The following is a 57,671-nucleotide window of genomic DNA, read 5'->3' on the forward strand; positions in this document are numbered from 1 at the left end:
ACCATTTTCGCAAATGAACATTAATGTTCGGATTCCAAGACGAAAAGATCGCGAGGCTAGCCGATGAACCCTTCCACCTTGCCTGCCCCACCGCTTGCCGAAGTCTATGACGTTGCCGTAATTGGTGGCGGGATCAATGGCGTCGGCATCGCAGCAGACGCAGCCGGTCGCGGTTTGTCGGTATTCCTTTGCGAAAAAGACGACTTGGCCAGCCACACGTCATCGGCCAGCAGCAAGCTGATCCACGGTGGCCTGCGTTATCTCGAACATTACGAATTCCGCCTGGTGCGCGAAGCACTGGCCGAACGCGAAGTGCTGCTGGCCAAGGCCCCGCATATCGTCAAGCAAATGCGTTTCGTGTTGCCGCACCGCCCGCACCTGCGCCCGGCGTGGATGATCCGTGCTGGCCTGTTCCTGTATGACCACTTGGGCAAGCGTGAAAAACTCGCCGGTTCCAAGAGCCTCAAGTTCGGCCCTGACAGCCCGCTGAAAAGCGAAATCACCAAAGGCTTCGAATACTCCGACTGCTGGGTCGATGACGCCCGCCTGGTGGTGTTGAACGCCATGGCCGCCCGCGAAAAAGGCGCGCATATCCACACCCAGACCCGTTGCATCAGCGCGCACCGCAACAACGGCATGTGGGAAATGAACATGGAACGCGCCGATGGCAGCCTGTTCTCGATCCGTGCCCGCGCCCTCGTGAACGCCGCCGGCCCATGGGTCGCCAAGTTCATCAAGGAAGACCTGAAGCTGGATTCGCCTTACGGCATCCGCTTGATCCAGGGCAGCCACCTGATCGTGCCGAAACTGTACGAAGGCGCCCACGCGCACATTCTGCAGAACGAGGACCAGCGCATTGTCTTCACCATTCCGTACCTCAACCACCTGACCATCATCGGCACCACCGACCGTGAATACACCGGCGACCCGGCGAAAGTAGCGATTACCGAAGGTGAAACCGACTACATGCTTAAGGTGGTAAATGCCCACTTCAAGAAGCAGTTGAGCCGCGACGACATCGTCCACACCTACTCCGGCGTGCGCCCGCTGTGCAACGACGAGTCGGATAACCCGTCGGCCATTACCCGCGATTACACCTTGTCGCTGTCTGGCGGCACTGGCGAGGCGCCAATCCTGTCAGTGTTCGGCGGCAAGCTCACCACCTACCGCAAACTCGCCGAGTCGGCGATGGCGCAGCTGGCGCCGTTCTTCACACAGATGCGTCCTAGCTGGACGGCCACGGCCAGCCTGCCGGGTGGCGAGAACATGACCACGCCAGAAGCGCTGGCCGAGGCCATTCGCGCCAAGTTCAACTGGGTGCCGGCCGAGATCGCGCGTCGTTGGTCCACCACTTATGGCAGCCGCACCTGGCGCTTACTCGAAGGTGTGCAGTCGCTGGCTGACCTGGGCGACCACCTGGGTGGCGGCCTGTACACCCGCGAAGTCGATTACCTGTGCGCCGAGGAATGGGCCACGCAAGCGCAGGACGTGCTGTGGCGCCGCACCAAGCTCGGGCTGTTCACCACCCCAGAGGAACAGGCCAACGTGCAGCGTTACCTGTCCAAGGTCGAGCAGAACCGCGCGAAGATCGAAGCAGCCTGATCAGGCCGTTGTGAAAAGCCCCTGCGCCGAAAGGTCCAGGGGCTTTTTTTATGCCTGCAGCGCCTGGCGCTGATACCGCAGGCCCATGTCACGAATCCCGCTGAGAGTGGAGCCCAGCAACACCGGATAAGCCGCCTGCAAAAAACCCGGTGTTGCCGTTGCCAGCGCGCGCTCCAGCCACAGGCAGGCCTGGCGCTCATCGCCGGTTTCGGCCAGCTCGGCAGCGTGGTTGTATTGCCCGCGAAAATCGCCCGCCTCGGCTGAGCGCTGATACCACTGCCGCGCCAGTTGCACATCCCTGGGCACAACGACGCCCTCATGGTGAAACCGCCCCAGCAGGTTCATCGATTTGGCGTGCCCTTTAGCGGCTGCCTGCCCGAATAACTCATACGCGGCGACAAGGTCGCGCTCCACACCGCGACCGCGCGTCAGCAACTGGCCGTAGTTATACAGCCCCCAATCCAGCCCAAGGTCGCCAGCTTTGCGGTAATGCACGGCGGCGTCCGGCAGGTCGATTTCGCAACCCCAGCCGTTTTCCAGGCAGCGCCCGATCATGTTGATCGCCATCGGGTGACCCTGACGTGCGCCGATGCGAAACCAGCTCAGCGCCAACGCTTCGTCCTTTTGTATGCCCCGACCATCCAGCAACAGCTGACCCAAGGTCGCATGCGCATCGGCATCACCCAATTGCGCAGCCTGCATCACCCAACGCGCATATGCGCGCGGGTTATCACCGATTTCACCCGATTCATTGCCTGGCCGCGTGCTCTGCATGCTCGTCTGCACTCTCTCAAACTGACAAAAATTTCATGAATCATTCTGTTACAAAGTATTACATTTGAGATCGTTTATCAATTACGATCACCTCTCAATTCCAACAACACGAGACTATTCAATGGCTACCGGGATCAGTTCTGCCCCCCATTCATCGCGGCATTTGCTCGCGTCGGCGGTGGGCTTGGCAGTGGCTGCGCAAGGAGGATTCAGCTATGCAGCGCAGACTGCAGATGACGGCACAGGTGTAATTGAACTCGGCGCGACCAGTATCGAAGGTCAGGCCCCAAGCCAGAGCGCTTACAACCCCGTAGCGCCTTCCTCCCCCAAGTACACCGAGGCGCTGCGTGATACACCGCAGACGATTACCGTGGTGCCCAAGGAAGTCATTCATGATCAAAACCTGCTGACCCTGCGCGACGTGCTCAGCACCGTGCCGGGCATTACCTTCGGCGCCGGCGAAGGCGGCAGCGGTTACGGCGACAGCATCAACCTGCGCGGTTTCTCGGCCAGCGGCGACATCTACGTCGACGGCGTGCGCGACAGCGCGCAATACAGCCGCACCGACCCGTTCAACCTGGAACAGGTCGAAGTCGTCAGCGGCGCAAGTTCGGTGTATTCAGGTTCCGGCGCAGTCGGCGGCACCATCAACCTGGTGTCCAAGCAGCCGGAATTACGCGACAAAACCACGATCAGCGCCGGCATCGGCACCGATAACTACAAGCGCACCACGCTGGACACCAATCAGCAACTCAACGACACCACCGCGTTCCGGCTCAACCTGATGGCGCATGGTAACGATGTGCCGGGCCGCGATTATGAAGATTACTCGCGCTGGGGCATTGCGCCCTCCATCGCCTTTGGCCTGGGCACGCCGACGCGCGTTACCGTCAGTTATGAACACCAGAAAGATGACAACACGCCGCAGTACGGCATCCCCATCTACAACGGCAAACCGATGCCGGGTGTGGGCTGGAGCGACTATTACGGTTATCACAACATCAATGACCAGCAGATCACCTCGGACGCGTTCAGCCTGAAGCTCGAACACGACTTCAACGACGCCGTGTCAGTGCGCAACTTCACCCGCGTCGAGCGCGTGCGCCAGGACCTGCGCGCCTCCGGCCCCGAAGGTGCCCAGGCCGGCTGCCTGGCCAGCGGTACCCAGATAACGGGCGCGCCTTGCGCCGCCGGCCTCAAGCCTGGCTATTTCCAGCCAAGCGGCGGTTCGCTGGGCAACGAGCGCAACACCCAGAACAAAATGTTCACCAACCAGACTGACGTAACCAGTCACTTCAGCACGGGTTTCATCGACCACACACTGGTCACCGGCATCGCCATCAGCCGCGAGGAATACGAGGCGGATACCGGCAAATGGCTGACCAACAGCAACGGCAGCACGATCGTTCCGCCGCCGGTCAGCTTCAGCGACCCCAACTCGGACTGGACCGGCCCCGTCAACTTCACCCGTGCGGCCCACGTCGACGGCGCGCTGAACAACCGCGCCGCCTACGCCTTCGACACGCTTAAACTCAACCCGCAATGGGAAATCAACGGCGGTTTGCGTTACGAGCACAATGCCGGCAGTTCGGTCACCAATGCCTACTCCAGCACCGGCGTGGAAACGCCCGGCGTTCGCTACGGCCAAGCGGACGACCTGACGTCCTATCGCCTGGCACTGGTGTACAAACCGGTGGAAAACGGCAGTTTCTACATCGCCTACGGCAACAGCAAGACGCCGTCGCAAGCCAGCGTCAATGGTGGCTGCTTCACCCCGGCCAAAACGTCCAGCGCGCCCACCAACAACTGCAACGTTGCCCCGGAAACCGCCGTCAGCTATGAGATCGGCACCAAGTGGGACTTCCTCGACAATGCCTTGTCGTTCACCGGCGCGATCTTTCGCAATGACCGCACCAACTACAAAGTCGCCGATCCCGACCCAACCAACCTGAGCGGCACGCAGTCGCTCGACGGTAAAGCACGTGCAGATGGCGTGGCACTCGGCTTGAGCGGTGCGATCACGGACAAGTGGAAGGTCTTCGCCAACTACACCTACCTGGATACCCGCGTATTGCGCAGCGCCAGCGACTTCACCCTGGCCACCACCGGCTTCGACGCGCAGAAAGGCGAGCCGCTGCCGTTCACGCCCAAACATGCGGCCAGTCTTTGGACGGTGTACGACCTGCCCTACGACTTTCAGGTGGGCTACGGCATCACGGCGCAATCCAAGCAGTACCTGGTCAGCGCCGCCGGGGCACCGACTGCGCCGGGCTACGCCGTGCAGCGCGCGATGCTCGGCTACAAGGTCAACAAACAGTTGAACCTGCAGTTGAACGTCAACAACCTGTTCGACAAGGAATACCTGACGCGCATCCGTAACAACGGCTGGGCGGTGCCGGGTGATGGGCGTGCGGCGGTTGTTTCGGCTGACTATACGTTCTGATTGGGAGGGGGGTGTTTTGGGGGGTATATCCGTTGTTTGGGTGATGACTGATATGGGTTCCGCCCTTACGGCGGGCCACTTTTGAAAAGAGCCCAAAAGTAACCAAAAGGCTCTTGCCCCACCACTCGGCACCTCGCTTAGGCTCGGTGTGCCTAAGATCAAAATCAAAAGCAAAGCACGGCGGCCTGGTAGCCGACCTGATTCTGGAACCTGAACTCAATCAAATGTGGGAGCGGGCTTGCCTGCGATGGCATCAACTGGTTATGCCTGATACACCGAGTTGTCTGCATCGCAGGCAAGCCAGCTCCCACAGAAAAGCCAAGCAGTGCGGTGGTGGAGGCTGAACTCGGTCAACTTGTGGGAGCGGGCTTGCTCGCGAAGGCGGTGGGTCAGCGACACATGAGCTGACTGACAAACCGCATTCGCGGGCAAGCCCGCTCCCACATTTGGATCTCTGTGCTTCAGACAGAAGTGTGTTGCTGTGCTGCTTCTACCACTCAGGTCGGCTACCACGCCGCCGTGTTCTGCGTTAGCCAAAAGTGACCCGCTGTAAGAGCGGAACCGCCAGCCGCCGTTACCGCAGCAATGGATATACACCCCCTCCCACCAAAGCCATTCGGTTTTCCGAACACCACACCCCGAACCATTCGGTTTGCCGGACCAAACCACCAAACCCCTCCCGTCACGCAAACTTAATCCCCATATAAATCAACCAGATAACCTTTTATCCCTGGTATGGCACGACTCATGCTCTACACTCCCTGACGATTGCCTGCGACGCTTCAGGAGCCGTCACGGGCATTCGCTGTACAAAAGAGAGCCGTTTAGCCGGCTTCATAAAAAAAACAAATGTCGAGGAAGTATTGATGCGCATCGTTCCCCATATCCTGGGCGCAGCTATCGCTGCTGCTCTGATCAGCACTCCAGTTTTCGCCGCCGAACTCACCGGCACACTGAAGAAAATCAACGACTCCGGCACTATCACTCTCGCTCACCGCGACAGCTCCATTCCGTTCTCCTACATCGCGGATGGCTCGGGCAAACCCGTGGGCTACTCCCACGACATTCAACTGGCCATCGTTGAAGCCCTGAAAAAAGACCTGAACAAACCCGATCTGAAGGTCAAGTACAACCTGGTCACCTCGCAAACCCGTATCCCGCTGATCCAGAACGGCACCGCGGATATCGAATGCGGCTCCACCACCAACAACGCCGAACGCGCTCAACAAGTTGATTTCACCGTCAACATGTTCGAAATCGGCACCCGCCTGCTGGTCAAGAAAGACAAGGATGGCAAGCCGTCCTACGCTGACTTTGCCGACCTGAAAGGCAAAAACGTCGTGACCACCGCTGGCACCACGTCCGAGCGCATCATCAAAGCGATGAACGCCGACAAGCAAATGGGCATGAACGTCATCTCCGCCAAAGACCACGGCGAATCCTTCCAGATGCTGGAAAGCGGCCGCGCCGTCGCCTTCATGATGGACGACGCCCTGCTCGCAGGCGAAGAAGCCAAGGCCAAGAAGCCGGACGATTGGGTCATCACCGGTACGCCACAGTCCTTCGAAGCCTATGCGTGCATGGTGCGTAAAGACGACCCGGCCTTCAAAAAGGCTGTCGATGACGCCATCGTCGGCCTGTACAAATCCGGCGAAATCAACAAGATCTACAGCAAGTGGTTCGAGAGCCCGATTCCTCCAAAAGGCCTGAACCTGAACTTCCCGATGAGCGACAAGGTTAAGGAGCTGATCGCTAACCCAAGCGACAAACCAGCCCCTGACGTAAAAATCTGATACCTGACTAAGCTTATCTCCTGAGGGAGCCAACCCTCCCTCAGGCGTCTGTTACTACCTGCTGGCTTTAATTTGGAACACTCGACCTGGCGGTTTTCGAGCCGATCGCGTGTGCCTGGCGTTCAACGTCGGGCGGGAAAGGATCTTCCCCAAGCGGGTGCTTGTACATCGATCGATTTCGAGGGGAGACCCTAATGAATTACAACTGGGACTGGGGCGTGTTCTTCAAGTCCACTGGCGTGGGCAGCGAGACTTATCTCGACTGGTACATCGCCGGCTTGGGCTGGACCATCGCCATCGCTGTCGTGGCATGGATTATCGCCTTGTTGCTGGGGTCCATTCTGGGCGTCATGCGCACCGTGCCAAACCGCATCGTATCGGGCATCGCAACCTGCTACGTGGAACTGTTTCGTAACGTGCCGCTGCTGGTTCAGCTGTTTATCTGGTACTTCCTGATACCCGATCTGCTGCCGCAAAACCTGCAGGACTGGTACAAACAAGACCTCAACCCGACTACCTCGGCCTACCTGAGCGTCGTCGTGTGCCTGGGCCTGTTCACCGCCGCCCGTGTGTGTGAACAAGTGCGTACCGGCATCCAGGCGCTGCCACGCGGCCAGGAATCTGCCGCACGCGCCATGGGCTTCAAGCTGCCGCAGATCTACTGGAACGTGCTGCTGCCCCAGGCGTACCGCATCATCATTCCGCCGCTTACCTCGGAATTTCTCAACGTGTTCAAGAACTCCTCCGTGGCGTCCTTGATCGGTTTGATGGAGCTGCTGGCGCAAACCAAACAGACTGCCGAGTTCTCGGCCAACCTGTTTGAAGCCTTCACCCTGGCCACGCTGATCTACTTCACCCTGAACATGAGCCTGATGTTGCTGATGCGCGTGGTCGAGAAGAAAGTCGCGGTGCCCGGCCTGATCTCCGTGGGGGGTAAATAATGGACTTCGATTTCAGCGGCATCATCCCCGCCATTCCCGGCCTGTGGAACGGCATGGTCATGACCTTGCAGTTGATGGTCATGGGTGTGATCGGCGGTATCGCGCTGGGGACGATGCTGGCGCTGATGCGCCTGTCGTCCAGCAAACTGCTGTCGCGTCTGGCCGGCGCCTACGTGAACTACTTCCGCTCGATCCCGCTGCTGTTGGTGATCACCTGGTTCTACCTGGCGGTGCCGTTCGTGTTGCGCTGGATCACAGGCGAAGACACCCCGATCGGTGCGTTCACCTCCTGCGTCGTGGCCTTCATGATGTTCGAAGCCGCGTACTTCTGTGAAATCGTGCGGGCCGGCGTGCAGTCGATCCCCAAGGGCCAGATGGCCGCCGCACAGGCGATGGGCATGACCTATGGCCAGACCATGCGTCTGATCATCCTGCCCCAGGCGTTCCGCAAGATGACCCCGTTGCTGCTGCAACAGTCGATCATCCTGTTCCAGGACACCTCGCTGGTTTACACCGTGGGCCTGGTGGACTTCCTCAACTCCGCCCGCTCCAACGGCGACATCATTGGCCGCTCCAATGAGTTCCTGATCTTCGCCGGTGTCGTCTACTTCATCATCAGCTTTTCCGCCTCGCTGCTGGTCAAGCGTCTGCAAAAAAGGTTTGCCGTATGATCTCTATCAAGAACATCAACAAGTGGTATGGCGACTTCCAGGTGCTGACCGATTGCAGCACCGAGGTTAAAAAAGGCGAAGTGATCGTGGTGTGCGGGCCTTCCGGCTCGGGTAAATCCACCCTGATCAAGTGCGTCAACGCACTGGAACCGTTCCAGAAAGGCGACGTGGTGGTGGATGGCACCTCCATCGCCGACCCGAAGACCAACCTGCCGCAACTGCGCTCGCGCGTGGGCATGGTGTTCCAGCACTTCGAACTGTTCCCGCACCTGACCATCACCGAAAACCTGACCATCGCGCAGATCAAGGTGCTCGGCCGCAGCAAGGAAGAAGCCACCAAAAAGGGCCTGCAACTGCTTGAGCGCGTCGGCCTTTCGGCACACGCCCACAAGCACCCGGGCCAGCTTTCCGGCGGCCAGCAACAACGTGTGGCGATTGCCCGCGCCCTGGCCATGGACCCGATCGTCATGCTGTTCGACGAACCGACCTCGGCGCTGGACCCTGAAATGGTCAACGAAGTGCTCGACGTGATGGTGCAACTGGCCCACGAAGGCATGACCATGATGTGCGTCACCCACGAAATGGGGTTTGCGCGCAAAGTGGCCGACCGCGTGATCTTCATGGACGCCGGCAAGATCATCGAAGACTGCCCGAAGGAGGAGTTCTTCGGCGACATCAGCGCCCGCTCCGAACGCGCGCAGCACTTCCTTGAGAAAATCCTGCAGCACTAAAACCGGCTTCGTTCTCTCTGTGGGAACCGTTTTGTGTGGGAGCTGGCTTGCCTGCGATGCAGACACCTCGGTCTATCAGTGACACCGAGGAGATCCTGTCGCAGGCAAGCCAGCTCCCACATGAACCGGTTCGCGGCAGGGCTGACAGCTCTGGTTGACCCAAGGCAACTGTGATGAAATGCGACCCCAACCAATTTCGCGCCGCACCGCCATCACTTGCCGTGAAACCTCGTCTGATTCGCCAACTGTTCCTGCCGCCGTTGATCATCGCCTTGATGATCGGCTTGGGTTATATCGGCTTCTGGGTCAGTGAGTATTACGGCATCAGTACCCTCAGCGACAACGGCGAACGCCAGTTGGAGCTGCACGCGCGCACCGTCGAAAGCGAACTGAGCAAATACACCTACCTGCCCAGCCTGCTGGAGCTCGAATCCAGCGTCTCCACGCTGCTGGCCGACCCGAACCAGGAAACCCGGCAGACGGTCAATGATTACCTCGAAGGCCTGAACCGACGCAGTCGCAGTCGGGCCATCTACGTGATGGACACCACCGGCCGCGTGCTGGCCACCAGTAACTGGCGCGATGCCGACAGTTACCAGGGTGAAGACCTGTCCTTTCGCGCCTATTTCCAGAATGCCGTGCGCGGCCAGCCGGGCCGCTTCTATGGCATCGGCAGCACCAACGGCGAGCCCGGCTACTACCTGGCTCACGGCCTGGAAGAACACGGCAAGATCATCGGCGTCGCCGTGGTCAAAGTGCGCCTCGAAGCCCTCGAAGAGCGCTGGCAGCGTGCGCGCCTCGAAGCGTTCGTGAGCGACGAGAACGGCATCATCATCCTCTCCAGCGACCCGGCCCGCCGGCTCAAGGCCGTGCGCCCGCTGAGCGACGACACCAAAGAACGCCTGGCCCACAGCCTGCAATATTACTGGGCGACGCTTAACGAGCTGGAACCGCTGGCCCGTGAGCGACTCAATGAGGGCACCGAAAAGCTGACCTTCCCGGCCAACAGCGAAGTGGTCAACGACGAGCACGAAGTCAGCTACCTCGCGCAAACCCGCCCGCTCAACGACACGCCGTGGAATTTCACCCTGCTGACGCCGCTCAATGAGCTGCGCCGCGCGGCGATCAACCAGGGCATTCTGGTCGCTGTCGCATTCGGCCTGGTGGCGTTTTTGCTGATCGCCTGGAACGAACGCCGCAAGGTGATCGCCACCCGCCTCGCCGCGCGGGAAGCCTTGCAGGAAGCCAACAGCCAGCTGGAGCGGCGGATTGCCGAACGCACCGCCGACCTGCGTGCCAGCAACGAACGGCTCAAGGGCCAGATTCGCGAACGGCGCCAGGCCGAAGAAACCTTGCGCCGCGCCCAGGACGAACTGGTACAGGCCGGCAAACTCGCCGCCATCGGCCAGATGTCCACCAGCATCGCCCATGAGTTGAACCAGCCGCTGGCGGCGCTGCGCACGCTGTCGGGCAATACCGTGCGCTTCCTCGAACGTGGCGCGCTCGACACCGCCAGTGCCAACCTCAAGACCATCAATGAACTGATCGATCGCATGGGCCGCATCACGGCCAGCCTGCGCTCGTTTGCACGGCGCGGTGATGACCAGGGCGAAGCCAACCTCGGTAAAGCTGTGGACGCCGCGTTCCAGGTGCTCGGCGCTCGTCTCGACGGCCTGCCGCTGACCGTGCACCGCGACTTCGCCAACGCTCAATTGCAGATCGACCAGACGCGCCTGGAGCAGATCCTGGTCAACCTGATCGGCAACGCCCTGGACGCGATGCAGGCGCAACCTGCGCCCGAACTGTGGTTGGATGGCCAGGTGCTTGAGGGCAGGTACCGCCTGCACGTACGCGACAACGGGCATGGCATCGACCCCGAAACGCGCAAGCATTTATTCGAACCGTTCTTCACCACCAAACCCGGCGAACAAGGCCTGGGCTTGGGCCTGACCCTTTCCGCCAGCCTCGCGGCGGCCACCGGCGGCAACCTTGCCGTGGAACATCCGGCCAGCGGTGGTACTGCCTTTGTCTTGTGCCTGCCGCTGGTGGGCACTCAAAAAGCTGAGTCGACATGAATACAGACACCCCAGCCGCAAAAGACGACCTCACCGTTCTGATCGTCGAGGACGATCCCCATGTGCTGCTCGGCTGCCAACAGGCCCTGGCGCTGGAAGACATTCCCAGCGTGGGCGTGGGCAGTGCTGAAGAAGCTCTCAAGCGCATTGGCGAGAACTTTGCCGGCATCGTCATCAGCGACATTCGCCTGCCGGGCATCGACGGCCTCGAGCTGCTGACCCGCCTCAAAGCGCTGGATAAAAGCCTGCCGGTGGTGCTGATTACCGGGCACGGTGATATTTCGATGGCCGTCGGGGCCATGCGCAATGGCGCCTACGACTTCATGGAAAAACCCTTCTCCCCCGAACGCCTGGTCGACGTGGCGCGCCGCGCCCTGGAGCAACGCGGGCTGGCGCGAGAAGTGTGGTCGCTGCGCCGCCAACTGGCCGAGCGTGACTCGCTGGAGGGCCGCATCATCGGCCGCTCGCCGGCGATGCAGAACCTGCGCGAACTGATCGCCAACGTCGCCGACACCTCGGCCAACGTGCTGATCGAAGGCGAGACCGGCACCGGCAAGGAACTGGTCGCACGCTGCCTGCATGATTTCAGCCGGCGCCATGCCCATCAGTTCGTTGCCTTGAACTGCGGCGGCCTGCCGGAAAACCTGTTCGAAAGCGAGATTTTCGGCCACGAAGCCAACGCCTTTACCGGCGCCGGCAAACGGCGCATCGGCAAGATCGAGCACGCCCACGAAGGCACACTGTTTCTCGATGAAGTGGAAAGCATGCCGATCAACCTGCAGATCAAACTGCTGCGGGTGTTGCAGGAACGCACCCTTGAACGGCTGGGCTCGAACCAGAGCGTGGCGGTGGATTGCCGGGTGATCGCCGCCACCAAATCCGACCTCGATGAGCTGAGCCGCGCCAGCCAATTTCGCAGCGACCTTTACTACCGCCTCAACGTGGTGACCCTGGAACTGCCGCCGTTGCGCGAACGTCGCGAAGACATTCTGCAGTTGTTCGAGCACTTCCTGCAGCAATCCTCCTTGCGCTTTGATCGCACCGCGCCGGAGCTGGACAACCAGACCGTGTCGACGCTGATGAGCCACGACTGGCCAGGCAACGTGCGCGAACTGCGCAACGTCGCCGAGCGCTTTGCCCTGGGCTTGCCCGCCTTCAAGAAAAGCGGCAGCGGCAACAGCAACCACGGCCTGGCCTTCACCGAGGCGGTGGAAGCCTTCGAGCGCAACCTGCTCAACGATGCCCTGCAGCGCAGCGGCGGCAACCTGACCCAGGCCAGCCTGGAACTGGGAATGGCCAAGACCACCCTGTTCGACAAGGTCAAGAAATACGGGTTGAGCCACTGATGGATCTATTGCTGAAGGCCGCCATTGGCGCGGCGGTGGTGTTGATCCTGGCGGCGCTGGCCAAGACCAAAAACTATTACATCGCGGGGCTGGTGCCGCTGTTTCCGACCTTTGCGTTGATTGCGCACTACATCGTCGGCAAGGGCCGCTCGGTGGAGGACCTGAAGACCACCATCGTGTTTGGGATGTGGTCGATCATTCCGTATTTTGTGTATTTGGCGACGCTGTATGTGATGGTCGACCGCCTGCGCCTGGAGGCGTCACTCGCCGTGGCGGCGGTGGCGTGGCTGATGGCGGCGACGGTGTTGGTGAGTGTGTGGGTTCGCCTCCATACCTGACACACCGGGGTAAAAAATGTGGGAGCTGGCTTGCCTGCGATAGCGGTCTGTCTGTGCCAGCTGAGTTGGCTGATACGCCGCTATCGCAGGCAAGCCAGCTCCCACATTTGGATCAGTGGTGAGCCTGATAGATCAACGCACGATCTTGTCCACTTGAATCCCCAGTTTTTTCAACCGATACCAGAAGCTTCTCTCTGAAATCCCGATCTTCGCCGCCGCCGCAGCCTGCACGCCGTTGCTCTCGTGCAACGCCGCCAGGATGTAGGTTTTCTCGACGTCCGCCAGCGCCGCGTCCAGGTCCGCAGGCACGCCAGGGTTGTCACCGAGCAGCGCCGTGACGCCGTCCTCTGCCGGTTTTGAAGCAAACAGGTAGGCCGGCAGGTCGATGTCTTCAATCACCGGTTTGGCCGCAACGATGGTTGCGCGCTCCACGCAGTTTTGCAGCTCGCGGATATTCCCCGGCCAGTTGTAAGCCGCCATGGCCTGCAAGGCCTCCGGGCTGAACCCGGTGATGCGTTTGCCGGCGGTGGCGCTCAGGGTCTGGGCGAAGTGCCGGGCCAGGGGCACGATGTCCTCGGCGCGTTCGCGCAGGGCCGGCAGCGGGATCGGAAACACATTCAGACGGTAATACAGGTCTTCGCGAAACTCTTTATTGGCCACCGCGTCCAGCAGGTTCTTGTTGGTGGCGGCGATCACCCGCACATCCACCTTGCGCTCGCGCGGGTCGCCCACCGGCTCGATCACCCGCTCCTGCAACGCGCGCAGAATCTTGGCCTGCAACGCCAGGGGCATATCGCCCACCTCATCCAGAAACAACGTGCCCTTGTCGGCCTGCATAAAGCGCCCGACCCGATCCGCCACGGCACCGGTGAAGGCGCCCTTGCGATGACCAAACATTTCACTTTCCAGCAAGCCTTCCGGAATCGCCGCGCAGTTGACCGCTACAAATGGCTTGTCGGCACGGCTGCCGTGTTTGTGGATCGCGCGCGCGACCATTTCCTTGCCGGTGCCGCTTTCGCCAGTCAGCAGGATGGTGGCGTTGCTGTCACGCACCGAATCGATTGCATGCAGCACTTGGCGAAACGCCGGGCTGTCACCCACCAGGCTGTCGAACTGCGCATGGTGATCGAGTTCGGCGCGCAGCCGCGCGTTGTCGCGCATGATGTCGCGAAACTGCAAGGCCTTGGCGACGGTGATGTCCAGTTCGTCGATGTCGAACGGCTTGGCAATGTAGTCATAGGCGCCGTTGCGCATCGATTGCACGGCGTTTTTCACCGTGCTGTAGGCGGTCATCACGATCACCGGCAAATCCGGGAAACGCACCTTGATCTCGGCCAGCAGCGCCGGGCCGTCCATGCCTGGCATGCGCCAGTCACTGATCACCAGGTCGATGTCTTCCTGCTCCAGCACCTTGAGCGCGTGCAGGCCGTTGCTTGCGGTGAATACCTGAATGCCGTTCTGGCTCAAGGCCGACGACAGCAAGTCGCAGAGCTTGGGCTCGTCGTCGACTACCAATACGTTATGCGTCATGACCATCCTCATCATCGCCGTCGTCATCACCCTGGGCCGGAATGTACAGGCTGAAGGTGGCGCCGGCATCTTTCTCACTGGCACATTCAATGCTGCCGTCGTGACTTTCCATGATCGAATAGACTTTTGCCAGGCCCAGGCCCGTGCCCGAGGCCTTGGTAGTGACGAACGGTGTGAAGATCCGCTCGATCATATCCGCCGGGATGCCCTGGCCGGTGTCGGCGATGCTGATCACCGTGTTGCCGTCGACACTGCGAATGCCCAGGGTCAGGCGTCCGCCTTCGGGCATCGCGTCGATGGCGTTGAGAATCAGGTTGAGGCACGCCTGCTTGAGCTGTTTGGCATCGGCATAGATCGTCGCACCGGGTGCCTGGTCGTCAATCTGCGCGTCAATGTTATGCGTGGACAGTTCCGGGCTGCAGAAACCGAGAATCTCTTCCACCAACGCTCGCGCCGGCTGCAGCACACGCAACGGCGGGTTGGGTTTGGCAAAATCGAGGAATTCGGTGATCAGGTCGTTGATGCGGCTGACCTCGCTGATCACGTATTCCAGGTGGCGCTTGTCGGTTTCCGCCAGGTCGGCGCGACGGTGCAACAGTTGGGTCGCGGTCTTGATGATGCCCAGCGGGTTGCGGATCTCGTGAGCCAGGCCCATGGCGACTTCGCCCAGGGCGTGCAGCCGATCGCGACGGCGCAACTGGGCTTCAAGGTGATGCAGTTCGCCCAGGCGCTCGGTCATGTGGTTGAAGGTGCTGCTCAACTGCGCCAGCTCATCGCCGCCACTCACCAATACGCGGTGTTCGTAATGCCCCGAGATCACCGCGTCCACGCCTTGGGACAAATCACGCAGCGGTTTGGTCAGGCGCCGCGACACCAGCACGCCGGCGCCCAGGGACAATGCCGAGCTGAGCAGGAAAATCAGTACGAACAGGTTGCTCTGATTCACCAGCCCGACCAGGCTGGTATGGCGTAGCAGGCCGCTGAAGATCACCCCTTGCAGGTCGCCGGCATCATTGAAGATGGGCCAATACAGACCGCTGTAGTTGTTGGTGAACTGCTCGCTCGGCTGCTTGGTGGCGCGCATGGCCGTTTCGACGTCCTTGGGAATGCGCGAGGGGTGGTTTTCGAAACGCTGGGTCGAGAAGATTTCGTTAAAGCCCGACGGATTGGCCAGGTACAGGCGCAGGTCGAGGGAATGCACATCGGCCACGCTGGTGAGGAAACTGCTGTCCAGGTAAGTGGCCACCAAGAGCAGGTAGTCGACGCCTTCCTGGGTGGTTTCGAAGGTCGAGACCACCAGGCCCGTACTCACGCCCGCCACCTGCACGGTTTGCAGGACGGCGTTGCTGGTCAGGTCGATCTGCTTGACCACATCGTCGGAGGCCGTGCTGAACACGACCTTGTGATCACTCACGCGAATCAGCGCGACCACGTCGATGTCCGTGGCGTCGGCAATGTCGGCGGTCAGCCGGTCGTGCTTGGCGGCCTGCTTGTTCGAAGGCGGGCTGGTGTAGCGCAGGAACAGCTTGGCCATGCGCGCGTTGTCATGAAGGATGTCGCCGATTTCGTCCTTGACGATCTTGGTCGACTCTTGCAGCCAGATACGCACGTTACTGTCGAAAATCTGCGACAGCGTGGTCGCCGCCAGCTCGGCGGCGATCATGGTGGGAATAACGCTGACCAGCCAGAACGCCAGCACCAGCTTGCGCTGGACGCTCCAGCGCGAAATGGCAAAGGGGCGGGCTTTCTGGCGGGTTTTGGTGATCATCAGGTTTCGCTTATCGCAGCAGCCATGGCAGGGTCGGAACGGTCCGGTCTCAGGTACATTTTCACGAGCTTGAGCAGGCTGTTGACCAGCCGGTTACGGTGACGGAAGAACATGCTGTTGCCTTGGAACTCGCACCCCAGGCGCAGCTTACTGGCATACCCTTCCTGACCGCACTCGTACACAGGGATATTGTGCTGAATACAGTAGTCGACGTTGGTCAGCCAACTGCGAAAGTACAGGTTGTATTCGCGGCTGAATGCCATGTCATGCCCAAAAAACTTGTCGATCAGGCGGTGCTGGTCCAGCAGGATCAGATTGAACGCCACCAGGTGCTCGTCCACCCAATAAAGAACACAGACCGCACGCCCTTCAAGCCGTTCGAGGATGCCGGTGAAGTAACGCGCCGGCAAACGTTCGAACTGCAGCTGCGAGCGTTCGAGCGTGGCCTCGTACAAGCGCATGACATCCGGCAACACATCATCAATATTGCGCCGCCACTCCACGCGCGGGCCCGGCGCACGCAGTTTACGGCGCAGGTCCTTGCGCGTCGATTTGCACAATGAGCCAAGGTAGGCGTCTACCGAACCGTAGGGCACCGAGAGCAGACCGCTGGGCAAACTCGGCATGCTCTGGAAACCTGCGCTGCGGCAACTGGTCGCCCAGTGCGAGTCGTCGGTCGGTACATCTTTGACCGCCACCAGGCCAATCCCGAAGGCACTGGCATCCTGTCGCGCGGCTTTCAGCAACTGCTTGAGCAACACAGGGCGTCGCGTCTGGGGTATGCCGCTTGCAATACCTGCATCGCAACGCTCGGCTATCGGCGAGCCAATGGCATACAGCGGCAAGCGTAAAACACCCGGCCACAGTCGCTCCAGGCGTTCGGTAAAACGCTTGCCGGCGCCCGACACCGTGGTGTCGAGGCGATAATGCGTGATGAACGCGGCGGCCACTGCCACCAGCGTTTCATCTTCGTAAACCGCCAGGTAGCGCCATTTGAAGTCATCAATGGCCGCGTTTTCCACGGCGACGTAAAAATCCCAATCCTCCAGCGCACCGGGAAAACAGTCGTTCCAGGCACTGCGCTGGATTGCCCGGATAGTCGAGAAGGCTTGAGCGGTGATCACGTCGCGTCCTTAGGCTTAAGCCCGCTGTCGATAGTCTACGGGCGCCTGGATAGCCTCGGCATGTTGCTCGACAAACTCGGCGCTCAACTCGATCACGCGTCGGTATTGCAGGTCGACGGTGATCATGTGGTAGCAGTTGTCCAACAGAATCTTGGTCACGGGGCCGCCCAAATGGCGTTCCACGTAATCGGCGTTCCAGCGGCTGGTGATGTCGTCCTCAATGGAGTGCAAAACCAGCGCCGGTACCTTGACCTCGGGCATGCGTTTCTTGACCACGGCGTTCATGCGGTGCAACTCGCGCACCGTAATGCCTTCCATGGTCAGCAAACCGGCTTCACTGCTCTCCCCTTCCTTCATCTGGCGCTCGACGATGGCCCGCAGGCGCTCGTTCTTGATGCCGTAAGGCGGCTTCTCTTCGAAGCGACAGATGTGTACGCCGAATGGAATCTTCATTAACAACGGCGTCAGGAATGCCAGTTTGTTAATGCTCCAGCCGTCGTACTTCAAGGTGGTGGAATACATCAACAGCCCGGCGACTTGCCCAGGGTGTTCGGCGGCCACGTACATCGACATCACCGCGCCCATGGACAAGCCACCGACAAACACTTGCTCGTGGCGTTGCTTGACCTGCACGAAGGTGTTGCGCACGCCTTCGTACCAGTCCAGCCAGCCGGTAGCTTGCAGGTCGCTGTTGTCGCCGCAATGCCCGGCCAGGGTGGGCACGTACACCGTGCAGTTACCCGCCTTGGCCAAGCCTTTGGCGACCTGACGCAATTCCGTCGGGGTGCCGGTCAGGCCGTGGATCAACAGGATCCCGACCGGACCTTCACCGAGAACGAAGCCGGCATCACCTTCACCGAGGTCGATCCCGGAGGCATTCACCGTTTGGTCGCCCGTACCAGCAGTTGCTCGAGCAGCTTCAAGCCCAGGTCGATTTCCGGGTAGCTGATTTCCAGCGACGGCGCCAGGGTGATCACGTTTTTGTAGTAGCCGCCCACGTCGAGGATCAAGCCGAGTTTCTGGCCATCGACGACCATGTCGCCCTTCATGCCTTCTTCAACCATGTAGTCCAGGGTCGCCTTGTCTGGCGTGAAGCCATCCGGGCCACAGATTTCGCAGCGCAGGGCCAGGCCCAGGCCATCGACGTCGCCGATGATCGGGAAACGTTTCTGCAGGTCTTGCAGGCCTTCCAGGAAGTATTTGCCCTTGGCCATGACCATCGCGCCGTAGTCGACTTCGCTGGTCATCTTGAACATTTCCAAACCTACCGCCGTGCCCAGTGGGTTGGAGGCGAAGGTGGAGTGCGTCGAACCTGGTGGGAAGATCTTCGGGTTGATCAACTCTTCACGGGCCCAGATGCCGCCCAGCGGGTTCAGGCCGTTGGTCAGCGCTTTGCCGAAGACGATCACGTCCGGCTGCACGTCGAAGTGCTCGATCGACCACAGTTTGCCGGTACGGTAGAAGCCCATCTGGATTTCGTCGGACACCATCAGGATGCCGTGCTGGTCCAGTACATGCTTGAGTTCGCGGTAGAAGTTCATCGGCGGGATCACGTAGCCGCCGGTGCCCTGGATCGGCTCGACGTAAAATGCTGCGTATTCGCTCTGGCCGACTTTCGGGTCCCACACGCCGTTGTATTCGGTCTCGAACAGACGGGCGAATTGCTGCACGCAGTGGCTGCCGTATTCTTCCTTGGTCATGCCTTTGGGGCCGCGGAAGTGGTACGGGAACGGGATGAACTGCGCGCGCTCGCCGAAGTGGCCGTAACGGCGACGGTAGCGGTAGCTGGAGGTGATCGACGACGCGCCGAGGGTACGGCCGTGGTAGCCGCCCTCGAAAGCGAACATCAGGCTCTTGCCGTTGGTGGCGTTACGCACAACCTTCAGGGAGTCTTCGATGGACTGCGAACCGCCGACGTTGAAGTGCACGCGACCGTCGAGGCCGAACTTCTTCTTGGCGTCGACCGCGATCATTTCCGACAGCTCGATTTTGCCTTTGTGCAGGTACTGGCTGGCGATTTGCGGCAGGGTGTCGATCTGCTGTTTCAGCGCGTTGTTCAGGCGCGGGTTGGCGTAGCCGAAGTTGACGGCCGAGTACCACATTTGCAGGTCGAGGTAGGCCTGGTCTTCGGTGTCCCACACGTAGGAGCCTTCGCAACGACTGAAAATACGCGGCGGCTCGATGTAGTGAACAGTGTCGCCGTAGGAGCAGTACTTGGCTTCTTTATCCAGAAGGATCTGGTCTTCGGCAGTGGCGATACGGATATCAGACATGGTGGAAGAGTTCCTGGTTGTCAGCAGTAAAGGTGGTGGCGTTGGCCGCGATGCCCTGAGGCAGCTTGGCCAGCAATGCGGTCACTTCGGCGAAGGTGTCGAAGCGCGCGTGAGGAATGTTGTTGGCCTGGCAATAGTCGGCCAGGCTGCCTTTGGCAAAGACGAAGTCGGCGGTGGAAGCCACGCACATGTCGGACTTGCCGTCGCCGATCACCAGCACGCGCTTGTTGCGCGGGGTGGATTTGCACTTGCAGTTGCCGGAGGCGGCACGGCAGGCATCGCTGGAGTACGGGAAGTCGATGCGCCAGCTGTTCTGGTCGACCTGGCGCAGGCGGTTGGCGAGGATCGGCAGCAAGGTCACGTAGTTGCGCGACAGGATGCGCGCGATGCCTTGTTCGATGCCGTCGCTGACCACTTCGATGGTCGCGCCCAGGCCCATGACGTGATCGACGAAGTCCGGGAAGTCCGGGTCGATCTCGACGCTGTCGAAGTACGCCAGCAGTTCCGCCGGGGTTGCTTTGATCAGCGCCAGTTGGCGGCTCAGGCATTCGCGGGAACCGATATGCCCATCCAGCCATTCCTGTTCGATGGTTTCCCACTCGGGGCCGGCGAAGCGTTGGAGGACGTTGTCGATGACGTCGGTTGGGGTGATGGTCCCGTCGAAGTCACACACGATATGCCAGTGGATCATTGCCTTTCCTTGAGTTGGAGGGCTTGAAGAAAATCGCGCTCTTTGCGCTTGCAGGAGGGGTAGAGCAGGGATTGTGCCAACTGGCTAAAAGCCCGCAGGGCTGGGGTTTTGGCCGATGGCCCGAGTGTTTTGTGTCGCAGGAGCTACAATTTTTGTAGCTTGCTACAAACAAGATGAGTGCTTGCGTCAGGGACGCCCTTCGCGCGTGAATGCGCGCATGTTCAGATAAGGAAATGGCTCCATGTTCAAGGTTACTTCTGCTGTATTCGCCGGTTTGCTCGGGCTGTGGGGTTTTTCCAGTACGGTATTGGCCGACGGCATTACCGGCGAAGTGGGCGCGGGTGTCAGCTATCAACCCCACGACCCTACCGGCAGCCGCTACGAAACCCGGCCGATTCCCTACTTCGATCTGGACTGGGGCAGTGTCAGCCTGGGCACCGACGACGGCCTGACCTGGAGCGCGCTGAACACCAACGGCATTACTGCCGGCCCTTACATCAATTACCTGCCGGGCCGCACGGCCAATGGTTCGCTGCGCGGCTTGCGCGATGTGTCGGACATGGCGGAAGTCGGCGGCTTCATCCAATACGCCCCAGCCGAGTTCTGGCGCGTGTACGCGCAGGTCGGCCAGGCCGTGGGCGGCGGGCGTGATCAGAGTGGCGTGCTGGGCAAACTCGGCGGTGAGTTGGGTTACCCGTTGGGTGGCGGCATCATCGGCAGCACCGGCCTGATGGCGCACTTTGCCGATGCGCGCCAGACGCAGACCTTTTTCGGCGTTGACGACAAGGAGTCTGCGGCTTCGGGCATTCGGGCCTATAACGCCAGTGCGGGTTTCCAGAACCTGACGTTGACCCAGAGTTTTGAATTCCCGCTGGATACGCACTGGTCATTGTTGACCAGCGCCAGTTGGACGCACCTGGTGGGGTCGGCGGCCAACAGCACCATCGTCAAGCAGACGGGTGATGTGAACCAGGGGCAGGTGCAGACGGCGATCAGTTACAAGTTTGAATGATGGACTGGATGTGGGTGGCTGGCGGCCGGCCCACCGCCTTCGCGAGCAAGCCCGCTCCCACACTTGAAGCTCAGTGCATCAGGTGTACTCGGTCAAATGTGGGAGCTGGCTTGCCTGCGATGCAGGCACCTCGGTACATCAGGCACACCGAGTTGATGCTATCGCAGGCAAGCCAGCTCCTACAGAAAAGCAGATCTGCTTTTGCTTCAATCACTCAGGACAGGTACACAAGGCCGCGAAGACCCATCAGCCCTTGGCCTCACTGATGATCTGACGAATCGCTCCAACAAAGGCCTCAGCCGGCTGCCCCCCACTGACCGCATACTGATCGTTGAACACGATCGTTGGCACCGAAGTCACCCCTCGGGAAATCCACAGCTGCTCTTGCTCGCGCACCTCTGCGGCGTACTCATCGGAGGCCAGAATCTGCGCAGCACGGGTGACATCCAACCCAACACTTTCAGCAATAATCGCCAAGGTCGCAGGGTCGGACGGGTCTTGCCCATCGCTGAAATAAGCCTTGAACAGCGCTTCCTTCAGGTTGTACTGCAACCCTTCCAACCCGGCCCAATGCAGCAAGCGATGCGCATCAAACGTGTTGTAGATACGACTTTGCCCGTCAGTGCGAAACGCAAAGCCCACCGCCGCACCCAAGTCACGAATACGTGCACGGTTAGCCTGCGATTCCTCTGCGGTGGAGCCGTATTTTTCAGTGATGTGCTCAACGATGTTCTGCCCGATAGCCGGCATATTCGGGTTCAGCTCAAACGGCTGAAAATGAATCTCGGCCTGCACCTCAGCACCCAGCTGGTCCAACGCCTCAGTCAGCCCACGCAGGCCGATAATGCACCAGGGGCAAGACACGTCGCTGACGAAATCGATTTTCAGGGGAGTACTCATGGTGGGCAACCTCGCTGGCATTGATGCGCCGTAAACGTTGCACGATACACCAACTTCACAACACCTTCGAAGGCTGCCCTACATCAATCTGCGCCCAGTGCGCGGCATCTTCGCGATGGGCTTGCAGGTACGGTAACACCGCCGCCAGCAACGGCGCCTTGAACGCCTCCTGAAAACGATGCGCCAGGCCGGGAATCAACTTCAATTGGCTGCCCTGGATATGCGCGGCCAAATGCACACCGTGCATCACCGGCAGCAACGGGTCGGCAGTGCCATGCACCACCAGCGTTGGCACGCGCAATTGATTGAGCAGCGGCACACGGCTGGGCTCGGCGAGGATCGCCATGATCTGGCGCTTGACCCCGTCCGGGTTGAAGGCGCGGTCGTAGGACAGCGCGGCCTGATGCAGCAACACCTGGCGATCGTCCTTCACCAACGGGCTGCCCAACGCCGCCAGCAAGTCGGCCTGCTGCTCCAGCGCCACTTCACGGTTGGGCGCGCTGCGCCGCGACAGCAACTGCACCAACGCCGCACTCGGCGCCGGCAGGCCTTCGGCGCCGGAGCTGGTCATGATCAGCGTCAGGCTCTCGACCCGTTGCGGCGCCATGCCCGCCAGGTGCTGGGCGATCATGCCGCCCATGCTTGCACCCAACACGTGGAATTGGCGGATCTGCAACGCGTCCATCAAGCCCAGGGCGTCGTCGGCCATGTCGGTCAGCGTGTAGGGCGCCGCCACCGGCAGGCCGAGTTTGTAGCGCAGCACTTCGAAGGTCAGGTTGGCACTGGCCGGTGCCTGGCGCCACGTGGACAGGCCGACGTCACGGTTGTCGTAGCGAATCACCCGAAACCCTTGTTCGCACAGCGCCACGACGACTTCGTCCGGCCAGTGGATCAACTGCCCGCCCAGGCCCATCACCAGCAGCAATGCAGGGTCGGACGCACGGCCGATGCTCTGGTAGGCGATACTCACCTGAGCCAGGTCGACCGTTTGCGTCGGGACATTGACGTCACATCGAGAAGCCGCAAAAGACGGCAGGCCGAACAATAAAGCGGCCAGTAAACACAACACGCGCATGAAAAACACCGAAACACAGAACCCCAGTAGAGCGCGAGTCTGATGAAGTTTATTCAAGCGCGCTGCCACAGTTGCGTGACAGTTTGATGAACGGCGCCCAGCGGTCATGATCGACACGCCTTGCAACATGAGACAAACTCACGCCATTGCTGTTTTCCACAAATCGTCTTCATGGAGAGCCCGTGCTCGAAATCCGTCACCTCAAGACCCTGCACGCCTTGCGCGAAGCCGACAGCCTGGTCGAAGCCGCCGAGCGCCTGCACCTGACGCAGTCGGCGCTGTCCCATCAGTTCAAGGAGCTGGAAGAGCGCTTGGGCATGCAGCTGTTCGTGCGCAAGACCAAGCCACTGCGCTTTACCAGCGCCGGCCTGCGCCTGCTGCAACTGGCCGACGCCACCCTGCCCTTGCTGCGCGGCGCCGAGCGCGATATTGCGCGGCTCGCCGGCGGCACCGCCGGGCGTTTGCACATGGCCATCGAGTGCCACAGCTGCTTCCAATGGCTGATGCCGACTATCGACCAGTTCCGCGATGCCTGGCCGGAAGTCGAGCTGGACCTGGCGTCCGGCTTCGCCTTCGCGCCACTGCCGGCGCTGGCGCGGGGCGACCTGGACCTGGTGGTGACTTCCGACCCGCTGGAATTGCCGGGCATCACCTACGTGCCGCTGTTCACTTACGAAGCCATGCTGGCCGTGGCCAACCAGCACGCACTGGCGAACAAATCGTACATCGTGCCCGAAGATTTGCTCACCGAGACCCTGATCACCTACCCGGTGGAACGTGATCGGCTGGACATCTTTACGCGCTTTTTAGAGCCGGCCGACGTGGAACCGGCCCAGGTGCGCACCTCGGAACTCACCGTCATGATGATGCAGCTGGTGGCCAGCGGCCGTGGTGTGTGCGGCATGCCGCATTGGGCGCTGCATGAGTACAGCTCGCGCGGTTACGTGAAGGCCAAGCGGTTGGGCGAGAAAGGGCTGTTCGCGACGTTGTATGCGGGGATTCGTGCAGACATGCTGGACGCGCCGTACATGCGCGACTTTTTGCTGACGGCCAAGGACACGTCGTTTTCCACCCTCGATGGCGTCAGCGCAGTGCGCTAGCCGATACAGGTTAAAAATGTGGGAGCGGGCTTGCCTGCGATGCAGACGACGCGGTCTGACTGCAGCACCGAGGCGATGTTATCGCAGGCAAGCCAGCTCCCACATTGGATTGAGTTCCCACTTGGGATTTCAGTCGACCTTGAGTTCACGCCACATGTGGATCTTGTCGAAATAATCCTCGCCCACGCGCACCGCCAGCGGTTCCAGGCCGTACTGGATGAAGCCGCAGCGCTGGTACAACGCGAAGGCGGCGTCGTTGCCGGCGGTGACGGTCAGCTGAATCAACTTGAGGCGTGAGTGGCGGCGCGCCTCGCTGAGCGCTGCTTCTACCAGCTGGCGGCCCACGCCCTTCTGCTGATAAGCCTGGTTCACGTACATGCCGAACAAGGTCACCTTGTGCCGCGCTTTCTCACGGGGCTCGAACGCCAAGCCGACAATGCCGACCAATGCGTCCCCCTCAAAAGCCCCGAGCAGCCGGTCCAGCGGGCTGTCGACGCGCTTTTCCCACCAGCTCAAGGGCATCAGCGCGCGCTCCGCCACGCTGGAGGTGAACGCCTGCGGATAAGCGCCATACGCCTCAAGCATCAACGCCCGATAAGCCTCGGCGTCGTTGGCGCCAAGCGTGCGTACCATCATGCGTCGCAGGTCAGCGATGCGCGGTAAAACGGCAGGATCACGTCGCGCGTCAACGGCGCCAGTTGCAAACCGCCGTCACCGGCTGGGTCGATCCAGCGCACTTCTTCGATTTCGGCCGCGGGCGTCACCGCCACGTCGATGTGCACCTGGAACAGCTCGGCGTTCACGGTGAACCCAGGCTCATTGGCGGCAGGGGCCGAGAAGTGACCAAGGTAGACCGCTTGGCTTGGCTCGATGCGCAGGTTGAGTTCCTCAAACAGCTCACGGGCCAGGGCTTGGGCCGGTTGTTCGCCGGCGTCAATCTTGCCGCCCGGTTGCATGAACGCCTGGGTGCCGCGCTTGCGCACCAGCAGGGTTTGGCCGTCGCTGCCAATCAACAGCGCGGCGGCGATGCGGATAGTGGATGTCATGTAAAAACTGCCTTGAATGCAAAGGCGCAAGGATCACAGAAAGTGCGTTATTCGCAAAGCAATCCTTCATGCCCTGCTTTAATAAACACGCTGTACCTGGCGCCTTCCATCGTCTCAAAGGCAATCAACTTGTCCACCAGCGGCAGGTTCAGCACCTTGCCGGCGTTGAGCAACAGCATGCCGTTATCGGCGTTGAGGTTGCGCGCGAGCACCATGCCCTCCTCCAGCTCGCGGGTGCCCAGCACCCTGACGCTGGGGTCGCCCAGGGTCACGTCATTGAGGTACGTGGCGCAAACTGAAACAAAATCTTCGACCATGTCAGGGTCGTAAAGGCGACCGGCGTATTTGCGGATGTAGAGCAGCGCTTCGTCGCTGTTCATCTGGCGTTCAAGGATCAGGCCTTTTTGCAGCTCGATAAAGTCCACCGCCAGTTTCAACAGGCGCGAACCTGCGGGAATCGCGTCACCCTTGAGGTGATCGGGAAAGCCGCTGCCGTCCCAGCGTTCCTGATGATGGCGGATAAGCCGCGCTGCGTCTTTCATCGGTTCCAGGGTCATCAGCAACGATTCGCTCTGGGTGGCGTAAGCGCGATAACGCTCACGGTCGCTGCTGTGCAATAGGTCTGAAGGCGAGGCCATCATGCTGTCACTCCAGCTCAATTTGCCGATGTTGTAGAGCGCGGCAGCCATGGTCAGGTCGCGGTTACTGGCCTCATCTACGCCATGGGCCACACACCAGGTGCGCACCAATTCGATGATTTGACGGTTGGTTTGCTTGGCCCGCGGTAAGCGCAGGTTGGCCAGCAACGAGAACACCTCGGTGCCCGTGGCGTAGCTGTGTTTGAGCTCTTCGTAGGCCAGGTCGAGCATATCGGCGGTTTGCTGCAATTCACTGGTGCGAGAGGCAACACGTTTTTCCAGGGTGGCGTTGAGCTGCTTGAGTTCATCGTTCTGCGCCTGGATCAGCAGTTCCAGGCGCCCACGTTCGCGCTCCGAATGCTGATGGGCCAAGGACTGACGCAGGGCCAGCAGCAGCTCTTCATCGTTCCAGGGTTTGCTCAGGTAACGATAGATCTGGCCTTCGTTAATGGCTTTGACGATCAGCGTCAGGTCGGTCTCGCCGGTCAGCAGGATGCGCACCGTGTGCGGGTGGTGTTGGTGGATATGCGCCAGCAACGAGGCACCATCCATGTCCGGCAGACGCGCGGCGCTCATCACCAGGTCAATGGGTTGAGTGGCGAGAATGCCCAGGGCATCAGCGGCGCAGGTGGCGCTGTGCAGTTCGAAGGGCTCCAGGCTGAGCAATCGCTTGAGGCTGTGCAAAACATCCGGGTGGGCGTCGATCAACAGCAGCGCTGGACGGTTGGCATCGATAAAGGTCACTGACTCTCCCATGGGACACCTCGGATCGTCGATCTGCGTTCCTTACGGTCTGGGACAATGCCTCCTGGCGATTACCAGGTAGTTTAGTTGGTTTTTACAAAGTGATGGCCTTGCGATATCAACGCATAAAAAAAGCCGCTCCCAATGCTGGAGCGGCCTTTGAGGTGAAACGTGAATCCCTCACGCCTCGGCGTTTTTCGGGGTGCTGCCAAACGAAGCAAAGCGCTTGTTGAACCCGGCAATCCGGCCTTCGGCCTGAGTCTTGCGCTGCTGGCCGGTGTAGATCGGGTGCGAGGCGCTGGAGACGTCCAGCGGGATGTAAGGGTACGTGTTGCCATCGCTGTGTGTGTGGGTGCGCTCACTGTCGGCCGTGGAGCCGATCAGGAAGAACACGTCGGCGGCGGTGTCGTGGAACAGCACGGTGCGGTAGTCGGGATGGATACCAGTTTTCATAATGCCTCCGGGGCGTTTGAGTGCAATTAATGTGTTACACAGTAACACAAAATCATGCACCCAAACGAGAACCGATTGCAATAAGAATAGACCTGTCGCTTCTATGCAGCTTCCTGGAAGTCCATTTCCGGCGGCTGTTGCGAGAAGCCGCGCGTCAGGAAACCCAGGTAAACCAGGCCGATCGCCAACCACACCACGCCCAGGTAAATCGCCAGATGATCGAGGCTGATCATCAGCCACAAGTCCGCCGCGAGGCCGATGGCCGGGAACAGCAGGAACAGCATCAACTCACGCACGCCACGCGCTTTCGCGCCGATCCAGTAGTGAAAGATCACCGACAGGTTCACCAGGCTGAACGCCAGGAACGCCCCAAAGTTGATGAACGAGGTGGAGGTGGTCACGTCCAGCTTCAATGCCAGTAACGCCACAACCCCACACAACAGGATGCTGTTGACCGGCGTGCCGAAGCGCGCATGCAAGGTGCCAAAAAACGACTTGGGCAACACGCCGTCACGCCCCATCGCGAACAACAACCGCGAACCGCTGGCCTGGGCCGACAGCCCCGAGGCGAACTGGCCGACGATCAAGCCGATCAGGAAGATCGACACAAACAGGTCACCGCCGACATTGCGCGCGATTTCATAGGCCGCCGAATCCACATCGGCAAACTCGAACGACGGATGCGCGATCTGCACGAAATACGACACGCCAACAAAGATCAACCCGCCGATCAAGGTGATCAGCATGATCGCCCGCGGAATGGTACGCCGTGGGTCGCGGGTTTCCTCGGTCAGCGTGCTGACCGCGTCAAAGCCCAGGAACGAATAGCAGGCAATCGCCGCCCCGCTCATGATCAGCGGCATGTGCATCTGGCCGTTGAAGAACGGCGCGACGGTCCACAGCGGCTTGCTCGCATCGCCCCCGATGTAATGGATGCACAGCGCGACAAACGCGATCAGCACCAGGAACTGCACCAACATCAGCAGCGCATTAATGCCATTGGCCAGTTTCAGACCGATGATATTGATCGCCGTGGTGACGCCGATAAACGCCAGCACCCAGATCCATTGCGGCACCGCAGGGAATGCCGAATGCAGGTACGCCGCCCCGATCAACCAGATGGCCATGGGCAAGAACAGGTAGTCGAGCAACACCGCCCAACCGGCGATAAAGCCCAGTTTCGGGCTGATGGCCTTGCGCACGTAGCTGTAGGCGGAACCGGCCACCGGAAAGGCCGACGCCATGCGCCCGTAACTCATGGCGGTAAAGAACATCGCCACCAGGGCGGCCAGGTAAGCGGCCGGTACCATGCCGCCGGTGGATTGCGCGAGGATGCCGAAGGTGCCGAGCACAATGATCGGCGTCATATAGGCGATGCCAAACAGCACCACCGACCCTAACGACAGGGTGCGTTGCAAACGAGCCATGAGCGATTCTCCGCTGATTTATTAGATTTATGGCAGAACTGAAGTCGGTGACGCAGATGTCATTTTTCTTATGATCAAGCGTGTTTACTGTGGCGAGCGGGCTTGCCCCGCGTTGGGCTGCGAAGCGGCCCCATTACATTCACTGCATTTCTCCAGGCAAACCGCGGTTGCAGGTTTTAGGGCCGCTTCGCGCCCCAACGCGGGGCAAGCCCGCTCGCCACAAAGGGTCAGCCTTAATGGTGTGGGATCAGCAGTTCACGCGTCCCGTCCGTGCGCTCGATCACCTCACCCGGCAATTTCAAGCGCTGGTCGTCGAGGTAGCGGTAGTCCTTGCGAGCCGCCACCAGTTGGTCAAGATCCAGCTCGACAGTAAATTGCCCTTCCTCGCGCCCGGCTTCGAACAGCAGCGTGCCAATCGGGTCGACCAGGGCACTGCCGCCGGCGAACAACAGGCCGCCATCGCCCTCTTCCACGCGATTGACCATCAGCGCAAACGCCTGGTTTTCCTGGGCGCGCGCCATGATCGCGGTGCGGTGCGTGGGGCCGTAAGGGTCCATGTTGCCGTTGGTGACAATCAGCAGTTCGGCGCCCAGTTGCGCGTTGGCGCGGGCGGTTTCCGGGAACTCGATGTCGTAGCAGATCAACAGGCCGACGCGCACGCCGTTCCACAGGCAAGTGGCATAGCGGTCACCCGGCGTGAACACGCCGCGATCCGAGGCCCACAGGTGGGTCTTGCGATACCGCAGGGCAATGCCTTCGGGGGTGATCAGCAACGTGGTGTTATAGAATTGGCCGGCGTCGCTCTCGGCCATGCCGATCACCACGGCGATATTGCCTGCGCGAGCCGCCTCGATAACGGCCTGCACGGTCGGGCCATCCACCGGCTCGGCGATGTCGGCGACGGTCTCGGCGGACGGGAAGCCCATCAGGTGGGTTTCCGGAAATACGATCAGTTGCGTGTCGGCGGCGCAGGCAGCAATTGCCGCCAAGGCGCGCTCAAGGTTGTAAGCTGTGCCGTTATCACGACCTGCCAACTGGGCAAATTCGACCTTCATGGGAAGTCCTGTTGTTTTATCTGTGGCGCAGTATGCGCAGCCGCAACCGTCGGGGAAATCACGCCGCCGGGGTAACCCTATGGGGGTAGACGAATGACAGTCTCGCTGCAAGACATCGCCTGGCACCGTTCGGTGGGGCAAATGATAGACGCCCTCGACCAGGCCAACTTCTGGACCCAGCTCGTACGCTTGCTGGACAACTACGTGCCGTTCGACAGCTGGGTGGTATTGCTGTTCAGCAACGCGCACCGCCCGCTGGTATTCGCCGAATGCCCGGGCGCCGACGGCACGCCGGACCAGTTGTTCCAGGACTACCTCAACGGCCTGTACCTGCTCGACCCCTTCTACATCGCCAGCCGCGAACACTCACGCACCGGGCTGTTTCGCCTGGCCGAAGTCGCGCCGGAGCACTTTGAACTCACCGAGTACTACCAGCGCTACTTCCGCCTGAACGTGGTGGCCGATGAAATCCAATTCAATTGCCACCTGCCGGATGGGCGTACCCTGTGCCTGTCCCTGGGCTCCAAACAACGGTTTGACCCGCAGCAGATCGCCCTGCTGTCGCTGATCCAGCCCTGGGTCTTGAGTTTGCTGCGCCAGCGCCTGCCCTATGAACTCAATCAGGTCAGCGCCCCGCAGCCGCCGGTGCAAACGGATGACTGGGGCGCGCAACTCACCGCCCGCGAGCTGGATGTGGGCCGCTTGATGCTCAGCGGTTGCTCCAGCAAGGAAATCGCTCGTAAGCTGGAAATCTCTGTTGAAACCGTGAAAGTCCATAAGAAACACATGTACAGCAAGCTAGGGATCAAATCCCAGTCGGAGCTGTTCTCGATCTTTCTACAGGCGCAAAACGCCTAGCCGATGAGTGAACCCAAGGAAAACCGTATGAGCCTGTCGTTACTAAGCCGTTACGCCTTCTTTGCCGTGTGCGTCATTTTCACCCTCGCCAGCCTCCCCTTTATCGAACATGAATGGCTGTGGCCGATCACCGTGGTCACCGGCGTGCTCAGCCTGATCGGTCTACTCGACCTGCTGCAAAGCCCCCACGCGGTGCGCCGCAACTACCCGATCCTGGGCAATATCCGTTACCTGGTGGAGGCCATCCGCCCGGAAATCCGCCAGTACCTGCTTGAATCCGACAGCGATGCGCTGCCCTTCTCACGCGCGCAACGCTCACTGGTTTATTCGCGCGCCAAGAACGAAACCGCCGACAAACCCTTCGGCACCCTGATCGACGTGTATCAATCCGGCTTCGAATTCATCAGCCACTCCATGCGCCCAGCGCCGTTGAGTGACCCGAGCGCATTTCGCGTGATGGTCGGCGGCCCGCAGTGCAAGCAGCCGTACTCGGCATCGGTGTTCAACATCTCGGCCATGAGCTTCGGCTCGTTGAGCGCCAACGCCATTCGCGCGTTGAACCAGGGCGCCAAGCTCGGCAACTTTGCCCACGACACCGGCGAAGGCAGCATCAGCCCGTACCACCGCGAAAACGGCGGCGACCTGACCTGGGAACTGGGCAGCGGCTATTTCGGCTGCCGCACCAGCGACGGCCGCTTCGACCCGGAACGCTTCGCCGCGCAGGCGCAGAACCCGCAAGTGCGCATGATCGAAATCAAGATGAGCCAGGGCGCAAAACCCGGCCATGGCGGGATCCTGCCCAAGCACAAGGTCACCCAGGAAATTGCCGAGACGCGCGGCATCATGATGGGCGAAGACTGCATCTCGCCGTCGCGCCACAGCGCGTTTTCCACGCCGATTGAAATGATGCAGTTCATCGCCCAACTGCGCGAACTGTCCGGCGGCAAACCGGTGGGCTTCAAGTTTTGCCTGGGCCACCCGTGGGAGTTCATGGGCATTGCCAAGGCCATGCTCGAAACCGGCATCCTCCCGGACTTTATCGTGGTCGACGGCAAGGAAGGCGGCACCGGCGCCGCGCCGGTGGAGTTTACCGACCACATCGGCGTGCCGTTGCGTGAAGGTCTGCTGTTTGTGCACAACACGCTGGTGGGCCTGAACCTGCGTGACAAGATCAAGCTCGGCGCCAGCGGCAAGATCGTCAGCGCATTCGATATCGCCAGCGTTCTGGCCATTGGCGCCGACTGGGCCAACGCCGCGCGCGGCTTCATGTTTGCCATCGGCTGCATCCAGTCGCAGAGCTGCCACACCAACAAGTGCCCGACCGGCGTCGCCACCCAGGACCCGCTGCGCCAACGTGCGCTGGTGGTCCCGGACAAAGCCCAGCGCGTGTTCAACTTCCACCGCAACACCCTCAAGGCCCTGGCGGAAATGCTCGCCGCAGCCGGTCTGGATCATCCCTCGCAGCTGTCGGCCAAGCACCTGGTACGACGCATGTCGGCGACTGAAATCAAACTGTTCTCGCAACTGCATGTGTTCCTCAAGCCCGGTGAATTGCTCACCGGTGAAGTAAATGGCCAGTTCTATTCGCGCATGTGGCAGATGGCACGCGCGGACAGTTTTGAGCCGAATGACGTCGAAGCTGCGTGAGGAGACCGGCCATGCTCAAAGTCATCGCTGAAGACTTCATCAAGCCCGAACACGTGGAAACCGTACGCCCGTGGTATGCCGAACTGGTGGAAAAAACCCGCCTGGAACCGCTGTGTATTGCCTACGAACTGTTTGTCGATCAGAAAGACCCCGGGCACTTCGTGTTCATCGAGCTATGGCCCGATCAGGCCGCGCTGGATGCTCACTGCCAGAGCGAACACTTCACCCGGCTGGTGCCGCAGATCAATGCACATCAGGCCAAGCCCTGCCGGTTCGTGTTGATGGATGCGTTCTAAATTCCTTATTGCTGCTGAACCGGACCACCGACGGCATCGTTGAAACCAGGAGATTCACATGCCGTTACTCGACTTCGCCGCCCTCGCCGGGCAACTGCCCGACAGCTGGAAATCCACGCGCCTGGGCCAGGTAGGCCCGGCGCGGATCAAGGTGTTGCGCATGGATGAGCAGGCCTACGAGGAAGAAACCCACGCTTACAACGAAGGCCTGCTGGTGATCAGCGGCCAGTTGCGCTTGAGCATCGGCGACGAGGAAATCCGCGTGCAAGCCGGCCAGATGTACCTCGTCGAAGCCGGTATCGCCCACGCGGTCCTTGCCGGTAGCCAAGGCACATTGGTGATCATTGATGTCTAGAGACATTCAGTAATACCCAGCCTTTGCAATTGCTTACAAATACCGCCAACCTGCGCCCGCCCGACGTGCGGCGTGCGACAACGCCGCCGTGCACCTGTCATTACTAAACTATTTGTTCAAGAGCCCGCTGCCATGCTGAACGGACGCGACCCGCGCATCGATTTTTTTCGGGGCCTGGCGTTGATCTTCATTTTCTGGGATCACGTCCCCCACAACCCCCTCGGCCAGATCACCCTGCGCAATATCGGGTTCAGCGACGCGGCTGAAGTCTTCGTGTTCCTTGCCGGCTACGCCTCGGTGCTGGCCTACGGCAAGGTCCTGCAGCGCGAAGGCTACTGGATGGCCTGCTTGAAGATCCTGCGGCGCACCTGGGTGTTGTACGTGGTGCACATCTTCCTGCTGGCAATGCTGATGGGCATCGTGTTTTTCGCCAACAGCCATGTGGAAACCCGCGACCTGGTCGAAGAGATGGGCCTGACGCATTTCGTTACCCACCCGCAGCAAGCGCTGGTGGATGAATTGCTGTTGCGCTTCAAGCCGAACCTGATGGACCCGTTGCCCCTGTATATCGTGCTGCTGGCGGGCTTGCCGCTGGTTCTGCCGCTGCTGCTGCGCAAGACCTGGGCGGTGGTCGCGGTGTCGATGGCGGTGTACTTGCTGGCGCCGCACCTGGGCTGGAACCTGGCCGCCATCGCTGACGGCGTGTGGTACTTCAACCCGGTCACCTGGCAGTTTCTGTTTATCCTGGGTGGCGCGGCGGCCATTCACGGGCAACAACCCCGCGCGCAGGATAATCGGCCACTGCTGCGCCAGCCGTTGTTCGTCACGGCGGCGGTCTACGCACTGGCGGCGGGTGTGCTCACCCTCGCCTGGCGTTGGCCTGAGGTGCACGACGCGTTGATGCCAGCGGCCTTGAGCGAACTGCTCTACCCGATCAGCAAGACCGACTTGTCACCGGTGCGACTGCTGCACTTCCTGGCGCTGGCCTACGTCACCGCCAAACTGTTGCCCGGGCCTGCCTGGACACAAAATTGGCTGGCCCAACAGACCTGCCGGATGGGGCGTTATTCGTTGGAAGTATTCTGCCTGGGCGTCTTACTGGCGCCGCTGGCGGATATGCTCAACGCCCTGGCTGGCGATGCCTTCACTATGCAAATCGTCACCGCACTGGTTGGCGCCGCCCTGATGGCCGCGCTGGGGGCCTGGCTGGAATTCAACCAACGCCTGAGCCAATCGCCGCGCGTGGCCACCGCCTGAAAAACAAAAAGCCCCGATCCCGGGGCTTTTTGTTGTGCGCCTGAACGTCAGGCTTGAGCACGCGCCGCAGCATTGATCGGCTGCAACTTGAACACGTAGAACAGCACGGTCAGCAGCACCAGGAACACCGGGCCGACATACAGCGCCACGCGCGTGTCCGGGAAGTACGCCATCAGCCCAACCACCAGCACCAGGAACGCCAGCGCCAGGTACGAACTGACCGGGTACAGCCACATGCGGTACTTGAGGCCGGCTGCCTCGGCCGGGCTCAGGCTTTTGCGGAATTTAAGCTGAGCCAGCAGGATCATCAGCCAGGTCCAGATCGCGCCGAAGGTGGCGATGGACGTCACCCAGACGAAGACTTTCTCGGGGACCATGTAGTTGAGCAACACGCCCAGCAGCAGCACGAAAATCGACAGCAGCAACGCCTTGCGCGGTACGCCGTTGCTTGAGGTGGTGCCGAATGCGGCCGGGGCCTGACCGTTCTGCGCCAGGCTGTAGAGCATACGGCCGGTGCTGAAGATGCCGCCGTTGCAGGAGGACAACGCAGCCGTGATCACCACAAAGTTGATGATGCCGGCGGCGGTCTTGATGCCCAGTCGCTCGAAGGTCATCACGAACGGGCTGCCCTGGGTGCCGATTTCATTCCATGGGTAGATCGACAGAATCACGAACAACGCCCCCACGTAGAACAGCAGGATGCGCCAGAACACCGAGCCGATGGCGCTCGGGATAGTCTTCTGCGGGTTCTTCGCTTCACCGGCGGTAAGGCCGATCATCTCGACGCCCAGGTACGCGAACATCACCATTTGCAGGGACATCAACACACCGGTCACGCCATTGGGCATAAAGCCGCCGTGGGCCCACAGGTTGGAAATCCCCAGCGCCACACCGTCGTTGCCGAAGCCGAACGCGATGATGCCGACGCCGCCGATCACCATGGCAATGATCGTGACGATCTTGATCAGCGCGAACCAGAACTCGAACTCACCGAATGCCTTGACCGCAATCAGGTTGATCGTGCCCATGCTCACCAGCGCCGCCAGCGCCCAGATCCAGCGCGGCACATCGGGAAACCAGACGCCCATGTAGACGGCAACGGCGGTGATTTCTGCCACGCAGGTCACCAGCCACAGGAACCAGTAGTTCCAGCCGGTCAGAAAGCCCGCCAACGGGCCGAGGTAGTCCTGGGCATAACGGCTGAACGAACCGGCGACGGGGTTATGCACCGCCATTTCGCCGAGCGCGCGCATGATCACCAGGATCGCCAGGCCGCCAATGATGTAGGAGAGCATGATCGCCGGGCCGGCCATTTCGATGGCCTTGGCGGAACCCAGGAACAGGCCGACACCGATACAGGCGCCGAGGGCCATCAGGCGAATATGCCGTTCGCCCAGTTCACGTTTCAGCGGGCCGCCCTGAGCGGTCTCGCCATGGGGCAGCTGATTGCCAACTGGCATAGGGGTACAACCTCGTCTTGTTATTGGATATGAACCACCGAGCGTTGCGCACGCCAGGCCGGTAAGCCGGGGGCGAACTTCAACCAGGCCTGTTTCGTGGACAGGCACGTCCGGCAGCGCACAGCCTGCGGGATCGGCGGGGGTGCAGTATAAAAAGCCGACACTAGGGTCTTTCACTCTAAAAATGACTAAATTCAGCGATAAATCTGGGTAAATACGCCTTTTACAAGGAAGCATTACCTGCCTTTACGCATTTATCAGGTCATCGCGAGGGCCGCGAGTATTGCACAGTGATGGTGCAGCGTCATGCCTGGGCCGACGCCCTCTGGCTGTCAACGAAGGCTCTGGCCCAAGGCTTCGAGCTCGGCCACAGGCAAATCGGAAACGTCATGATCCCCCCGCCAACGGCACTCCCTCAGGATGATGCAATTGCATCCATGCACAGGGAAAATCAATGGACACGCCTACCGAGCGCCTCGAGCAGGGCCGCACCCGACGCCAGGAGGGTGACCAGCACATGGTCACTATCCTGATCAATCATTTGAATAGCACCAACGCCGAGCCGCTGCTGATACCGCCCCATTCGTCGCCAGGTTGCTGGCTGCAACTCTGGCGCCAGGCCATTAACCGCCCGCGCTTCATCGCCTGGGCCCGGCAACGGAACATCGACCTCGCCAGCCTGACCCTGGCCAATGGCACCCTGACAGACCGGACGCGACACACCTGGACCCTGTGGGACGACGCGCCAGGGCGCGCTCTGGCCCTTCCCCTGCTGACCATCGCCGACATACTCGACCCCGCGGCCACCGGCCTGCCGTACGGGCCGATGACTGCTGGCGAGAACACGCTGCAATTGCCCGCCAGCCAGGTGCTGCGGTTCTACGGTTACCCTCAGCCGCAGACCCGGGGGCAGCGAATGATCGTCATCCAGGCCCTCGATCAGCTCAACCCTTTCGCCAGCGCCAGCCCAACGCTGGCGGATGATTTCGAGCGGCTGAACCAAGACCTGCTGCAGCTGGCCGACAGCCTGGAGGCTGCTGCGAGCGAGGCGGGTTTCAACCCGCAAACCGCTCACCGCCACAGGCTGACCCTCGACTCCGGCTCTTTTGCAGCCAACGCCCAACAAACCGGCGCAGCGCTGTTGGATTACATCACCCGTCATCAGGACTTCCTGGCGCTGGAGCCGGTTCACGGCCTGCAGCCCGGCCATTACACATTCGATCCCGATACCCGCCAGCTCACCGGCCAGCGCGCCAATGGCACACAGGTAGCACTCGGCATCGAATGGCTGTTGCCGCTGCCACTGGCAGGCCGTCTCGAACAACTGGTCAGTGTGGCGCAACAGCTCGGCACCTCTATTCACCAGAGCGGCCAGTTCAGCGTGGCGCAGTTGCTGCAGTGCCATAACCTCGCAGTGCCCACCACGCCAGACGCGGCCAGGGCGCTGAGCCTGCGCCTGCGCGCGTCGCAGCCGCTGCAGGTGCTGCCGGTATGCGACTTCGCCGGTGCCGATATTGCGCTGATGCAGCAACGGCACTGGCAGCGCCTGGACCATGACCGCGACCATGCCGCGGCGGCTTTGCGCACGCTGCTCGAGGGCAAAGCCGCTGACGCCGTGATTGCCACGCACGCGCCATTGCTGCAGGCCTCGGCCGGCGACGCCCATTTGCATCCGGCGCTCGCACCTGCGCCGCGCACCGAAGCGCGCAGCCTCGCCCAGCTTCTGCAAGGGCACGGTCTTGCCGTTCCACGTACCGCCGGCGACGCCCTCGGTACGCTGCAAATCCTCGAAATGACCCTGCCGCGCAGCACTCAACACGCTGACTATCGACAGGGCTTGCCCTTAACGCCTGACCAGCGTGAGACCGTGCGAAATGCGGTCAACGCTTGGCTGCCGCGCACGAGCAGCAGGCTGTTGGAATATCTGGCGGGGCCCTTGTTGGCCGAGCTGTCGCGAAGCGCGATTCGCACCCAGGCCGACCGGTTGCTCAAGCTCATGCTCAGGCGCCCTCCTGCCCGGCAACTGGGGCGACGGTTGCTGGAGGCACTGGGCGGATACGGTCAACACCCGCACGAACACACCAACAGTGCCAGCCTTGAAAACCTGGTGCTGGCCGCGCTGATGATCGAACTCGACCCGCTGCAGGATGAACAGCGTTACGTCGTCGCGGGGTTCGACCTCGCCGAAAGCAGCCAATGGGGCCGCTCCCATGCGGCCCTGCGTGAAGACCTGGAACTGCACCTGATACGCAGCGGCGCCGTCTCGGCCGAGGCCACGCCGCTGGCCGCCCACCTGCTGCTCGCGGGGGCTGCGCCGGAGTTTTTGGTGCGAGAACTGCCGGCCACGTTGCGCTTCATGACCTCCACCCACTGGCTGGTGTTCAGCCAAGGCGTGGCGATGGCGCACAGGGTCGCGCCGGGCTCACCGCAGCACCTGAGCTACAACGATGTCATCGCCCTGGCGTCACGGGAGGACACCTCGCCCGAGCAGCAACAATGGCGCGAATACACCGCAACCCAAGGCCTGCTCGATTGGGCTGTCGCCCAGGGTGAGCTGACGCAACAGGCCGACGGCCGCTACCCGATCAGCGAGATCGACGCGGCGAAAGCCCGACTGCAAGCGCGCCTGGAGGCACTGAAAAGCGCGTTCATGACGTTCGCCAGCGACCTTCCGACGCGCCGGTCGGTGGCGCTCGATGACCTGCGAAAAGTCTTCCCGGGCCACCCTCGCATCAATACGCCCGACCTGCGCTGGGCGTTGGGGTCGCGCTTGCAACTGAACCTCGGCCTGGCGTCCAACGGCCCACCCCGTTGGCATAACGTGCCTTACCTCAGCGAGCACTCCCTGGTGGACTTGCACAGCCAGGGCTGGCTGCAGCCTTTTTCGCGCCACTGGGCATCGGTTCACCCACACCTGAACCTGAACCTGATGCGCAGCGCGTTCAGCCGTCTGGGGCATGTGAATACGCTGTTCGAGGCCGCCTTCGACGCCCACATTGATCGCCTTAAACAGGCGTACGCCACCACCATTCAGGACCTGTTGGCACAATTACCGCTGGCCGAGCGTGCCCGGCTGCCCATCGGCGAGCTGCAACTGCTGGTGCTGAGCAAGGCGGCCACCAAGCCAGAAGCCCTGGAAACCCGCGAGGAAAAAAGTGCCCGCGTCGGGCGCTTCGGCATCCTCCTGCGCTGCACCCTGCCCCACGCTACCCACGATTACGAGTTGTTCCCACTGCTCAACCGCCTGCATAAACGCAGCGGGCCCGCCCTGGTGTTTGACCTGGGCGGCAAGCCCCTGTCGGTCACCACCGGCCGACCAGGCTCGGTTCAACCCGTCAGCCGCTTGCACACCGGCAATCAACTCGCCATCGACTGGCAAGCCTACGAAACCGGCAGCGCGCCGCGGCCGAACGTGTTCTCCACCGTGGTCGTCGAGCAGCTGTGGCAGCAGGGCCCCACACCCGATGAAAGCGGCGCCCCGCAGTTCGGTTCGGCGGTCCTGCGCAGCATCACCCAGGCCATTGTCGAGCGGCATTTTTTTCTCGACGTCGAAGCCGCACGACAACAGGCGCATGGCGCGTCCGCCGAAGATGAGTTTGAACGCCACCACGAAGCGTTGACGCAGCGTCTCAAAATCCTCGTGCCGTTGTGGTCGTGCGGCCAGGACATCGCTTCGGGCGATCCACACCGCATGACCTATGGCAGCTACCAGTGCCTCCTCGACCTGTTCAGCCTGCTGATGCCCGCCCGTGCCTACTCGTCGGCCGGCCTGGCGGTATTGAAAAGCACTGCCCCGCTGCCAATAAAACTGCTGCAACTGGGCAAAGCGAGTACGCACCTGCTGCATGCAACCCTCAACCCCCTCGACCACATTCCCCGACTTGCCAGAGTGGCCCGCAACGGCCTGGTCAGGCTGGGCAACGACGCGTGGCACACCCTGAGGCAAGCCATCGAGCAAACCCAACGCTGGACCGCCAACACGTCGTTGCGCGAGTACGTGCGCTGGCTGTCCAGGGCCGACATCGGCATCGGTGCCGTGCTGGGCGGGAGCGACTTTTCGCGCATTGTCGCGGTGATGCGCGAAAAGCAGTGGTACGCCTTCGACCCTTTCAGCGCGAGGCCCTATGGGCCACCGCTGGGGAGCTTTCGTCTGGACAGCGCCCTGAGCGTGACACCGGTGCACTGCGTCAACGGTTACCAGGCGCGCGTCACCGAGCGCCTGTTTGACACTCCGCCATTGCTGATTCCCCGCGCCACCGCCACGGATTTACTGGTTGACGGTAAGGTCATGCGCCTTGAACACAGTGCCCCGACCCACTTGGACGACCTGGCATCGCCCGCCCATTTTCGCGTAGAGCACCATTTCGACACCCGCTGCACGCCCACCCGAAGAAAACGCAATGCGCCCCCATTCATCTGCTTCACCAAACGGCTGTCTGCGTTTGGCAACTCCATTCATCAACGCCGCGTGCAAGCGCTGGAACATATCCGGATCATTCCCGCGCCCCGCCAGGGCGGTGCAAAACAGCAACTGGCGTATCACCACACCGTTTACGAAGTCAGCCGTGACGACGTCGCCTTTGAGCTGACCCAGGTCGCGGCACCGCCGTTGATCTATCGCCGCCGCACGCTGGGCACGCTTGTCGATGAACCGCAATTCGGGCTGCCCGACGACCAACTGGACAACCTGCTGGGCCATGAAACCCGGGTGGTGGAACTGCAAGGCATCGCCGAAGGCATTGATGACACGCGCATCCTGCGGGCCATGGTGTTCGAACTCTCCCGGCCTGGACCGATCCCCGGCCCACGCTGGGTTGTCGAGGCCGACACCGGTGTGTTCTATGAAGTGATCCAGACCGCCAACCCGCCTGAACTGGTCTTCGATTACCTGGACTTCAGCCAGGGCGGCGAGCACGCGCGGCTGATCCACGCCTTCTGCGATTACAAGCGCGATTACCTGGACATCGCCGAACTCATGCCCACGCAACCACTGGTGGCGCTGCCGACGCTGGAGGTGCTGTACCGGCAACTGGCGGCCCGCGGTTTTTCTGACGGCACCTTGGCAAGGTTGCGCCATACCGCCAGTACCCTGACTCCCCTCAAACAACGGGAATTATTGTTGAACGCGTCCAGCCAGGGACAGCGTCTGGATGTGCATGTCGCCGCCAAACCCTTGCAGCTGGATATATGGCCGCCACGCCCGCTAGTAGCCGGCGGCCCCAGCGCCGCGCAGATCAACGAATACCTCGCGCAGAAAGCCCACGCCAGCACGCTGGCGTTGGTCGAAAGAACCGGAGTCGGCGCCGCCAACCTCGTTACCGATGCCGTTGACGACCTGGCGCGGTTGCGGATCGCAGCCCCCGTGGTGCTGTGGCAATACTCCCTGGTCGGGCAGCCCGACTACACCGAGATCATCCTCAAGACCGGCGCCGGCAATTGCGACCAGATGGCCCATGTCGCCCATGAACTGATCCGCACCAACGGCGGTGTCTCGCAGATATGGGGCTCGCGTCCGCCTACCCATGCCTTTGTGGTGGTCGGCAAAACGCCGTCAAGCCTGGTCGAGACCCAGGACTTCAAGGAGGACGACTGGCAAGGCCTGTGGATCTGCGACCCCTGGGCCCGGATTGCCTGCCCGGCCAATCAGTACCCGAACGTGTTTAACGAGCGGGTGCGTGACTGGTCCGGCCAGCACATGTCGGTTTACTACAAGGGCCAGTGGGAGCGAATCGAAAACTCCAGCTGGCTGGCGGACTGGAACCGCGGCCTGAAACTTTCATGGAGCTAGCAAGCCCGCACACAAAATCTTCACGGCGCATCACCAGCGACTAAGCTTGAACCAAGTCCGATCAATCTGCGTGAATGGATCAATCGACTATGGGCGCTTTATGGCAGACCGATTCGAAACCCGCTGTGGTCCAGACCGACAGTGCGGATCCACCGCCATTGCCACAAAGCCCCCGCTCTCGACGCCTGTGGTGGCGGCTGATCGGGCTGGTGCTGGTGCTCGCGTTGGTGGCCCTGGGGTGGGCCGCCAGCCGGGAAATACGCACCTCGCGCCTGCAGGCTGAACACCTGAGCCCTTTTGCCGCGTCACTGAGCTACCGGGTGGAGCCTGGCGCGAGTGATGCGATGGTGTATCCCGGCGAGGGTCCTTTTGACCGGCGCCTGGGCTACAGCGCGCTGAATGAGTTTTTGCCACGCCTGCTCAAACGCAATTACGTGATTCAGGCACAGTCGCGGTTTTCCCCGGCGCTGATGAGCTACGCCGAGCACGGCCTGTTCGTGCCCTACGCCGAAAAGGTCCAGGCCGGCCTGACCATCACCGACTGTCGCGCGGCGCCGCTGTACGCTTTCAGTTACCCACAGCAACTCTATGCAAGCTTTGCCGCCATTCCACCGTTGGTGGTGCACAGCCTGTTGTTTATTGAAGACCGCGACCTGCTGGACCCCAAGCGTCCAATGGCCAACCCGGCGGTGGATTGGCCGCGCTTTGCCAAGGCCGCCTGGTCGCAGGTGGCCAAACTGCTGCATCTGCCAGGGCAAACCGCCGGCGGCAGCACCCTGGCCACCCAGCTTGAAAAGTATCGCCATTCGCCCGACGGCCTGACGCTGTCCGGTGGCGAAAAAATCCGCCAGATGATGTCTGCCAGCGTCCGCGCCTACCAACCGGGACCGCAGACCCTGGACAGCCGGCAGAACATCGTGCGCGACTACCTCAACAGCGTGCCGCTGTCGGCGGTGCCGGGCCATGGTGAAGTGCACGGCATGGCCGAAGGTTTACGCGTGTGGTACGGCGCCGACTTCAACCAGAGCAATGCGCTGTTGAGCGGCAACGCGCCCAAGGACCTTCCAGCAAAAGGCCTGGCGCTGCGCGAAGTGCTGTCGCTGATGATCGCCCAGCGCCGCCCTTCGCATTACCTGACCAAGGGCCGCGATGAGCTGGCGCAATTGACCGACAGCCATATCCGCCTGCTGGCACAGAACAACGTGATCGATCCGGCGCTGGCCAAGGCCGCCCTGGCCAGCCATGTCACCTACCGCGACTGGCAGCAACAACCGACGCTCCAGCCGGTGGAAACCAACAAGGCGATCAACGTTGCGCGCAGTCGCCTTGCCAGCCTGCTCAACCGCCCGCTGTATGACCTCGATCGCCTCGACCTGTCGGCCACGAGCACGCTGCAATACGACCTGCAAACCCAGGCCACCGAGTATCTCAAGCACCTGGCCGACCCCGCCTTCGCAGGGCAAATGGGCCTGCTCGGCCCGCGCTTGCTCACCCCGCAAAGCACGCCGCAAGTGCGCTACAGCTTCACGCTGTTCGAACTGACGCCCGATGGCGCACGGGTACGGGTGCAAACCGACAACACCGACCAACCTTTTGATATCAACGAAGGCAGCAAGCTGGAACTGGGCTCCACCGCCAAGCTTCGGGTGCTGACCACCTACCTGCAAATCATCACCGAGTTGCATGATCGCTACCGCGCGCAAACACCCGCCGAGTTGAAAAAAGTCGAGGTCCCCGAACAGGACCCACTGTCACGCTGGGCGCTGGATTACCTGATCCAGACCCCCGACCGCGACCTGTCGAAGATGCTCGACGCGGCCCTCAACCGCACCTATTCGGCCAGCCCCGGCGAAGCGTTTTTCACCGGCGGCGGCTTGCATCACTTCCACAATTTTCGCAATGAAGACAATGGCCGCAGCCCGACCCTGCGCGATGCGCTGCGCGAGTCGATCAACCTGCCGTTCATTCGCCTGATGCGCGACCTGGTGCGCTACACCACCTACTCCGGCGAAGACAACAGCGCGCGCTTGCTCAAAGATGACAACGATCCGCGCCGTCAGGAATACCTGGCCAAGTTCGCCGACCACGAAGGCACTGCGTTCCTGCTCAAGTTCTGGAAAAAGTACCGCAACAAAGACACTCAGACACGCCTCGACACCTTCATGGACGGCCTGCACCCCACCGCGATTCGCCTGGCTGCCGTGCACCGCTACCTGCTGCCCCAGGCCAGCCAGGAGAGCTTCAACCGTTTTGTGCGCTCGCATCTGAAGACCCCCAGGACCCCCGAAAAGCTCACGGACGAGCGCCTCGAAAAGCTCTACCAAAGCTACGGCCCCGGCGCCTACGACCTGCCGGACCAAGGCTACATCGCCAAGGTGCACCCACTCGACCTGTGGCTGCTGGGCTATCTGCTCAACCACCCCGACGCGACCTTCGGCGAGATCGTCAAGGCCAGCGAATTCGAACGCCAGGAAGTCTACAGCTGGCTGTTCAAGAGCCGGCACCAGAGCGCGCGCGACAGCCGCATCCGCACCATGCTGGAGATTGAAGCGTTCCTGGAAATCCATCAGCGCTGGCAGGCTGTCGGCTACCCGTTCGACCACCTGGTACCGTCGCTGGCGACCGCCATCGGCAGCTCCGGCGACCGCCCCGCCGCCCTCGCCGAACTGATGGGGATCATCCTCAACGATGGCGTGCGCATTCCGGTGCTGCGCATCGACAGCCTGCATTTTGCCGCCGGCACGCCGTATGAAACGCTCGTGAGCAACGACCCCAACCGTGGCAAGCGCGTGATGCCCAGCGAAGTCGCCACGGCGCTGCGCGGTGCGCTGTCGCAGGTGGTGGACGCAGGCACGGCGAAACGCGTGGCCGGCAGTTTCAAACTGGCCGATGGCGCGCCGCTGGCCATGGGCGGCAAGACCGGCACCGGCGACAACCGCATCGAAGCCATGGGCGCGGGTGGGCGCATCCTCAGTTCCAAATCGATCAACCGCACTGCAACGTTTGTGTTCTACATCGGCGAGCATCACTTCGGCACGCTGACCGCCTTCGTCCCCGGGGCCTCGGCCGAGCATTTCACCTTCACCTCGGCATTGCCGGTGCAAGTGCTCAAAGGCATGGCGCCGATCCTGACGCCGTACCTGCAGCCGGGCACGCAGACGCTGTGTGTGGCGCGCTGAATCCAGGGTGTCAGTTATGTATTTTTCACCCTCGAATTGTTGACTGTTACGCGCGTTAAAACCCGCGTAAGCCGCTATTTTTAAAGCTTATTTTAGCCTCGACGCGTGAATAGACTCAGGGAGTCTCCACTCTCTGTTCAGGTTCACACCATGCCTACCGATTCCTCCGCCCTGCCGTTCCAGGGCCGTCATTTCGAGTTGATCCAGAACGCGTTGCCCGACTGGGTAAAGGGCACCACAGCGGCGCGAATTGGCGCGCTCAAACGCCAGGGTCTTGCATCTGCGGCGCCTTACCTCGAGACCTCGCCGGCGCAGCACGTGTCACTCAAGCGCGCCGTCGCTGACCATTGGCACGCCCAGGCAGCGCTGGACAAACGCCTCGGCCCGCTCAACGATTTGCGCGCCTTTGCCGAGCCGCTGCTCAAGCGAGCGCTGTTCACGCACTACGGCGAGGTCGATGTACGCAACACCTGGCTGCGGGTGTACGTAGACGCGTCCAATGCCTGGTGGGTGATCAACGTCAAACGAGGCGTACAAAGCAAAACCCTGTCGTTGCTGGACATGGCCCTGCATAACTTCGCCGCCGGCGACACCTTCGTCGACCACGCCTTCCTGGGCCCGGAAGACGCCCGTGGTCAGCGCGACAGCCTGACGATACGTGGCCGGCCCGGTGGGCCGATACTGACGGCGCAGCGCTTCAAGGCCGTGTGTCGATCCCTGGACATCGGCGGCCTTTACCAGGCCCGGCTCCAAAGCGCGCTGGGGTTCGATCAGCCGGCGCTGGCCCGCACCGTGCGCGACGAAGTGGTCAGCCAGCTCAAGGCGGATTTGCGCAGCAGTGCGCACCTGGGCCTGCACAGCGGTCATCTGGCAAACGACGCCCATCACGCCTTGCTGAAGTTCATCGACACACCACTGGGTCTGTCACTCGATGGCCACACCCTGAGGTGTCATACGCTGAGCCTGGCTGAGTGCGAACTGAGCGGGATTATGCTGTTCGCCACGCCTGCAGAGCACGGCTCCGCCCGTGGGCGGCTGATTGCCTGGGTGCCCCAGGACCCCGAGCATCCGCTCAAGCAGTACCCTTCGCCGATTGCCTTCGTCGAAGAGCTGACGCGTCAGTTGCACAGCGGCCCGGCGTATCAGGCGTTTTTCAGTCAATTTGTGGCGCACGCCGAGCGCGGGGTGTTTTTCTCGCGGTTGCAGTCGCGTGCACATCTGCCATTGCGCCTGCTGGACATTGACCGGGATCACCCCAACCGCGCCGCCAACCCTGCGCGAGACGACCCGTGGAACTACCTGCACCGGGTCAAGCTCAACAAGATCGTCAACGACGCCCGGGAGCTGGCGGTATCCACTGCCTACGTCGACCGGCTGGCACGCTGGGCCTGGTGGGACAACCTCGAGCAGATACTCTCGGACGTCCTCAATGCGGCCTTGCTGGTGGTCACACCGTTCGTGCCGGTGGTGGGCCAATTGATGTTGGCCTACAGCGCCTATCAACTGTGCGACGACGTTTTCGAAGGCCTCCTCGATTGGGCCCAGGGCAATGTGCAGGAAGCTGGCGAGCATGTATTGGGCGTAGCTGAAAACCTGATTCAGCTCGCCTTGTTTGCCGGTGCGGGAAAAATCGGCGAGGTCGCGCGCCTCAAACTGTCGGCGTTTGTCGAAGGCCTGCACCCGGTGCAACAGGCCGACGGCACGCTCAAATTGTGGAACCCGGACCTTGCGCCCTACGCCCAACCCAGCCCGCAGGGGCCCACGGACAAAACCCTGTTGCCGCTGGAGGACCGGCACTATCACGTGCGCCACGATGCCCAGGCCGACGAGCATCGCGTAGTGCACCCAACACGTGAACAGGCGTATCAGCCCTGGGTAAGGTTCAATGCCGACGGCGCGTTTTTGCACGAAGGCGAACAGCCGCAACGCTGGGACAGCCAGACCCTGATGCGCCGTATTGGCCCGCGTGTAAAAGACTTCAGCGACCAGCAACTGGCCGACTTGCGCATTGCCAGTGGCACCGACGAAGGCGTGCTGCGCGCGATGCACCTCTACAACGAGCCCCTGCCCCCCTTGCTGGCCGCCAGCCTTGGCCGCCTTGAAGCCCAGCGCTATCCCGAAGCCATCAGCCGCAAGGTTCGTGCAGGCACGCCGCTGCCAAACGGGCCGTCATCGGATTGGTTCCCGCAGCTCATCACCGAGCTGCCCGGCTGGCCGCAGGACAACGCCCTGAAGGTCTGCCTCAATGATGATCTGTCGGGACCGGCCCTCACCTTCGGCAACGTCAACGCAAGCCAGGCCAGCACCCTGACCCTTAGCCTGTCTCAGACGTTGTCCGGGACCCTGCCTGAACGAGTGCTGGCTTTTCTCGACGACGCCGCGATACGCAACTTGCTCAACGGCGATGTCCCCAAGGACCTTCGGCTCACCGCCCTGCGCGATCAATTGGCCGACCGGGTGCTCAGCTATGCCCCCGAGATTGCCGACAAGGTCTACAAGACCCGCGAAATCACCGACAAGCCCAGCCTTGCGACCCTGCGCAAGCCCTTCGAGTACTTGGACTCCAACGCAGCCCTTGCCCTGCTCGGCAGCGCCACCGGCGAGGAGCACCAGGCGCTCGCGCAACGACAACTGCCGCTGCGCCTGCATAACCAGGCGCGTGAATTGGGCTTTGCCAACCAGTCGGTGCTGGCCTTCCAGGGGTTTGACTGGCCTTCGCCGTTGCCGACCCCGACCGAAAGACTGGTGCTCAACACCTTGAAGTTTCACAGCGACACCTTTGCTCGGTTGCGCATTGAAATCCGCGAACAGGCGGTGACAGGTCGCGTGCTGTGTGAAGCCGGGCCGGTGACTGCCGACACCACACGCGTGCTGATTCGCAAGGCGCGCGGCTATGAAGTGCTCGACCCTTTGACTTCACGGCCGTCAGCGCTCATCGACCTTTACGAGGCGATCCTGCAAGCCCTGCCCGCTGACCGGCGCGACGCATTGGGTATGCAAACGGGCGAAGGCCAAGCGCTCAAGCATTGGCTCAAACAGCGCATGGCGTCCCTGGCCGAGCGTCGCAAAGTCCTCGCGCAACCGCCCGTGCCGATGGTCCAGGGCCGCGAAACCAGCCGCCTGCTGGGTGGCCCGGCGGCCAGCCGCTGCTCGGCGTTACCCGCCCAAACCCATACCGAGCACGCCCGGCAAACCCTGCAATTGTTGTTTCCACACTTGAGCGAAGCACGCTTGAACCGATTTCTGGAGGACATTCCCCAGGCACAACTGCGCCATACCCTGAACACGCTGGTGGTGGAAAAACAGCAACTGCATGTGGACCTGATGAACTGGCAGAACTCGCTCATCCTCGGCGTCGCGGACGCCGCCGATGACTACGAAGCGAGGGTGTCCAGAAAGCACCTGGCCCATCGGATCATGCGTTGCTGGGGTGACCGGTTTGCTGAATTCACGGACGGCCGCGGTGCCGTCCAGCAAGGTGCCACACTCAACTTCAAAGGCCTGCGCCTGCCGCCCAGGCTCCCTACGCTGAGCGCCAGTTTCGAGCACGTGACATTTCTGGACGCCAGCCAGTGCGGCTTCGGCGAACGCCACAGTGATTTCCTCAAGCACTTCCCCTCCTTGCGCGGCCTCAACCTGGCTGACAATCGCCTCACGCAGGTGCCCAAGGCGCTGGAACAGATGCGTTTTCTCAAGGCGTTGAAACTGGCAGGCAACAGACTTGCACTGACGGCGGAGGACGTGACGCGGTTAAAAAAACTGCGGCGCCTGAAGAGCCTAGACCTGAGCAACAACCCTTTGACCCTGGCGCCCGACATCAGCCATATGCGTGGGTTGCACCTGCTTTACCTCAGCGGCACGCGCCTGGCTACCTGGCCCCAAGGGTTGTTCGCACACCCGCGCAATGACGCCTTTGTACTCGACCTGCGCGGCACCCGGATCAACCGCCTGCCCGAGGTCGCAGCCGGTTCCGCGCAAGGCAGAGTGGTGGCCCGCGCACGCCTGGATCGGCGCACCCTGCCGGACGAGCAACGCCTGCGCTATGAAACTTTGCGCGTGGCCGCAGGCCTTGATCCCAACCGCACGTATGAGCCGCTCGGTCACAACGCATTCTGGACGCAGGGCCTGCAAGGCGGCGATCTTCAGGACGCTCAAGCCCTGTGGCAGGCAGTGGAGCAGGAACAGGGTTCCCAGGGCTTTTTCGAAGTCATTGAAGCGCTGGAGATTGAGGGCGTTTTTGAGACTGACGCCGACCGCCAACGCTACGCCGTCAACCGCCCACTGCTGACCCAGCAGGTATGGCGCCTGCTGTGGGCAGCCCATGAAGACACCGAACTGCGTGAGCGCCTGTTCAAGATGGCGAGCTTTCCCGGCCTGTGCCCGGATGCCGGGGCGCAGATTTTCAATGAAATGGGGATCGAGGTCATGGTCAGCGAGATCCGCCGTGATACCGCAACCGCCACTGAGCTGGAAAGCCGTCTCGTCACGCTGGCCAAAGGCAGCGCCCACCTCAAACAACTGGCGAAGGCCGTGGGCCAGGAAATCGCCCGGCGCCTGCGCCCGGTGGCCGAAGGGGGCCTTGGGCAGCGCTTCAGATCGCAAGTGCGCGACGGGGTGCCCGGCGAGGTTGATGAGGTAGATATTCACTTGGCCTATCAAACCGCCCTCGCCCGCCGTCTCGACCTGCCCTGGCTGAGTGATCACATGCTTTACCGGGTCAACGCCGCTGTCAGCGCCGCCCAGATCGAGCAAGCCTACAGCGTGGTGCTGGAGCTGGATGAGGGCGACGGCCTGGTCAACCAGATGCTGCTCGAACCCTGGTGGGAACAGCACCTGCGTGACGCTTACGACAGCCAGTACCGTGACAACGAGCGCGAGTTCGGCGAGCGCTTCCTGGCGCTGGATGATCTGCAAACGGCGCAGGCGCAATGGGCCAATGCCCAGGCGTTGCCGGAGCCCGAACGCGAGCGCCTTCGCGCAGCCCTCAAGCACTTGGCCGAGGCGGTGCAAGTGCCCGAAAGTGTGGTGTTCACCGCCAAGCCGATAAACGACGCGCAGTACAACCGGTTGCTCAACGACCTGGGCTACAACGAACAGGAATGGATGCGCCGTCTGACCCGCCGGGCGCTCAGCGACGCGACGGGGCGCAGCAACCGTTCCCGTTGAAGAAGGTGACGGTGGCCCGGGGAGGTTTTTCCGTCCACCGTCTCGACGCTTGAAACGGGTCGGTGACTCGATGTAACCAGCCAGCGAATGCGTGCCTCTGGGCAAGTGGCGGTCAACCGTTACCGGTGCACGGTCAACTCAAGGTGCAAGGAAGTCGAACACGATGTGCACCGTGCCGTAATACTCCCCGGCCACGTAACCGCCGACGGGCTTGATCGCGGCGATTTCCAACTCCGCGCGCCGGCCCACGCGCGCTTCGGCGGCGTTGACGACTTCGGTACTCTCAAGGGTCAGCGGCACCTTGTTGAACAGCACCTGCAGATCAATCCGCTGGTGGCCGCTTTGCAGATAGGGCTCGGCCCCCAGCCGCGCGGCAACCGCGCCGGTGAGGTTTTTAACATCAAAATTCTTGCGCAGGCGGTTCAGCTCAGAGGTCACCAGGTTCCAGGCAAGCACTTGATCATGCCCCATCCAATCGGGCTCGGAAGGCAGCACGTAGGCCTCGTGCACAGGAATCGTCACCGAGACATCGAACGCGTGACGGGACTCAATCGCCCAGGCCTGGGCGGCCACCAATAGCAGCACTGCAAACAGCGTCAGCCTTGTGAGTTGCTTGAACATCGTCATCACCCGTTGCTGTTGACCGTGACCGGTTTTTTGTTCTGCCCTTCAATCAGCTGAAAGCCGTAGGTGCGGTCGGTTTTTTTCTCGAACACCAACTGGCGCCCCGGCAGGATGTGATGCTTGGTGGTCGGCAGGCAGTCGCTTTTTGCGGTGAGCGAACAGTCACGAAACTCATCCAGCACCACCACGCTGTTGCCGTTGTTACGCAACTGGTATTGGTTGCCTGTCTGGTTGATCTGCGTATCGAAACGCGTGGCCTTGGGCCGCACGAAAAACACCGTGCCGTAACCCGCCATGACGTTGATTCCGGCCGCGAGGCTGTCCTTGTAGTCGGCCCGTTCTTCGTCGGTGATCGCGAAGTTATCGTCCTTCTCCGGCACTACGGGAATAAAGCGCACGCGGAAATAACGCTCCTTGTCCCTCGGCCCCATGTACAACAGGCGCGTGCCCTGGCGCCCGTTGGCCGGCACGATCAGCCGCGCCGGGCTCGCCATCAGGCCGTCGCGCCGGGTGGTATTGCCATCGCTGTCGGTGAGCGATGCAACCGGCACCTCGCGATGGGTGCCATCGGCGTTGTAGACGATCTCCAGCACATCGACGCGGATGAACGCCGTGCTCGTGCCGGTGTTGGACACGCGCTTGAGATAGGAACTGCGATCCTGCTCGAGGTAGTCATACACCACCCCGACGTTGATCGCCGGGGCCGCCTGGGCGCCGAGAGCACAAAGCAACAACCCGATCGATAACACTGCCTGTTTCATGTTTGATTACGCCTCGTTAATTGAACACGGCCCGCGCGATACCCACGAGCCGGGAATGCGGATGGCCGTCTAGACCTGCGAATCCCAGACCACGGTCACCACGCCCGAATAGGTACTCCCGGGCCGTTTGAGCATTTCGCTCATGTCGTCTCGCTGCACTTCGAAGTGCAGGGTGCCGGGCCGGTCATTGATGTAGTGCAACGGCTGAAACAGCTCGCTGCCCACGCCATCCAGGCGCAGCGCGAGTTTGTTCACCGTTTGTGCGTACTGATCGACCAGGCCGCTGGGCAAGGTCACCGCGACCTGCAGCGGCACTTCATCACCCTCGGCATTGCGCAGCCCGCAGGTGTTGCCCATGACGATCGAGCATTCGAGCTGCATCTTGAAACGCGAGCTGCTGGCGATGCGGAACGTCTGGTCGCGGTACAAACGCGCCGGTGCCCGCCCCTGGTTGAGCCAGGCTTGCCAGCCGCCCTGGGGGATCAATTCGACACGGTTGCCACCGGGCGGGATATCGACCTTGAGCGCGTGTTCCACGCTCAGCCGAAAATTGAAGGTGGCGACGGTTTCGCTGGTTTGCATCACATCGCCGATGTCGAAATCCCCGCCTGGCCCGAAGGTGTAGGTGAGGCTGCCGGCGTAATCACCGGACCTCATGTTGAGCGGGTTCGGGGTCCTGAGTTCGTAGGCGTATTCAAAATTGCTGTAGTACATCCAGGGTATGTCAGTGCCGGCGGTCACACTGCAGGCACCGGCATTCTCGGGAACGATCCAGAAAAACAACGCAAAGGACGGCGAGGCCGCCAGGTAATTCACGCCCTGGCAAGGCGCTGGCGCATGCTGCCAGTAGTAAGACCACTGAGGCATGCCTGTCGTCGCCCAGCCACTGACTCCCGGTGGGTAGGTGACATCCCAGCGCGCGCCCACACCGGCAATACGCATCTGGACCGTCTCGGTTTCACCGGTCGCCTGGTGGGTGACCTGCAGGTCTCGCCAGGCCGAGGGCACTTTGAAATAAGCGCCTTTGCGCGGCTCGGCATAAGCCAGGACGGGCCCGCTTGACGCCGCCGAGAAGGGCCTGCGAATGGTGAAAATATTCATCTCCTTGCACCGCGCGGGAATATGCCCGGGGCAAATCCCGCTTTCCGGCGTGGTGTTCTCGAATTTGTTGACCATCGGGTTGCCCGGGTCGGGACGGAACACGGCGGTAATCTCCTCGACGAACGCCTGCGCCGGTGTGCTGAACAAACCCATGATCAGGGCCAGCACACGGCACGGCCCCAAGGCGCTTCTGGTTGCAGCGACTGACTTCATACATTCTCCGGTTCAAAAGTGCGGGCAGCCATCAGCCGGCGGTTTCCACGTTGAAGTTGGCTTCGGCCAGCGTGTCGGGGGTGCAACGCAGGTCGCCGATCATCAGCACATCGTTTTCATTCGGGGCGTTGGCCGGGTCGAGGCGGAACTGGCAGAGCAACTGGTTTTGGTAGCGCACTTGCAGGGTGGGTGAGCTGGCGCTCATTTCCATCGAGAAGAACCCGTCTACCTCGCTGACCCCACGGCTGGCGTGGTTGATCACGTGATGCCCCTTGAGCGGCCGACCCTGGGCATCGAGCAGACGCCCCAGCACCGACACGGTTTTCAGCACGGTGACCTTGCGGTAGTCCACCCCGCCCTTGTTCAAGTGATACGTAGTGCGCGCCGGCTGGATGTTGGCGGCGGGCGGGTGATTGCCGTCGAAATCGAAGTTGACGCTGCTGCTTTTGTAGGCGGCCAGCGGCACAAAATTGCGACCGGGGCGCAAGACCGCGCCACCGCCACTGAAGTCATCGGCGCGCAGGGTGATGGCCTCGAGGTCAGTCTCGACATCAATGATCATGCCCGCGCCCGTGCCGTGGTACTGGCTGGTGAGCAACGCCTTGTCGGCGCCGGCCACGAACGTGCTGTTGAGGTTCAGGCCGCCGGTGAATTTGTTGTTGAACGAGCTGCGCTGCAGGAAGCCGTCGCCGCTGACCGTGTCGGTACTGAAGCTGGCCGTGCTCGACAGGCCAACGCCATAAGTGTCGGTGATGGCAGTGGCCGAAACGCTTTGCAGCAGGTGGTCGGTGAGGTCCTGGCGAAAGGTGACCGAGGCATTGTTGTCACGGCCGCCATCACGCGCCGTGCGAGTGCCGACACTGCCGGACACTTGGCGGCCGTCGGTGCCCAGCGCCAGGCTCAAGGTCACGTCGATGCCACGGTTACGCTGATCGTCAGTGCCGTTGGTGCCCGGCCGGTCGAACGCCGAGAAGCGCCAGTTGGCGTCGCTGCCCATCAGGGTGCTGCGCCGGTTCCAGCCCAGGTCCAGGCCGGCGCCCACGACATTGCCCTGGCTGTGGGACAGGCGCACGTTCCAGGAGTTGAGCGCATCGACACGGTGGTTGACCGACAACGCGGTGTTGCTGGTTTCGCCGACAAAGGTATTGCGCCGCAACCGCGTGCCGTCGGGCAGCGTGTCATAGGTGTCGCGGGTGTCGAGCCAGCTGCGGTTGTGACTGAACACTAGGTTGGTGGTGCCCAGCGTGTAAAGCGCCTGCAGGTCCATCCCGGTGCCGTGTTCCTGTGTCTCATACACGTTGGCGTAGACGCTGGTGTTGTTGGCGACGGTCCAGTCCACCGAACCGCCGTATTGCAATTGCTCACGCACTTCACGTGCCGACAACCCGAGAATCACCCGCGGGTGCAACAGGTAGTTAACGGAGGCGCCGGTGGTGATGGCGCCGGAGGCCTGGTCGTCCCAGTTGCTGAATAATTTGGTTTCCCTGCCGGCAAACACGTTGTAGCGCCAGCGGTCGTCGGCGTTGCGCCAGTTGCTCGGTTTGTACACCAGCTCCTGAGAGGTACTGACCGTCATGCCGTCTTCCACCAGGCGCACTTCCACCTCATAGATACCGCCGGGCAGTGGGCGGGTGTCGAGCGTCTGCAGGCCGGCCGCCACTGACTGGCTATTGAGCAGCAAGCCATTGCGGTAGATCTCCACGGACGCCTGACGGTTGGCCGTGACGTAGATCGGATAGACGCTGGCCTTGGCGTTGTTGATCGCCAGCGTGTCGGAGCTGCCGTACATCACGCCCAGGGCCGTGTCGGGGCTGGCGCCAAAACTGCGCAGCTGTCGGGTCAGGCCATCGGAATTGGGCGTGAAATGGCCCAGGCGCAGAAAACGCCCTTCGAGCTCGCGCTGGGTATACAGCTCGTGGATCGCGTGGCGCAGGTGCTCTTCGTCGCCGCTCTGGCGGGCCAGCTGCAGGTTGAACACCTGGCTCCAATTGCCCAGGCTGGCGCTCGCCTGCAAACCGTAACGCCCGCCCAGGTCTTCGTCCTGGCCGCCGTTGAGGTTCAGTTGATTGTTGACGATCAAGCCACGGCTGCCGCCTTCCGGCTGCGCGTAGTAGCGCGGGGCGTCATCGGCGTGTTCGACGTTTTGCGTGATGATCGAAAGCTGCGAGCTCTCGAGGCTGTAGTGGGTAGACAGCATCTGCGCGGGGCACGCCTGGCTGCACGCGCCCAGCGCCACACCCTTTTCAAGGATGGCCTGCCAGGTGTCGCGGGTCGCCAGTGGGACTTTGCTGTCGCCCACGTCGGTAAATTCGAGCAGGGTTACGCGGTCATCCCGGGACAACACGATTAACGCCTCGCCGAGTAACTGCTGGTCAAGGTCGACCCGCACGGCCAGCGGTACATCGAAGAAGTGATCACTGAACCCAGTGGGCAAGCCTTGGGCCTGAGCGATCAGACTGCCAGGATTTTCAACACCGGAATTCGGCGCCGCCAGGGCACCCATACAAAAAAAAAGCGCAAGCGCCGCCGCGATGGGAGTCATCGGGAACATGAACACATACTCTGAATGCCAAATGACAAGAATGAAAATCAGGCCGGCGGCCCCTGAACAACCGGCCGGCCTGCTGACGCGATGCCCACGAGCGCGAGGCTCAAGGGGCACTCATTGACGTCAAAGAGCTGGCAGCACCGCGTCAAATACCAGCGGCATAACGCTGGTGTAATTGCCACGCTGATTCGCCGAAGGTTTGGCGGCGTCGATACGCAGTACGGCGCCCAGGCCCGGTGTGGAATCAGCTTCGTTGACAACTTCCTGAGGCGTGCCACTGAGCACCACACCATTCAAGGTGGCGGTCAGCGGAATGTTTTGCGTGGCATCACCGTTGAACAGCACTGCCGGGCCGCCGTCGATATAGGCGTGAATAGACCCGTTGGTGTTGCGCATGTCGTAGACCGCGGACAACGACGCCAACTCACCATTGGCCAGGTTATACGACATGGCCTCGTCACGGCCCCAGTTAGGGTCGCGCGGCTGCACGTGGAACACGGTGGTCGGGATGCTCGCCTTGATATTGACAGTGTGATTGGCCTCACCGGCCGCGAACGCCATGGAGGACAGCGCCATGGCAGCCAAAGGGGCAGCAATTGCGAACTTCTTGAACATAGTCGACACCTGTTATTTGCATTGAGTTATATCGCTGAACGTTGAACACAAGACACTGCACAACGTGCGAAGGGCATTACGCGCTCATCAATGTTTGAAAAGCACGGTAATGATCAAGCAATTCAAATAACCAGGATGCCCGCCATTTCTTATAGAGCTGTGGCTTTAATTAGTAAGGCTTGAGGGAAAAAGATGGCACATTGCCAAAACTTTTAATTGCTCTGTAAGAACAGGACTACACATCTATATTCGAAACTTTGCTGTGGAACAAAGTCCGTCAGAACAGTACCACAACAGTAACTTTCCGGATAAACATCGGCGCAAAAAAGTTGAGCATCAACTCTAAATATAATTCACACATCTGAACGCTCTCTTGAAAAGACCAAACGGCTGCTCACCGACCGTTGGTCGCCTCGGCCTTTCGCCGCCTAAAGATATATCTTAAGTTATATCTTAACCCAAACGGAGAAAGCCAAAATGAGAGAGCATCCCCACCAACGCAATCACGGTGATGGCCGTGATGGTTTTGAAAAACGCCCCGGCCGTGAACGCGGCGGCCGTGGTCCACGCGTGTTTGCCCCCGGCGACCTGAAATTACTGCTGCTGGCGTTGATCGGCGAACAGCCCTGCCACGGCTACGACCTTATCCGCCAGATCGAAGGCCTGTTCGATGGCGCCTACAGCCCCAGCCCCGGCGTGATCTACCCGACCCTGACCTTTCTGGAAGAAAGCGAACTGGTGACCGGCGATACCGAAGGCGGAAAAAAACGCTACACAATCACCGACGCCGGTCGTCTTTCCTTAAGTGAGCAGGCGATTGCCCTGGAAGGCGTGCGCATGCGCATCGACGTCAGCAAACGCTCGCTGCGCGGCCATGATCGCCCGCCCGAAATCCATGAAGCGGTGCACAACCTGCGCCATGCCTTGCAGCTGCACCACGGGCGCTGGAGCCCGGAAGAAATCGCGCGTGTCGCGGCCCTGCTCAACAGCACCGCCCAAGCCATTGTCGACGGCCCGGCCGTTCAACCAGTCCATGGGAAAGCTCAATGAATACGCAAGCCATCCACCGCGTCACCCACGAGATCAAGCGCCGCCGCCTGGAAGTGTTGCGCGTGACCGACATCACCCCGCGCATGCGCCGCATCACCCTGGGTGGGCCCGAGCTGGCAGGTTTTATCAGCCTGGGCAGCGACGACCACATCAAGCTGCTGTTCCCGCAGAACGCCGCCGAACAGGCCGCGCTGGAAAGCCCGAACTTCAGCATCAAGGGCGAGGGCCCACAGCCGGCCATGCGCGACTACACGCCACGGCGTTTCGACCTGAACACCGGTGAACTGGACATCGACTTCGTGCTGCACGGCGATGGCCCTGCCTCCACTTGGGCCGAGCAGGTGCAGGTTGGCCAGCACCTGTATATCGGTGGGCCACGCGGTTCGATGATCGTGCCGGATATGTTCGACAGTTACCTGCTGATCGGTGATGAAACCGCCCTGCCCGCCATCGGCCGGCGCCTGGAAGAATTACCGGCGGGCCGCAAGGTGCTGGCGGTGATTGAAATCGCCAATGCCGCAGAACAGCAGGCGCTGAACAGTGCCGCGGATGTGCAGGTGATCTGGGTGATACGCGGTCAGGACGACCTGCTAGAGACCGTTCGCACACTGACGCTGCCGAGCGGCTCGCTGTACAGCTTTGTGGCGACAGAAACCAAGCTGTCGCGCCAAGTGCGCCGCGTGCTGCTGGACACCCATCAAGTCAATGAAGCGTTCCTCAAGGCTGTGGGTTACTGGCGAGCAGAAGGCAGCGAAGAAGAGTAAGCCGATCGAGGTCGACAATGTGACAGCGGGCTTGCCGCTGCCACATTTAGTTTCGCGGTGGCTTTAAGCACTTATCCAGGCCCACCACTGCCAACGCAATCCCGATAAACCCCGCCAGAATCCCCCCGGCATTCACAAACACTTGTGGATAACCGAGCGTGTCCACATCAATGAACGGGTACTGATACTGCCCGAGCAAATGCCCGCGCAGCAGCACATAGCCGAAGTACACCAACGGGTAGATCACCCAGGCGCCGATGTGGTTGAAACGCAACGTGCCCTTGGGCACACACCGCCACCAATAAATCACAAACAGCATCGGCATGACGTCGTGCAGCAATTCATCGGCGACGAACTGAAAGCCTGTGGGGCTCCACAAATGCCGCAACAGCAGGTTGTACGCCAGGCTCACCACGACGATGCTCGCAGCGATCGCGCT

The 57,671-nt window shown here is 61.4% G+C and carries 43 protein-coding genes (1 of these 43 running past the window's edge); 21 read left to right on the plus strand and 22 right to left on the minus strand.

The window, feature by feature from the left end:
* Positions 1–63: 63 nt before the first annotated feature.
* On the plus strand, positions 64–1,602 hold the full coding sequence (gene glpD, locus NTD89_RS26580) for a glycerol-3-phosphate dehydrogenase (protein ID WP_262210516.1): 1,539 nt from the start codon (positions 64–66) through the stop codon (positions 1,600–1,602).
* 48 nt (positions 1,603–1,650) lie between these two features.
* Here glpD and NTD89_RS26585 read toward each other — a convergent pair whose 3' ends face one another.
* On the minus strand, positions 1,651–2,376 hold the full coding sequence (locus NTD89_RS26585; RefSeq protein ID WP_262210517.1) for a tetratricopeptide repeat protein: 726 nt from the start codon (positions 2,374–2,376) through the stop codon (positions 1,651–1,653).
* 121 nt (positions 2,377–2,497) lie between these two features.
* Between NTD89_RS26585 and NTD89_RS26590 the strand changes: the two genes are divergently transcribed.
* The 8 genes from NTD89_RS26590 (at position 2,498) to NTD89_RS26625 (ending at position 12,714) form a co-directional block, all read left to right on the plus strand.
* Entirely contained in the window at positions 2,498–4,819 is a 2,322-nt protein-coding gene (locus tag NTD89_RS26590) for a TonB-dependent receptor (RefSeq protein WP_262210519.1), read from the plus strand.
* Positions 4,820–5,685: 866 nt separating this feature from the next.
* Entirely contained in the window at positions 5,686–6,612 is a 927-nt protein-coding gene (locus tag NTD89_RS26595) for a glutamate/aspartate ABC transporter substrate-binding protein (RefSeq protein WP_145161533.1), read from the plus strand.
* Positions 6,613–6,806: 194 nt separating this feature from the next.
* Positions 6,807–7,553 carry an amino acid ABC transporter permease gene (locus tag NTD89_RS26600; RefSeq protein ID WP_003208731.1) on the plus strand — a complete coding sequence of 249 codons (747 nt, stop codon included), beginning with the start codon at positions 6,807–6,809 and terminating at the stop codon, positions 7,551–7,553.
* Positions 7,553–8,224: an amino acid ABC transporter permease gene (locus tag NTD89_RS26605; protein WP_106579410.1), complete on the plus strand. Its 672-nt coding sequence runs from the start codon at positions 7,553–7,555 to the stop codon at positions 8,222–8,224. Before NTD89_RS26600 ends, NTD89_RS26605 begins: the two co-directional genes overlap by 1 nt.
* The gene (locus tag NTD89_RS26610) at positions 8,221–8,955 is read left to right on the plus strand and encodes an amino acid ABC transporter ATP-binding protein (protein WP_012722475.1); all 735 of its coding nucleotides are present in this window, start codon (positions 8,221–8,223) and stop codon (positions 8,953–8,955) included. The genes NTD89_RS26605 and NTD89_RS26610 overlap by 4 nt, the downstream gene beginning before the upstream one ends.
* Before the next feature lie 173 nt (positions 8,956–9,128).
* Positions 9,129–11,030 (plus strand): sensor histidine kinase, encoded by a 1,902-nt coding sequence (locus NTD89_RS26615; protein ID WP_262210520.1) that lies wholly within the window; start codon positions 9,129–9,131, stop codon positions 11,028–11,030.
* A complete protein-coding gene (locus NTD89_RS26620; RefSeq protein WP_145161527.1) occupies positions 11,027–12,376 on the plus strand; it encodes a sigma-54-dependent transcriptional regulator in 1,350 nt (449 codons plus the stop codon). The genes NTD89_RS26615 and NTD89_RS26620 overlap by 4 nt, the downstream gene beginning before the upstream one ends.
* Positions 12,377–12,384: 8 nt before the next feature.
* Entirely contained in the window at positions 12,385–12,714 is a 330-nt protein-coding gene (locus NTD89_RS26625; RefSeq protein WP_178119692.1) for a GlpM family protein, read from the plus strand.
* Positions 12,715–12,846: 132 nt separating this feature from the next.
* Here the strand turns inward: NTD89_RS26625 and NTD89_RS26630 are convergent, their stop codons facing one another.
* Genes NTD89_RS26630 through NTD89_RS26655 form a run of 6 tightly spaced genes read right to left on the minus strand, consistent with a single transcriptional unit; the run spans position 12,847 to position 20,100 of the window.
* On the minus strand, positions 12,847–14,244 hold the full coding sequence (locus NTD89_RS26630) for a sigma-54-dependent transcriptional regulator (protein WP_145161521.1): 1,398 nt from the start codon (positions 14,242–14,244) through the stop codon (positions 12,847–12,849).
* A complete protein-coding gene (locus tag NTD89_RS26635) occupies positions 14,234–16,012 on the minus strand; it encodes a sensor histidine kinase (RefSeq protein WP_145161518.1) in 1,779 nt (592 codons plus the stop codon). The genes NTD89_RS26630 and NTD89_RS26635 overlap by 11 nt, the downstream gene beginning before the upstream one ends.
* A complete protein-coding gene (locus NTD89_RS26640) occupies positions 16,012–17,136 on the minus strand; it encodes a GNAT family N-acetyltransferase (protein WP_262210522.1) in 1,125 nt (374 codons plus the stop codon). The genes NTD89_RS26635 and NTD89_RS26640 overlap by 1 nt, the downstream gene beginning before the upstream one ends.
* A gap of 15 nt (positions 17,137–17,151) precedes the next feature.
* Positions 17,152–18,018 carry an alpha/beta hydrolase gene (locus NTD89_RS26645; protein ID WP_145161515.1) on the minus strand — a complete coding sequence of 289 codons (867 nt, stop codon included), beginning with the start codon at positions 18,016–18,018 and terminating at the stop codon, positions 17,152–17,154.
* On the minus strand, positions 18,015–19,409 hold the full coding sequence (locus tag NTD89_RS26650) for an aspartate aminotransferase family protein (protein ID WP_106579418.1): 1,395 nt from the start codon (positions 19,407–19,409) through the stop codon (positions 18,015–18,017). Before NTD89_RS26650 ends, NTD89_RS26645 begins: the two co-directional genes overlap by 4 nt.
* Positions 19,402–20,100: an MtnX-like HAD-IB family phosphatase gene (locus NTD89_RS26655; protein ID WP_262210525.1), complete on the minus strand. Its 699-nt coding sequence runs from the start codon at positions 20,098–20,100 to the stop codon at positions 19,402–19,404. Before NTD89_RS26655 ends, NTD89_RS26650 begins: the two co-directional genes overlap by 8 nt.
* Before the next feature lie 241 nt (positions 20,101–20,341).
* Between NTD89_RS26655 and NTD89_RS26660 the strand changes: the two genes are divergently transcribed.
* Positions 20,342–21,112: a MipA/OmpV family protein gene (locus NTD89_RS26660; protein WP_262210526.1), complete on the plus strand. Its 771-nt coding sequence runs from the start codon at positions 20,342–20,344 to the stop codon at positions 21,110–21,112.
* A gap of 246 nt (positions 21,113–21,358) precedes the next feature.
* Here NTD89_RS26660 and NTD89_RS26665 read toward each other — a convergent pair whose 3' ends face one another.
* The gene (locus NTD89_RS26665; RefSeq protein WP_262210527.1) at positions 21,359–22,012 is read right to left on the minus strand and encodes a DsbA family oxidoreductase; all 654 of its coding nucleotides are present in this window, start codon (positions 22,010–22,012) and stop codon (positions 21,359–21,361) included.
* Between the two features lie 55 nt (positions 22,013–22,067).
* Positions 22,068–23,087 (minus strand): alpha/beta fold hydrolase, encoded by a 1,020-nt coding sequence (locus NTD89_RS26670; RefSeq protein ID WP_262210529.1) that lies wholly within the window; start codon positions 23,085–23,087, stop codon positions 22,068–22,070.
* 182 nt (positions 23,088–23,269) lie between these two features.
* Between NTD89_RS26670 and metR the strand changes: the two genes are divergently transcribed.
* Positions 23,270–24,187 (plus strand): transcriptional regulator MetR, encoded by a 918-nt coding sequence (gene metR / locus NTD89_RS26675; protein ID WP_057012200.1) that lies wholly within the window; start codon positions 23,270–23,272, stop codon positions 24,185–24,187.
* A gap of 129 nt (positions 24,188–24,316) precedes the next feature.
* Here metR and NTD89_RS26680 read toward each other — a convergent pair whose 3' ends face one another.
* The 6 genes from NTD89_RS26680 to NTD89_RS26705 all read right to left on the minus strand — a co-directional run bounded on the left by NTD89_RS26680 (position 24,317) and on the right by NTD89_RS26705 (position 29,550).
* Positions 24,317–24,823, minus strand: coding sequence for a GNAT family N-acetyltransferase (locus NTD89_RS26680; RefSeq protein ID WP_262210530.1), 507 nt, complete (start codon positions 24,821–24,823; stop codon positions 24,317–24,319).
* The gene (locus NTD89_RS26685; RefSeq protein ID WP_242194438.1) at positions 24,820–25,233 is read right to left on the minus strand and encodes an NUDIX hydrolase; all 414 of its coding nucleotides are present in this window, start codon (positions 25,231–25,233) and stop codon (positions 24,820–24,822) included. The genes NTD89_RS26680 and NTD89_RS26685 overlap by 4 nt, the downstream gene beginning before the upstream one ends.
* A 47-nt stretch (positions 25,234–25,280) precedes the next feature.
* A complete protein-coding gene (locus tag NTD89_RS26690; protein ID WP_262210533.1) occupies positions 25,281–26,627 on the minus strand; it encodes an HD domain-containing phosphohydrolase in 1,347 nt (448 codons plus the stop codon).
* 168 nt (positions 26,628–26,795) lie between these two features.
* The gene (locus tag NTD89_RS26695; protein ID WP_242194441.1) at positions 26,796–27,068 is read right to left on the minus strand and encodes a type B 50S ribosomal protein L31; all 273 of its coding nucleotides are present in this window, start codon (positions 27,066–27,068) and stop codon (positions 26,796–26,798) included.
* A 101-nt stretch (positions 27,069–27,169) separates the two neighbouring features.
* Positions 27,170–28,495 (minus strand): APC family permease, encoded by a 1,326-nt coding sequence (locus tag NTD89_RS26700; protein ID WP_262210535.1) that lies wholly within the window; start codon positions 28,493–28,495, stop codon positions 27,170–27,172.
* A 233-nt stretch (positions 28,496–28,728) separates the two neighbouring features.
* Positions 28,729–29,550 carry a carbon-nitrogen hydrolase family protein gene (locus NTD89_RS26705; RefSeq protein WP_145161492.1) on the minus strand — a complete coding sequence of 274 codons (822 nt, stop codon included), beginning with the start codon at positions 29,548–29,550 and terminating at the stop codon, positions 28,729–28,731.
* 93 nt (positions 29,551–29,643) lie between these two features.
* Between NTD89_RS26705 and NTD89_RS26710 the strand changes: the two genes are divergently transcribed.
* The 5 genes from NTD89_RS26710 (at position 29,644) to NTD89_RS26730 (ending at position 33,963) form a co-directional block, all read left to right on the plus strand.
* Complete coding sequence (locus NTD89_RS26710) at positions 29,644–30,408, plus strand: helix-turn-helix transcriptional regulator (protein ID WP_242194448.1); 765 nt, start codon at positions 29,644–29,646, stop codon at positions 30,406–30,408.
* Between the two features lie 27 nt (positions 30,409–30,435).
* Positions 30,436–32,055, plus strand: a complete 1,620-nt coding sequence (locus NTD89_RS26715; protein WP_262210537.1) for an FMN-binding glutamate synthase family protein — start codon at positions 30,436–30,438, stop codon at positions 32,053–32,055.
* 11 nt (positions 32,056–32,066) lie between these two features.
* Positions 32,067–32,351, plus strand: a complete 285-nt coding sequence (locus tag NTD89_RS26720; RefSeq protein ID WP_262210539.1) for a putative quinol monooxygenase — start codon at positions 32,067–32,069, stop codon at positions 32,349–32,351.
* 58 nt (positions 32,352–32,409) lie between these two features.
* The gene (locus NTD89_RS26725; protein ID WP_242194452.1) at positions 32,410–32,706 is read left to right on the plus strand and encodes a cupin domain-containing protein; all 297 of its coding nucleotides are present in this window, start codon (positions 32,410–32,412) and stop codon (positions 32,704–32,706) included.
* A gap of 132 nt (positions 32,707–32,838) precedes the next feature.
* Positions 32,839–33,963, plus strand: a complete 1,125-nt coding sequence (locus tag NTD89_RS26730; protein ID WP_145161478.1) for an OpgC domain-containing protein — start codon at positions 32,839–32,841, stop codon at positions 33,961–33,963.
* A 47-nt stretch (positions 33,964–34,010) separates the two neighbouring features.
* Here the strand turns inward: NTD89_RS26730 and NTD89_RS26735 are convergent, their stop codons facing one another.
* Positions 34,011–35,423 carry an amino acid permease gene (locus NTD89_RS26735; RefSeq protein ID WP_145161475.1) on the minus strand — a complete coding sequence of 471 codons (1,413 nt, stop codon included), beginning with the start codon at positions 35,421–35,423 and terminating at the stop codon, positions 34,011–34,013.
* Between the two features lie 454 nt (positions 35,424–35,877).
* Here NTD89_RS26735 and NTD89_RS26740 point away from each other — a divergent pair, with 454 nt between their 5' ends.
* The 3 genes from NTD89_RS26740 (at position 35,878) to NTD89_RS26750 (ending at position 49,556) form a co-directional block, all read left to right on the plus strand.
* Positions 35,878–41,211 (plus strand): hypothetical protein, encoded by a 5,334-nt coding sequence (locus NTD89_RS26740; RefSeq protein ID WP_262210542.1) that lies wholly within the window; start codon positions 35,878–35,880, stop codon positions 41,209–41,211.
* 89 nt (positions 41,212–41,300) lie between these two features.
* Positions 41,301–44,390, plus strand: a complete 3,090-nt coding sequence (locus NTD89_RS26745) for a transglycosylase domain-containing protein (RefSeq protein ID WP_262210544.1) — start codon at positions 41,301–41,303, stop codon at positions 44,388–44,390.
* Between the two features lie 150 nt (positions 44,391–44,540).
* Positions 44,541–49,556, plus strand: a complete 5,016-nt coding sequence (locus NTD89_RS26750; RefSeq protein ID WP_262210546.1) for a dermonecrotic toxin domain-containing protein — start codon at positions 44,541–44,543, stop codon at positions 49,554–49,556.
* Between the two features lie 138 nt (positions 49,557–49,694).
* On the opposite strand, the gene NTD89_RS26755 is transcribed toward NTD89_RS26750, so the two are convergent.
* The 5 genes from NTD89_RS26755 to NTD89_RS26775 all read right to left on the minus strand — a co-directional run bounded on the left by NTD89_RS26755 (position 49,695) and on the right by NTD89_RS26775 (position 55,418).
* Entirely contained in the window at positions 49,695–50,177 is a 483-nt protein-coding gene (locus NTD89_RS26755; protein WP_262210547.1) for a CS1 type fimbrial major subunit, read from the minus strand.
* Positions 50,178–50,182: 5 nt separating this feature from the next.
* Positions 50,183–50,941: a molecular chaperone gene (locus NTD89_RS26760; RefSeq protein ID WP_242194465.1), complete on the minus strand. Its 759-nt coding sequence runs from the start codon at positions 50,939–50,941 to the stop codon at positions 50,183–50,185.
* 69 nt (positions 50,942–51,010) lie between these two features.
* A complete protein-coding gene (locus NTD89_RS26765; protein WP_145161458.1) occupies positions 51,011–52,255 on the minus strand; it encodes a hypothetical protein in 1,245 nt (414 codons plus the stop codon).
* Positions 52,256–52,286: 31 nt separating this feature from the next.
* Complete coding sequence (locus NTD89_RS26770; protein WP_262210549.1) at positions 52,287–54,806, minus strand: TcfC E-set like domain-containing protein; 2,520 nt, start codon at positions 54,804–54,806, stop codon at positions 52,287–52,289.
* A 120-nt stretch (positions 54,807–54,926) separates the two neighbouring features.
* Positions 54,927–55,418, minus strand: coding sequence for a CS1 type fimbrial major subunit (locus NTD89_RS26775; RefSeq protein ID WP_106579440.1), 492 nt, complete (start codon positions 55,416–55,418; stop codon positions 54,927–54,929).
* Positions 55,419–55,895: 477 nt separating this feature from the next.
* Here NTD89_RS26775 and NTD89_RS26780 point away from each other — a divergent pair, with 477 nt between their 5' ends.
* Positions 55,896–56,468 (plus strand): PadR family transcriptional regulator, encoded by a 573-nt coding sequence (locus NTD89_RS26780; protein WP_145161452.1) that lies wholly within the window; start codon positions 55,896–55,898, stop codon positions 56,466–56,468.
* Positions 56,465–57,232 (plus strand): siderophore-interacting protein, encoded by a 768-nt coding sequence (locus NTD89_RS26785; protein WP_262210552.1) that lies wholly within the window; start codon positions 56,465–56,467, stop codon positions 57,230–57,232. Before NTD89_RS26780 ends, NTD89_RS26785 begins: the two co-directional genes overlap by 4 nt.
* A 46-nt stretch (positions 57,233–57,278) precedes the next feature.
* Here NTD89_RS26785 and NTD89_RS26790 read toward each other — a convergent pair whose 3' ends face one another.
* Positions 57,279–57,671 carry the 3' portion of a Pr6Pr family membrane protein gene (locus NTD89_RS26790; protein WP_262210554.1) on the minus strand. The gene runs 234 nt beyond the window's last position, so 393 of the gene's 627 nt are visible here — the last part of the coding sequence; its start codon lies off the right edge, out of view; the stop codon is at positions 57,279–57,281.

The organism is Pseudomonas sp. 14P_5.3_Bac1, from assembly GCF_025466135.1.
Lineage (GTDB): Bacteria > Pseudomonadota > Gammaproteobacteria > Pseudomonadales > Pseudomonadaceae > Aquipseudomonas.

What these genes read in the sequence shown, in the direction of transcription:
- glpD (WP_262210516.1), top strand. Translation starts at nt 64, where the DNA reads ATGAACCCTTCCACCTTGCCTGCCCCACCGCTTGCCGAAGTCTATGAC.
- NTD89_RS26585 (WP_262210517.1), bottom strand. Translation starts at nt 2,376, where the DNA reads ATGCAGAGCACGCGGCCAGGCAATGAATCGGGTGAAATCGGTGATAAC.
- NTD89_RS26590 (WP_262210519.1), top strand. Translation starts at nt 2,498, where the DNA reads ATGGCTACCGGGATCAGTTCTGCCCCCCATTCATCGCGGCATTTGCTC.
- NTD89_RS26595 (WP_145161533.1), top strand. Translation starts at nt 5,686, where the DNA reads ATGCGCATCGTTCCCCATATCCTGGGCGCAGCTATCGCTGCTGCTCTG.
- NTD89_RS26600 (WP_003208731.1), top strand. Translation starts at nt 6,807, where the DNA reads ATGAATTACAACTGGGACTGGGGCGTGTTCTTCAAGTCCACTGGCGTG.
- NTD89_RS26605 (WP_106579410.1), top strand. Translation starts at nt 7,553, where the DNA reads ATGGACTTCGATTTCAGCGGCATCATCCCCGCCATTCCCGGCCTGTGG.
- NTD89_RS26610 (WP_012722475.1), top strand. Translation starts at nt 8,221, where the DNA reads ATGATCTCTATCAAGAACATCAACAAGTGGTATGGCGACTTCCAGGTG.
- NTD89_RS26615 (WP_262210520.1), top strand. Translation starts at nt 9,129, where the DNA reads ATGAAATGCGACCCCAACCAATTTCGCGCCGCACCGCCATCACTTGCC.
- NTD89_RS26620 (WP_145161527.1), top strand. Translation starts at nt 11,027, where the DNA reads ATGAATACAGACACCCCAGCCGCAAAAGACGACCTCACCGTTCTGATC.
- NTD89_RS26630 (WP_145161521.1), bottom strand. Translation starts at nt 14,244, where the DNA reads ATGACGCATAACGTATTGGTAGTCGACGACGAGCCCAAGCTCTGCGAC.
- NTD89_RS26635 (WP_145161518.1), bottom strand. Translation starts at nt 16,012, where the DNA reads ATGATCACCAAAACCCGCCAGAAAGCCCGCCCCTTTGCCATTTCGCGC.
- NTD89_RS26650 (WP_106579418.1), bottom strand. Translation starts at nt 19,409, where the DNA reads ATGTCTGATATCCGTATCGCCACTGCCGAAGACCAGATCCTTCTGGAT.
- NTD89_RS26655 (WP_262210525.1), bottom strand. Translation starts at nt 20,100, where the DNA reads ATGATCCACTGGCATATCGTGTGTGACTTCGACGGGACCATCACCCCA.
- NTD89_RS26660 (WP_262210526.1), top strand. Translation starts at nt 20,342, where the DNA reads ATGTTCAAGGTTACTTCTGCTGTATTCGCCGGTTTGCTCGGGCTGTGG.
- NTD89_RS26665 (WP_262210527.1), bottom strand. Translation starts at nt 22,012, where the DNA reads ATGAGTACTCCCCTGAAAATCGATTTCGTCAGCGACGTGTCTTGCCCC.
- NTD89_RS26670 (WP_262210529.1), bottom strand. Translation starts at nt 23,087, where the DNA reads ATGCGCGTGTTGTGTTTACTGGCCGCTTTATTGTTCGGCCTGCCGTCT.
- NTD89_RS26680 (WP_262210530.1), bottom strand. Translation starts at nt 24,823, where the DNA reads ATGATGGTACGCACGCTTGGCGCCAACGACGCCGAGGCTTATCGGGCG.
- NTD89_RS26685 (WP_242194438.1), bottom strand. Translation starts at nt 25,233, where the DNA reads ATGACATCCACTATCCGCATCGCCGCCGCGCTGTTGATTGGCAGCGAC.
- NTD89_RS26690 (WP_262210533.1), bottom strand. Translation starts at nt 26,627, where the DNA reads ATGGGAGAGTCAGTGACCTTTATCGATGCCAACCGTCCAGCGCTGCTG.
- NTD89_RS26695 (WP_242194441.1), bottom strand. Translation starts at nt 27,068, where the DNA reads ATGAAAACTGGTATCCATCCCGACTACCGCACCGTGCTGTTCCACGAC.
- NTD89_RS26700 (WP_262210535.1), bottom strand. Translation starts at nt 28,495, where the DNA reads ATGGCTCGTTTGCAACGCACCCTGTCGTTAGGGTCGGTGGTGCTGTTT.
- NTD89_RS26705 (WP_145161492.1), bottom strand. Translation starts at nt 29,550, where the DNA reads ATGAAGGTCGAATTTGCCCAGTTGGCAGGTCGTGATAACGGCACAGCT.
- NTD89_RS26710 (WP_242194448.1), top strand. Translation starts at nt 29,644, where the DNA reads ATGACAGTCTCGCTGCAAGACATCGCCTGGCACCGTTCGGTGGGGCAA.
- NTD89_RS26715 (WP_262210537.1), top strand. Translation starts at nt 30,436, where the DNA reads ATGAGCCTGTCGTTACTAAGCCGTTACGCCTTCTTTGCCGTGTGCGTC.
- NTD89_RS26720 (WP_262210539.1), top strand. Translation starts at nt 32,067, where the DNA reads ATGCTCAAAGTCATCGCTGAAGACTTCATCAAGCCCGAACACGTGGAA.
- NTD89_RS26725 (WP_242194452.1), top strand. Translation starts at nt 32,410, where the DNA reads ATGCCGTTACTCGACTTCGCCGCCCTCGCCGGGCAACTGCCCGACAGC.
- NTD89_RS26730 (WP_145161478.1), top strand. Translation starts at nt 32,839, where the DNA reads ATGCTGAACGGACGCGACCCGCGCATCGATTTTTTTCGGGGCCTGGCG.
- NTD89_RS26735 (WP_145161475.1), bottom strand. Translation starts at nt 35,423, where the DNA reads ATGCCAGTTGGCAATCAGCTGCCCCATGGCGAGACCGCTCAGGGCGGC.
- NTD89_RS26740 (WP_262210542.1), top strand. Translation starts at nt 35,878, where the DNA reads ATGGACACGCCTACCGAGCGCCTCGAGCAGGGCCGCACCCGACGCCAG.
- NTD89_RS26745 (WP_262210544.1), top strand. Translation starts at nt 41,301, where the DNA reads ATGGGCGCTTTATGGCAGACCGATTCGAAACCCGCTGTGGTCCAGACC.
- NTD89_RS26750 (WP_262210546.1), top strand. Translation starts at nt 44,541, where the DNA reads ATGCCTACCGATTCCTCCGCCCTGCCGTTCCAGGGCCGTCATTTCGAG.
- NTD89_RS26755 (WP_262210547.1), bottom strand. Translation starts at nt 50,177, where the DNA reads ATGTTCAAGCAACTCACAAGGCTGACGCTGTTTGCAGTGCTGCTATTG.
- NTD89_RS26760 (WP_242194465.1), bottom strand. Translation starts at nt 50,941, where the DNA reads ATGAAACAGGCAGTGTTATCGATCGGGTTGTTGCTTTGTGCTCTCGGC.
- NTD89_RS26765 (WP_145161458.1), bottom strand. Translation starts at nt 52,255, where the DNA reads ATGAAGTCAGTCGCTGCAACCAGAAGCGCCTTGGGGCCGTGCCGTGTG.
- NTD89_RS26770 (WP_262210549.1), bottom strand. Translation starts at nt 54,806, where the DNA reads ATGTTCCCGATGACTCCCATCGCGGCGGCGCTTGCGCTTTTTTTTTGT.
- NTD89_RS26775 (WP_106579440.1), bottom strand. Translation starts at nt 55,418, where the DNA reads ATGTTCAAGAAGTTCGCAATTGCTGCCCCTTTGGCTGCCATGGCGCTG.
- NTD89_RS26780 (WP_145161452.1), top strand. Translation starts at nt 55,896, where the DNA reads ATGAGAGAGCATCCCCACCAACGCAATCACGGTGATGGCCGTGATGGT.
- NTD89_RS26785 (WP_262210552.1), top strand. Translation starts at nt 56,465, where the DNA reads ATGAATACGCAAGCCATCCACCGCGTCACCCACGAGATCAAGCGCCGC.